The organism is Bradyrhizobium vignae (assembly GCF_004114425.1).
GTDB classification, from domain to species: Bacteria; Pseudomonadota; Alphaproteobacteria; order Rhizobiales; family Xanthobacteraceae; genus Bradyrhizobium; species Bradyrhizobium vignae.
In genome coordinates, this window is record NZ_RDQF01000001.1 from 115,344 (window position 1) to 172,042 (window position 56,699).

At 64.2% G+C, this 56,699-nt stretch carries 49 protein-coding genes and 3 pseudogenes (2 of these 52 cut by a window edge); 20 read left to right on the forward strand and 32 right to left on the reverse strand.

Going from position 1 to position 56,699, the window contains the following annotated elements; translation table 11 throughout:
- Together EAV90_RS00485 and EAV90_RS00490 are read right to left on the reverse strand one after the other, a co-directional pair.
- Positions 1-1,073 carry the 5' portion of a caspase family protein gene (locus EAV90_RS00485; RefSeq protein ID WP_129142291.1) on the reverse strand. Its footprint begins 754 nt before the window's first position, so 1,073 of the gene's 1,827 nt are visible here — the first part of the coding sequence; its start codon is at positions 1,071-1,073; its stop codon lies beyond the left edge, outside the window.
- Between the two features lie 183 nt (positions 1,074-1,256).
- Positions 1,257-1,685, reverse strand: a complete 429-nt coding sequence (locus EAV90_RS00490) for a GFA family protein (protein ID WP_122406213.1) — start codon at positions 1,683-1,685, stop codon at positions 1,257-1,259.
- Between the two features lie 95 nt (positions 1,686-1,780).
- On the opposite strand from EAV90_RS00490, the gene EAV90_RS00495 reads away from it, so the two are divergent.
- The 3 genes from EAV90_RS00495 (at position 1,781) to EAV90_RS00505 (ending at position 4,798) form a co-directional block, all read left to right on the forward strand.
- Complete coding sequence (locus EAV90_RS00495) at positions 1,781-2,155, forward strand: nuclear transport factor 2 family protein (RefSeq protein WP_122406214.1); 375 nt, start codon at positions 1,781-1,783, stop codon at positions 2,153-2,155.
- Between the two features lie 131 nt (positions 2,156-2,286).
- Positions 2,287-3,156 carry a class A beta-lactamase gene (gene bla / locus EAV90_RS00500; protein WP_129142292.1) on the forward strand — a complete coding sequence of 290 codons (870 nt, stop codon included), beginning with the start codon at positions 2,287-2,289 and terminating at the stop codon, positions 3,154-3,156.
- 34 nt (positions 3,157-3,190) lie between these two features.
- Positions 3,191-4,798 carry a Na+/H+ antiporter gene (locus tag EAV90_RS00505; RefSeq protein ID WP_162500522.1) on the forward strand — a complete coding sequence of 536 codons (1,608 nt, stop codon included), beginning with the start codon at positions 3,191-3,193 and terminating at the stop codon, positions 4,796-4,798.
- Between the two features lie 38 nt (positions 4,799-4,836).
- Here EAV90_RS00505 and EAV90_RS00510 read toward each other — a convergent pair whose 3' ends face one another.
- The 7 genes from EAV90_RS00510 to EAV90_RS00540 all read right to left on the reverse strand — a co-directional run bounded on the left by EAV90_RS00510 (position 4,837) and on the right by EAV90_RS00540 (position 11,751).
- Positions 4,837-5,649: an N-acetylmuramoyl-L-alanine amidase gene (locus EAV90_RS00510; protein WP_162500523.1), complete on the reverse strand. Its 813-nt coding sequence runs from the start codon at positions 5,647-5,649 to the stop codon at positions 4,837-4,839.
- Positions 5,650-5,652: 3 nt separating this feature from the next.
- Positions 5,653-5,826, reverse strand: a complete 174-nt coding sequence (locus EAV90_RS00515; protein ID WP_244607842.1) for a Rieske (2Fe-2S) protein — start codon at positions 5,824-5,826, stop codon at positions 5,653-5,655.
- Positions 5,827-5,938: 112 nt separating this feature from the next.
- The gene (locus EAV90_RS00520) at positions 5,939-7,540 is read right to left on the reverse strand and encodes a toll/interleukin-1 receptor domain-containing protein (RefSeq protein ID WP_122406217.1); all 1,602 of its coding nucleotides are present in this window, start codon (positions 7,538-7,540) and stop codon (positions 5,939-5,941) included.
- Between the two features lie 205 nt (positions 7,541-7,745).
- Positions 7,746-8,642 carry a TauD/TfdA dioxygenase family protein gene (locus EAV90_RS00525; RefSeq protein WP_122406218.1) on the reverse strand — a complete coding sequence of 299 codons (897 nt, stop codon included), beginning with the start codon at positions 8,640-8,642 and terminating at the stop codon, positions 7,746-7,748.
- 146 nt (positions 8,643-8,788) lie between these two features.
- Complete coding sequence (gene ispG / locus EAV90_RS00530) at positions 8,789-10,072, reverse strand: flavodoxin-dependent (E)-4-hydroxy-3-methylbut-2-enyl-diphosphate synthase (protein ID WP_122406219.1); 1,284 nt, start codon at positions 10,070-10,072, stop codon at positions 8,789-8,791.
- Positions 10,073-10,084: 12 nt separating this feature from the next.
- On the reverse strand, positions 10,085-11,038 hold the full coding sequence (locus EAV90_RS00535; protein WP_129142293.1) for a DMT family transporter: 954 nt from the start codon (positions 11,036-11,038) through the stop codon (positions 10,085-10,087).
- Positions 11,039-11,256: 218 nt separating this feature from the next.
- Positions 11,257-11,751, reverse strand: coding sequence for a Fur family transcriptional regulator (locus tag EAV90_RS00540; protein ID WP_129142294.1), 495 nt, complete (start codon positions 11,749-11,751; stop codon positions 11,257-11,259).
- 156 nt (positions 11,752-11,907) lie between these two features.
- Here EAV90_RS00540 and EAV90_RS00545 point away from each other — a divergent pair, with 156 nt between their 5' ends.
- The 3 genes from EAV90_RS00545 to EAV90_RS00555 are packed head-to-tail and all read left to right on the forward strand — an operon-like array spanning position 11,908 to position 15,115.
- Positions 11,908-12,390, forward strand: coding sequence for a MarR family winged helix-turn-helix transcriptional regulator (locus EAV90_RS00545; protein ID WP_122406222.1), 483 nt, complete (start codon positions 11,908-11,910; stop codon positions 12,388-12,390).
- Positions 12,383-13,546, forward strand: coding sequence for an HlyD family secretion protein (locus tag EAV90_RS00550; protein ID WP_122406223.1), 1,164 nt, complete (start codon positions 12,383-12,385; stop codon positions 13,544-13,546). Before EAV90_RS00545 ends, EAV90_RS00550 begins: the two co-directional genes overlap by 8 nt.
- 12 nt (positions 13,547-13,558) lie before the next feature.
- Entirely contained in the window at positions 13,559-15,115 is a 1,557-nt protein-coding gene (locus EAV90_RS00555; RefSeq protein ID WP_122406224.1) for an MDR family MFS transporter, read from the forward strand.
- Between the two features lie 129 nt (positions 15,116-15,244).
- On the opposite strand, the gene EAV90_RS00565 is transcribed toward EAV90_RS00555, so the two are convergent.
- The 6 genes and pseudogenes from EAV90_RS00565 to pcaF form a co-directional block, all read right to left on the reverse strand.
- Positions 15,245-16,309 carry a phosphotransferase gene (locus EAV90_RS00565; protein ID WP_122406226.1) on the reverse strand — a complete coding sequence of 355 codons (1,065 nt, stop codon included), beginning with the start codon at positions 16,307-16,309 and terminating at the stop codon, positions 15,245-15,247.
- Positions 16,310-16,448: 139 nt separating this feature from the next.
- Positions 16,449-16,622 (reverse strand): annotated as a pseudogene (locus EAV90_RS00570) (methyl-accepting chemotaxis protein); the annotation flags it as partial.
- A 277-nt stretch (positions 16,623-16,899) separates the two neighbouring features.
- Positions 16,900-17,502 carry a protocatechuate 3,4-dioxygenase subunit alpha gene (gene pcaG, locus EAV90_RS00575; protein ID WP_122406227.1) on the reverse strand — a complete coding sequence of 201 codons (603 nt, stop codon included), beginning with the start codon at positions 17,500-17,502 and terminating at the stop codon, positions 16,900-16,902.
- A complete protein-coding gene (gene pcaH, locus EAV90_RS00580) occupies positions 17,503-18,204 on the reverse strand; it encodes a protocatechuate 3,4-dioxygenase subunit beta (protein WP_122406228.1) in 702 nt (233 codons plus the stop codon).
- A 122-nt stretch (positions 18,205-18,326) separates the two neighbouring features.
- A complete protein-coding gene (locus EAV90_RS00585; protein WP_122406229.1) occupies positions 18,327-19,220 on the reverse strand; it encodes a dioxygenase family protein in 894 nt (297 codons plus the stop codon).
- A 129-nt stretch (positions 19,221-19,349) separates the two neighbouring features.
- Positions 19,350-20,558, reverse strand: a complete 1,209-nt coding sequence (gene pcaF, locus EAV90_RS00590) for a 3-oxoadipyl-CoA thiolase (protein ID WP_122406230.1) — start codon at positions 20,556-20,558, stop codon at positions 19,350-19,352.
- Positions 20,559-20,773: 215 nt separating this feature from the next.
- Between pcaF and mutS the strand changes: the two genes are divergently transcribed.
- Positions 20,774-23,512 carry a DNA mismatch repair protein MutS gene (gene mutS, locus EAV90_RS00595; RefSeq protein WP_122406231.1) on the forward strand — a complete coding sequence of 913 codons (2,739 nt, stop codon included), beginning with the start codon at positions 20,774-20,776 and terminating at the stop codon, positions 23,510-23,512.
- Between the two features lie 84 nt (positions 23,513-23,596).
- Here mutS and EAV90_RS00600 read toward each other — a convergent pair whose 3' ends face one another.
- The 5 genes and pseudogenes from EAV90_RS00600 to EAV90_RS00620 form a co-directional block, all read right to left on the reverse strand.
- Positions 23,597-24,403, reverse strand: coding sequence for a hypothetical protein (locus EAV90_RS00600; RefSeq protein ID WP_122406232.1), 807 nt, complete (start codon positions 24,401-24,403; stop codon positions 23,597-23,599).
- A gap of 204 nt (positions 24,404-24,607) precedes the next feature.
- Positions 24,608-25,117, reverse strand: a complete 510-nt coding sequence (locus EAV90_RS00605) for an OsmC family protein (protein ID WP_122406233.1) — start codon at positions 25,115-25,117, stop codon at positions 24,608-24,610.
- Between the two features lie 54 nt (positions 25,118-25,171).
- Positions 25,172-25,957 carry an ABC transporter ATP-binding protein gene (locus EAV90_RS00610; protein WP_129142297.1) on the reverse strand — a complete coding sequence of 262 codons (786 nt, stop codon included), beginning with the start codon at positions 25,955-25,957 and terminating at the stop codon, positions 25,172-25,174.
- A 4-nt stretch (positions 25,958-25,961) separates the two neighbouring features.
- Positions 25,962-26,806, reverse strand: a pseudogene (locus EAV90_RS00615) (ABC transporter permease).
- 226 nt (positions 26,807-27,032) lie between these two features.
- Positions 27,033-28,004, reverse strand: a complete 972-nt coding sequence (locus tag EAV90_RS00620) for an aliphatic sulfonate ABC transporter substrate-binding protein (protein ID WP_164936716.1) — start codon at positions 28,002-28,004, stop codon at positions 27,033-27,035.
- Between the two features lie 186 nt (positions 28,005-28,190).
- Between EAV90_RS00620 and EAV90_RS00625 the strand changes: the two genes are divergently transcribed.
- Positions 28,191-30,980 carry a [protein-PII] uridylyltransferase gene (locus EAV90_RS00625; RefSeq protein WP_122406237.1) on the forward strand — a complete coding sequence of 930 codons (2,790 nt, stop codon included), beginning with the start codon at positions 28,191-28,193 and terminating at the stop codon, positions 30,978-30,980.
- Between the two features lie 113 nt (positions 30,981-31,093).
- On the opposite strand, the gene EAV90_RS00630 is transcribed toward EAV90_RS00625, so the two are convergent.
- A complete protein-coding gene (locus EAV90_RS00630) occupies positions 31,094-31,624 on the reverse strand; it encodes a methylated-DNA--[protein]-cysteine S-methyltransferase (protein WP_122406997.1) in 531 nt (176 codons plus the stop codon).
- A gap of 99 nt (positions 31,625-31,723) precedes the next feature.
- On the opposite strand from EAV90_RS00630, the gene EAV90_RS00635 reads away from it, so the two are divergent.
- From EAV90_RS00635 to EAV90_RS00645, 3 genes are all read left to right on the forward strand, one after another.
- Positions 31,724-32,080, forward strand: a complete 357-nt coding sequence (locus tag EAV90_RS00635; protein WP_244608060.1) for a DUF1304 domain-containing protein — start codon at positions 31,724-31,726, stop codon at positions 32,078-32,080.
- A 134-nt stretch (positions 32,081-32,214) separates the two neighbouring features.
- Complete coding sequence (locus EAV90_RS00640; protein ID WP_129142299.1) at positions 32,215-33,441, forward strand: ABC transporter substrate-binding protein; 1,227 nt, start codon at positions 32,215-32,217, stop codon at positions 33,439-33,441.
- 200 nt (positions 33,442-33,641) lie between these two features.
- Complete coding sequence (locus tag EAV90_RS00645) at positions 33,642-34,868, forward strand: ABC transporter substrate-binding protein (protein WP_164936717.1); 1,227 nt, start codon at positions 33,642-33,644, stop codon at positions 34,866-34,868.
- A 117-nt stretch (positions 34,869-34,985) separates the two neighbouring features.
- On the opposite strand, the gene EAV90_RS00650 is transcribed toward EAV90_RS00645, so the two are convergent.
- Positions 34,986-35,411 carry a DUF1330 domain-containing protein gene (locus EAV90_RS00650; protein ID WP_129142301.1) on the reverse strand — a complete coding sequence of 142 codons (426 nt, stop codon included), beginning with the start codon at positions 35,409-35,411 and terminating at the stop codon, positions 34,986-34,988.
- A 170-nt stretch (positions 35,412-35,581) separates the two neighbouring features.
- On the opposite strand from EAV90_RS00650, the gene EAV90_RS00655 reads away from it, so the two are divergent.
- Positions 35,582-37,792, forward strand: coding sequence for a transglycosylase domain-containing protein (locus tag EAV90_RS00655; RefSeq protein WP_129142302.1), 2,211 nt, complete (start codon positions 35,582-35,584; stop codon positions 37,790-37,792).
- 367 nt (positions 37,793-38,159) lie between these two features.
- Here the strand turns inward: EAV90_RS00655 and EAV90_RS00660 are convergent, their stop codons facing one another.
- The 4 genes from EAV90_RS00660 to EAV90_RS00675 all read right to left on the reverse strand — a co-directional run bounded on the left by EAV90_RS00660 (position 38,160) and on the right by EAV90_RS00675 (position 42,342).
- The gene (locus EAV90_RS00660) at positions 38,160-38,999 is read right to left on the reverse strand and encodes a M48 family metallopeptidase (RefSeq protein ID WP_129142303.1); all 840 of its coding nucleotides are present in this window, start codon (positions 38,997-38,999) and stop codon (positions 38,160-38,162) included.
- A gap of 218 nt (positions 39,000-39,217) precedes the next feature.
- Entirely contained in the window at positions 39,218-40,546 is a 1,329-nt protein-coding gene (locus EAV90_RS00665; RefSeq protein ID WP_122406243.1) for a polyhydroxyalkanoate depolymerase, read from the reverse strand.
- A gap of 121 nt (positions 40,547-40,667) precedes the next feature.
- A complete protein-coding gene (locus EAV90_RS00670; RefSeq protein WP_129142304.1) occupies positions 40,668-41,486 on the reverse strand; it encodes an ABC transporter permease in 819 nt (272 codons plus the stop codon).
- A 52-nt stretch (positions 41,487-41,538) separates the two neighbouring features.
- On the reverse strand, positions 41,539-42,342 hold the full coding sequence (locus EAV90_RS00675) for an ABC transporter ATP-binding protein (RefSeq protein ID WP_129142305.1): 804 nt from the start codon (positions 42,340-42,342) through the stop codon (positions 41,539-41,541).
- Between the two features lie 108 nt (positions 42,343-42,450).
- Between EAV90_RS00675 and EAV90_RS00680 the strand changes: the two genes are divergently transcribed.
- A complete protein-coding gene (locus tag EAV90_RS00680) occupies positions 42,451-43,773 on the forward strand; it encodes an ActS/PrrB/RegB family redox-sensitive histidine kinase (RefSeq protein WP_122406999.1) in 1,323 nt (440 codons plus the stop codon).
- A 102-nt stretch (positions 43,774-43,875) separates the two neighbouring features.
- Positions 43,876-44,430 (forward strand): ActR/PrrA/RegA family redox response regulator transcription factor, encoded by a 555-nt coding sequence (locus EAV90_RS00685; protein WP_162500526.1) that lies wholly within the window; start codon positions 43,876-43,878, stop codon positions 44,428-44,430.
- Positions 44,431-44,560: 130 nt separating this feature from the next.
- Here EAV90_RS00685 and EAV90_RS00690 read toward each other — a convergent pair whose 3' ends face one another.
- Positions 44,561-45,049 carry an MmcB family DNA repair protein gene (locus EAV90_RS00690; RefSeq protein ID WP_122406247.1) on the reverse strand — a complete coding sequence of 163 codons (489 nt, stop codon included), beginning with the start codon at positions 45,047-45,049 and terminating at the stop codon, positions 44,561-44,563.
- A 270-nt stretch (positions 45,050-45,319) separates the two neighbouring features.
- Here EAV90_RS00690 and EAV90_RS00695 point away from each other — a divergent pair, with 270 nt between their 5' ends.
- Positions 45,320-47,020: an alpha-amylase family protein gene (locus tag EAV90_RS00695; protein ID WP_122406248.1), complete on the forward strand. Its 1,701-nt coding sequence runs from the start codon at positions 45,320-45,322 to the stop codon at positions 47,018-47,020.
- Between the two features lie 216 nt (positions 47,021-47,236).
- Here the strand turns inward: EAV90_RS00695 and EAV90_RS00700 are convergent, their stop codons facing one another.
- Positions 47,237-48,835: an alpha-amylase family glycosyl hydrolase gene (locus EAV90_RS00700; RefSeq protein WP_129142306.1), complete on the reverse strand. Its 1,599-nt coding sequence runs from the start codon at positions 48,833-48,835 to the stop codon at positions 47,237-47,239.
- A gap of 161 nt (positions 48,836-48,996) precedes the next feature.
- Here EAV90_RS00700 and EAV90_RS00705 point away from each other — a divergent pair, with 161 nt between their 5' ends.
- Positions 48,997-49,665: an MBL fold metallo-hydrolase gene (locus EAV90_RS00705; protein WP_122406250.1), complete on the forward strand. Its 669-nt coding sequence runs from the start codon at positions 48,997-48,999 to the stop codon at positions 49,663-49,665.
- A gap of 2 nt (positions 49,666-49,667) precedes the next feature.
- Here EAV90_RS00705 and EAV90_RS00710 read toward each other — a convergent pair whose 3' ends face one another.
- A complete protein-coding gene (locus tag EAV90_RS00710) occupies positions 49,668-50,039 on the reverse strand; it encodes a winged helix-turn-helix transcriptional regulator (RefSeq protein WP_122406251.1) in 372 nt (123 codons plus the stop codon).
- Positions 50,040-50,220: 181 nt separating this feature from the next.
- Between EAV90_RS00710 and EAV90_RS00715 the strand changes: the two genes are divergently transcribed.
- Positions 50,221-50,535 carry a hypothetical protein gene (locus EAV90_RS00715; protein ID WP_122406252.1) on the forward strand — a complete coding sequence of 105 codons (315 nt, stop codon included), beginning with the start codon at positions 50,221-50,223 and terminating at the stop codon, positions 50,533-50,535.
- 174 nt (positions 50,536-50,709) lie between these two features.
- On the opposite strand, the gene EAV90_RS00720 is transcribed toward EAV90_RS00715, so the two are convergent.
- Both EAV90_RS00720 and EAV90_RS00725 read right to left on the reverse strand, forming a co-directional pair.
- A complete protein-coding gene (locus EAV90_RS00720; protein WP_129142307.1) occupies positions 50,710-51,867 on the reverse strand; it encodes an extracellular catalytic domain type 1 short-chain-length polyhydroxyalkanoate depolymerase in 1,158 nt (385 codons plus the stop codon).
- Positions 51,868-52,021: 154 nt separating this feature from the next.
- Complete coding sequence (locus EAV90_RS00725; RefSeq protein WP_122406254.1) at positions 52,022-53,422, reverse strand: MFS transporter; 1,401 nt, start codon at positions 53,420-53,422, stop codon at positions 52,022-52,024.
- Positions 53,423-53,660: 238 nt separating this feature from the next.
- Between EAV90_RS00725 and EAV90_RS00730 the strand changes: the two genes are divergently transcribed.
- Positions 53,661-54,896 (forward strand): LLM class flavin-dependent oxidoreductase, encoded by a 1,236-nt coding sequence (locus EAV90_RS00730; protein WP_129142308.1) that lies wholly within the window; start codon positions 53,661-53,663, stop codon positions 54,894-54,896.
- Between the two features lie 90 nt (positions 54,897-54,986).
- Positions 54,987-55,124 (forward strand): annotated as a pseudogene (locus EAV90_RS00735) (hypothetical protein); the annotation flags it as partial.
- 163 nt (positions 55,125-55,287) lie between these two features.
- On the opposite strand, the gene EAV90_RS00740 reads toward EAV90_RS00735, so the two are convergent.
- Positions 55,288-56,127 (reverse strand): SDR family NAD(P)-dependent oxidoreductase, encoded by an 840-nt coding sequence (locus tag EAV90_RS00740; RefSeq protein ID WP_129142310.1) that lies wholly within the window; start codon positions 56,125-56,127, stop codon positions 55,288-55,290.
- Between the two features lie 179 nt (positions 56,128-56,306).
- Between EAV90_RS00740 and EAV90_RS00745 the strand changes: the two genes are divergently transcribed.
- On the forward strand, positions 56,307-56,699 hold the 5' end (the start) of the coding sequence (locus EAV90_RS00745) for a sensor histidine kinase (RefSeq protein ID WP_122406258.1). Its footprint extends 573 nt past the window's final position; the window shows 393 of its 966 coding nt (coding positions 1-393); it begins with the start codon at positions 56,307-56,309; its stop codon lies off the right edge, out of view.

The following is a 56,699-nucleotide window of genomic DNA, read 5'->3' on the forward strand; positions in this document are numbered from 1 at the left end:
GCGGCCTTGGCGTCGGCCGCAGCCTTGGCCAACGCGTCCTTCTGCGCGCCGAGCACAGCGAGACGATCGCGTTCGGCCTCGGCCTGCTTCGCCAATTCGATCGCCGCCGCATGGGCCTGCTCGGCCTGGATCTTGTCGATCTGGAGCTTGGCGAGGTTCGCATAGAAGCCGTCGGGGTGCTGGGCGACGAAGGCTTCCAAGGCCGCCCTGTTGCCGACCTGGAGCGCGAGCTCGTAGTCGCGGCGGACATCAGCCTGGGGATTCGCCACAGGCGATGCCGGCGCTACGGCTGTCACCTTGACCGGTACCAGCGGCACGTCCTCGCCGCCGAGCGAACCGTAGACGAACGGCTCCTGCTTGTTGCCGGTCGATTTGAGCACGTCGTCACGCACGAAGCCGAAGGCGCGGCGGACGTCGAGGCCCGGCGTCGTCAGATGCTTCGACAGTGCGATCGTGAACGGGCTGTTGGCACCGTTGCCGTCCTGCGCCGTGAAACCGGCCTTGGCCGAATAGGCAATCAGCGTGTTGGAGTTGGTCGGCTCGATCCGGGCGAGGCCACGGCCGATGCCGCGCGAGGCAATCGTGCGCTTCATCTGCTTGCCGAACGGATTGTCGCGGCAGGCATCCAGGATCACCAGACGAAGCTGCTTTGCAGGCTCGACCGCGACCAGGACACGGTCGAGCGAGAGCGCTTCGTCGTAGACGTCGGTGTCGCGCTCGAGCTTGGCATCCACCGGGATCAGATAGTTCGAGCCCTCGACCTCGATGCCGTGGCCAGCGTAATAGACCACGGCGATATCGGCATCGCGGGTCGCGTCGGCGAAGTCGCGCAGCACGCGCCGCGTGTCCAGCGCCGACAGATCGTGCCAGGATTCGACGACGTCGAAGCCGGCCTCCTTCAGCGTCTTCGCCATCACCGCCCCATCATTGACGGGATTGGCGAGCGAGGGCGCGTGCTGATAGGCCGAGTTGGCGAGCACCAGCGCGACGCGTTTTCCGGCGAAAGCGGGCCCGGCGCCGAACAGGAGGCCGAGGACGACGAAAAGCGGACAAAGTCTGAGCAAACTGCGCATGACACGACTTCCGATGGTTCCGGGCCGTTCGGGCCCTTTGGGGCCGCTTTAGCAACATCCATCGCCCGCGCTTGTGATGGAGGTCACGAAGGGGACGCCGACGACAGGCCGGATGAGCCCAATATGTTTGTCGCGCCAGCGCTGTCGCGGTTCGCCGCCGAATGGTCGCGCGGACCGGTTCCGTCAGACAACCCCGATGTGCTCCCGATATTGCGGCAGATTGTCCGTAATCTCGTGCCAGGGCGCCTTCGATCCCACAAAAATATGGGCGCTCGGCCGGATCGAGGGGGCATCGACCAGGGTTCCCATGGCGACATGGACCCATTGTCCTTCCCGTACCCGGGAATAGAGCAGTGAGCCGCAGCGGGCACAATGGGCGTCATGGGTGGTATCGTCGCCGAAAATCATCCGCCGGTCCCAGCCGCGGACGATGCGGAGCTTGTCGTGCGCGATGCCGGCGAACGGCTTGAACGCGGCGCCGGTGGTGCGACGGCAGTTCGAGCAGTGGCAGTTCATCGCATAGGAGAACGCGTCCGCCACCTCGAAGCGCACGGCGCGGCAATAGCATTCGCCGGCGAGGATACGAGCATTCGAATTCTCTGATCCGATCATTCCAGCGTCCTTGCGCAATTGGCGAGAGACACCCATAGCGCATTTTGATGTCTACGACTAAGTTCGCCCCAAGCCATCATGCAGAGGAATGAGCCATGAGCCAGGACCGGTCGAGCGTCGAATCCGTCGTGCAATCCTACTTTGACGGACTCTATGAGGGAGACGCCGAAAAGCTCGGCGCCATCTTCCATCCCTCCGCCGATCTGCGCTGGGTCGAGAAGGGCGAGCTCCAGGTTCTGACAGTGCCCGACTGGCTCGACCGCGTGCGCAAGCGCGCCTCGGCCAAAGCCGAAGGCAAGCCGCGCGAGGACTTTATCGTCACCATCGACCGTTCGGACGAAAAGACCGCCTTCATCAAGGTGCGCTGCCAGCTGCCGCCGCGCTACTTCACCGACTATCTGGTGGCGATGAAGCTCGCCGACGGCTGGCAGATCGTGTCGAAATCGTATCGCTACGACCTGAGGGAGTGAGGGGTCTCTCGGCGCTTCGCTGCCTGAAATCTGGCGCACTCGTTCTCGATTCTCCGTCATTGCAATGACGGTTCGATGAACCGTGCGCTCAATCCCACCCCCGCCCCAGCTCCACTGCCTGAAAGCCTCCCATGCCTCTCGACCGCCGTTCCCTGCTCGTCTCACTCTGCTGCATGGCCGCTTCTCCCGCGCTTGCCGCGGAGGCGCCGCCAGAGCTCGAAACCTATGAACGTGAAAGCGGCGGGCGTGTTGGGCTCTATGCGGAAAATCTGGTGAACGGCAAAAAGCTTGCCTGGCGCGCCGACGAGCGGTTCGTGATGTGCTCGACATTCAAGGCTTCGCTGGCGGCCTGCGTGCTGGGGCGGGTCGATCGCGGCGAGGAGCAACTCGCGGCCATGATCCCTTACGGTCAGGCGGATCTGCTGGAATACGCACCGGTGGCGAGGGAAAACCTCGCAGCCGGCAAGATGTCGGTCGGCGAGATGTGCAAGGCCATCGTCGAGCTCAGCGACAACACCTGCGCCAATCTGCTGCTGGCGCGGATCGGCGGCCCCGCCGCGCTGACTGGATTCTGGCGGTCGCTCGGCGACACCACCTCGCGGCTCGACCACGACGAGCCCGAGCTCAACCGCTCTCCGCCCGGCAATCCCCAGGACACCACGACGCCGGCGGCGATGGCGAACAATCTGCGCCGGCTGGTGCTGGGCGAAGCCTTGTCGGCGCAATCCCGCGTTCAGCTCACCGAATGGATGGTGAACTGCAAGACCGGCGCGAACCGGCTGCGCGGCGGCCTGCCCGCAGGCTGGAAGATCGGCGACAAGACCGGCTACAATGGCAAGGACGCAGCTGGCGACATCGCCGTGGCCTGGCCGAAGCCCGACACGCCGGTCCTGATCACGGCCTACGTCCAGGGCGGCACGCCGACCCCGGCGAAGATCGCCGGCGTGTTTGCGCAAATCGGCAGGATGGTGACCGACCGGCTGGCGTCAGCCGCGCATTGACGGTACGGCCGCTTCCGGGTCAAGACAGACCATCATGGAAGCGAAGTTTCAGACTTTTCTCATCTTGCTCGCCGTGCTGGCAGGCACCGCACTTGCCGCGCGCCGCATCAACATCGCGCCTGCCATTCTGCTGATGCTGTCCGGCGTCGGCCTCGCCTTCGTGCCGGGCATGCCCACGGTGGAATTGCCACCAGAGCTCGTGCTCCTCATGGTGCTGCCGCCGCTGATCTACTCGGCGAGCGTCGCCATGAGCTGGCGCGAGTTCAAGAACAATCTGCGTCCGATCGTGCTGCTCGCGGTCGGCGCGGTGATCTTCACCACCGCGATGGTGGCGGCCGCCACGCATTATGTGATCGGCCTGCCCTGGCCCATCGGGTTCCTGCTCGGAGCCATCGTTGCGCCACCCGACGTGGTGGCGCCGCTCGCGATCGCGCGCCGGCTCAACATGCCACGCCGGCTCCTGGTCATCCTGGAGGGTGAAGGACTGGCCAATGACGCCACTGCGCTGATCCTCTACCGCTTCGCGCTCGCGGCGATCATGGTCGGGAATTTCTCACTGCCGCTCGCGGCCGGCGAGTTCCTCCTGATCGTCGCGAGCGAGATCGCCTTCGGTATCGGCGTCGGCTGGCTCTCCTTGCGATTCCGCAAATGGTCCGGGGATCCGCAGGTCGAGCTGACGCTGTCGCTGATCACACCCTACGTCTCCTACTGGCTGCCCGAGCACGTCGGCGGCTCCGGCGTGATCGCGACCGTCGCCTGCGGCCTCTATGTGAGCTGGAACGGGCCGTTGCTGATCTCGTCGGCGACGCGCCTGCAGGGCATCTTCTTCTGGGATCTCGTGATCTACCTGATCGAGGGAATGCTGTTCCTGCTCACCGGCTTCCAGATGCGCACGCTGTACGAGAAATCAAAAGCCTTCCCGCTCGATGACATTCTCATCGCGACTGCGGTGGTCCTGGTCATCGTCGTGATCGCGCGCTTCGCCTGGCTTTATCCCGCGACCTATCTGCCGCGGATGCTCTCCAAATCGCTGCGTACGCGCGACCCGTCGCCGCCATGGCAATGGCCGTTCGTGCTCGCCTTCACCGGCGTGCGTGGCGCCGTGTCGCTGGCTGCCGCGCTGGCGCTGCCGTTCACGCTGCCCGGCGGCGAGGCCTTTCCGTCTCGCGACCTGATCCTGTTCGTCGCCTTCGGTGTCATCTTCGTTACGCTGATCGGCGTCGGCCTGACGCTGCCGCCGGTCGTGCGCTGGCTCGGTGTCGCCGAAGCCGGCCGCCACGAGCATGCCGCTGCGCACGAAGCCGAGATCGCCGCCCGCCGCCAGGCGCTCGAGGCCGCTCTGGAATCACTCGACGCGCTGACCGCGCAAAAGGAAGTGTCCGAAGAAGTGATGCGGCTGCTGCGCGCACGACACGAAATCCGCGTCAGCCAGCTCCCGGACTCGCTCGATCCCAACCACCACGACGTTTCAGCCGCCGGCACCGCGCTGACCCGCGACCTGATCGCCGCCGAAAGGAAATTCATCCACAACCTCCTGCGCGACGGCCAGATCACCGACGAGACGCGGCGGCGGATCGAACGCGATCTGGATCTGGAGGAGGCGAGTCTGGCGAACCGCGAATATCGAGGCGGGCCGCTGTAGCTTCCTTCTCATTGCGGCTGCTGGACCGGCCGAGCCAACTACCGCCTCTCGCAAAACTCCCTCATTGCAGCCGCGACGGCTCCCGCGACGACCTCCTGCCGCTCCGGCGAGTTCATCTCCATTTCCTCATCGCGATTGACGATCGAGCCGGCCTCGAGCAGCACGGCGGCGCTCCGCGTCCGCGACAGCACGACGAGCCCGTCATAGCGATAGACGCCGACATCCTTGTCGAGCAGCTGGTGGCGATAGCGGCCCATCACCGGCAGGGTGTATTGGCTGGCATAGTGCAGGCCCTGCTCCTTCAGCTGCTTGCCGATCATCCGGGCCAGCATCAGGCTGCTGGCGAAGTGCGGATTCTGCTGCGACACGAACAGCGAATGACCCGAAAAACGATCGCTGAAATAGCTCTTTGCGCCGTCGAACTCCCAGGTTTCGAGCAGCTTGTCCGGCACCGAATCATGATGGACCGACAGGAACAGATCGGTGCGGCCTTGGTTCGCGGCACTGATGCGCTTGAACAGGCTCGGCCGTGCCTTGCCGTCCGTGACGAGCAGGCGGGTTTCGGCAAAGCCTTCAGACTTGAGCTTCGCTGTGATCAGTCTGGCGAGGCGGAAGTTGAAGCCGAACTCCGGATCATTGCGCGCGCTCAGTGCGCCGTAGGAGTCCGGGGTGTGCCCGACATCCACGACGATCCGAAATTTAGGCATCTCACATTTGGCCGGTGACAGCTGCTTGGGCTTGGGTCTCGCAGCCTTTCGCGCGGCAACGGCCTCGCTGCTGCCAACAGTCGCAAGCGGCGACAGCAAGATCAATGCGACCAACCCGACGATGATGCTCCGCAACCGCCCCAAGCGCTACTCCGCTGCTGCGATCCTGGGGCGACCGAGCACGATCTTCTTCGGCTCGCCGTCGGGCTCCGGGAGCTCGCCGGACAGCAGCACGGGAATCCAGAAGCGGCGCAACAGTTCGCCCATTGCCGTTCCGGGGCCGGACTCGGCGAGGAATTCGTTGTCCTCGGCGCGGAACATGGTGGATCCTCCCGATTTCGTTTTCGGGAAGATTGGCGCAGACCTGACCACGCGTCAACGCTGTGGCACCGCCTCATTGCAAGACGAGTCAGCTCGTGCGGCTCGCCCGTCCCTAGGCGGCACGCGGCGGAGATTGCGTCTGCGGAGGAAGCTGTTCGACTTCTTCCGCAATGGCCTGGAGAGCGCGCAACGTGTACTCCCGGTTCATGGACTCCGTGGTGGCCTGAAGTTCGCGCAGCGCGATCCTGAACGGCTCCTGTGTGTCCGGGAAGTCCGATGCGTTGGACGCCAGCAATTGCTGGGCTGCCACGAAGAGCTTGGTTCGCGCGCTCTCCCATGCGGCCATCATCTGGCGCACGCGTGGGCCGCCGCCAACACCCCAGATCTTGTCGAGAACATCCGCGTCCATGAGGTGCTGATCCTGAGCTTCCCGCAGGATCATGTTCATGTGGCTGAGCAACTGCGTCACGGCTGACTTCCAGGCATCCATCTCCTTGGACGTATCCGGCGCCAGCGGGAAATCGAACCTGGCCGGCCTGTATTGGCTGCTCCTCTCCAGGAAGAGGAATCTGAACTCGAGGCCGATGTTGATGGCACTCAGAAGGCGAGACGTCAGAGGATCGCCATAGTGCCGGACGATCATCTTGACGATGTAGATGTGGATTTCGGTCTTCTTGCTCACATAGGTCACGACCCGGGACACGAATAGCCGATATGCATCGTCACCCTTGGACGTCGCGACGACAAGATAGTTCTCGTCGCCGCGCTGGAGCGCGTTGGTAGCCAGCGTCCTGATGCCTTCGGCCCATGTTCCGCTCATCTCGGCCGGCATTCTGTTGATGAACGCATTCCAGTCGAAAAAGCGATTCTTTTCCTCCGGGAACCCAAAGACCTGGAAGGAATTTCCGACCATCTCGATCTTGAACTTCGACAGATCCACTCCGTCCGGCCCGATCATCGGAGGCGCGTCACTGTGGAGGATGATCTTCCGCTCCGGATAGGTTTCCGAGGAGACGCGCGATTCCAGATACACCTGAATGCAGCTGTACAGCCTTGCGGCAGACGAGACGAGCTTCTGCCGCCAGAGCTCATCCTGCTTGCTGACACCGCCACTTGCGCCACCGTGCCTCCCGAGCACGGCATCCGCCGTCGCCGAGATATCCGCCAGCAGCGCGAAAACGGGATTTGGCGATGGCTCGGCCGCGCTCATGCCCGGCACCGTGAATATGTGATTCTCGTCGATCTTGATCGCCTGGAGATAATCGAGCGTGGTTTGGTTCGCCGCACCAATTGAAATCGGAAGAATTCTTCGGGGGATGTTGCCGTGGATCTTCGGACGCTCCTCGAGCGACCTCGCGAAATAGCCGACCTCGAAGCCCGGAAACGCGAAGCTCGGTTTGAGCCTGTCCGTCAGGATCACCAGGAGAATGTCAGCCTCATCCAATGCGTTGGTGATCACGGTACGATAGTCCGACCCCTTTCCGATGCTCCCGACGTCGCGGAACACCTTGACCGGAGGAAGTGACGCAGCGACGGCAAACAATTGCAGTAGCTCAGCCTCGAAGCTCGCGGCCAGCTCCCGGTCTTCACTGACATAGCTGATGAAGACCGAGATCTGCTCGGGTCGGGCGGCCTTTGCCCGCCGGGTGCGGTCGGAATTCGCCGACCTGCGTTTGCCGGCCGTCGTCGACTTTTGCTTGCCCGCCTTGGCCATGTGATGCTCCCGAATACTTAAGGTTGTGATCCGATGCGCAATTCTCCATTTCCACGCGCGAGCCTAGGCGATCAGCCTGCCGAGGCAATGTAAGCTGGTTCACAGAACGGCAAGTTTATCGGATCGTGCGCGAGGGCATGCCAGACCTTCAGCACACAGGGCCCTGCTTGTGAGCGCTGACGGGCATAACTTGTGGAGCTGGAGTCTAGACCGGCCGCTCCCCCTTCACCGTCACGCGCGTCCCTGATCGCGTGTGCGGCCAGTAGTCCCACATCGCGCGGTGCTGGGTGCAGCGGTTGTCCCAGAAGGCGATGGCATTCTCGGTCCAGCGGAAGCGGCACTGGAACAGCGGATTTTCGGCGTGCTGGTAGAGATAGGCGAGCATCGCATCGCTCTCGTCGCGCGGGATGCCGTTGATGTGCCGGGTGAAGCCGCGGTTGACATAGAGCGCTTTCCTGCCGGTGACGGGATGCGTGCGCACCACGGGATGCTCGGCATGCGGATAGGAGGGACGGTCGGCGACGCCGTAATTCGCATAGAGCCCGCGATAGATCGGCTCGCCATCGTGCAGCGCGGTGAGCCCGTCGAGATAGGCTTTCATGCGGTCCGACAGCGCCTCATAGGCTGCATACATGTTGGCAAACAGCGTGTCGCCGCCGCGCGGCGGGCACTGCTTGATGTAGAGGATCGAGCCCATCGGCGGCTCGAGATCGCAGGACACGTCGGAGTGCCAGCCCTCGCCATTGGCGCGCGGCGAGTCCTTGTCGGCGTAGATCCTCATGAGCGCCGGATCTTCGTCCTCGTGCGGCGCGGCGGGATGGAAATGCAACTCGCCGAACTTGCGGCCGAAGGCAAGGTGCTGCTGCGGCGTGATGTGCTGGTCGCGGAAGAAGATCACGAGGTTTTCGGCGAGCGCACGGTGGATCTCGTCCATCTGCCGGTTGGAGCGGGTGTCAGCATCGACGAGCTTGCCGATATCGACGCCGGAGATTTCCGCGCCGATGATGGGGGTGAGCTTTTCGACCTGGATCGTCTCGTATGGGGCGCCGTCTTCTGCGGTGTGGCGATAGCGCGGGCCCTGCTTGCCGGCGAGTGAGCTCATGGCGTGTCTCCCGATCGTTGTTGATTGGGAGGCATCGTAACAATGTAGGGCGGGTTAGCGAAGCGTAACCCGCCACTTCGCGCGCGCAAAAAATAAGGCGGGTTACGCTACGCTAACCCGCCCTACGCTTCGATATCGAAAGACACCTACTCCGCCGCCGTCACCGGCACCTTGGCGCCCTGGCCGTAGCGCTGGTCGATATAGTCGATCACCAGCGCCTTGAAGTCGGCGGAGATGGTCGGCCCGCGCAGCGTGCGGAACTTCTTGCCGTCGACGAAGACGGGCGCGGCCGGGGCTTCGCCGGTGCCGGGCAGCGAGATGCCGATATTGGCATGCTTGGATTCGCCGGGGCCGTTGACGATGCAGCCCATCACCGCGACGTTGAGCTCTTCCACGCCAGGATATTTCGTCTTCCAGGTCGGCATCTCGTCGCGGATGAAATCCTGGATCGAGCGCGCCAGCTCCTGGAACGTGGTCGAGGTGGTGCGGCCGCAGCCGGGGCAGGCTGCAACCAGCGGCACGAAGGTGCGGAAGCCCATGGTCTGCAACAGCTCCTGGGCGACCTGCACCTCGCGGGTACGGTCGCCGCCGGGCTCGGGCGTCAGCGAGATGCGGATGGTGTCGCCGATGCCCTGCTGCAAGAGGATGCCGAGCGCGGCCGAAGACGCCACGATGCCCTTCGAGCCCATGCCGGCTTCGGTGAGACCGAGATGGATGGCGTAGTCCGAACGCGCCGCAAGATCCTGGTAGACCGCGATCAGATCCTGCACCGCCGAGACTTTTGCCGAGAGGATGATGCGGTCCTTGGGCATGCCGAGCTCTTCGGCGCGCGCGGCCGACAGCAGCGCCGACTGAACCATGGCCTCGCGCGTCACCGCGCGGACGTCGCGCGGATTGGGTGATGCTGCGTTCTCGTCCATCAGCTTGGTCAAAAGCTCCTGGTCGAGCGAGCCCCAATTGGCGCCGATCCGCACCGGCTTGTTGTTCTTGTTCGCGATCTCGATGATGTCGGCGAACTGGGTGTCGCGCTTGTCCTTGAAGCCGACATTGCCGGGATTGATGCGGTATTTGGCCAGCGCCTCGGCGCAGGCCGGATAGGCCGCAAGCAGCTTGTGGCCGATATAATGGAAGTCGCCGATCAGCGGCGTCGTGATGCCGCGCTTGGCGAGGCCGTCACGGATGTGCGGAACGGCCGCCGCGGCTTCCTCGCGGTCCACGGTGATGCGGACCATTTCGGAGCCGGCGCGCGCGAGCGCTGCGACCTGGGCGATGGTGCTGTCGACATCGGCGGTGTCGGTGTTGGTCATCGACTGCACGACGATCGGCGCGCCGCCGCCCACGGCGACGTTACCCACCTTCACCTGGGTGGTCTTGTGCCGGGGCGCGGGGCCCGCGATGTCGGAATCGAGAGAGTTTTCGAGCTTGTTCATGAGGTCCAAATATCAGGTTTTGGTGACGTTCAGCAATGCATCACGCGGCGTCGCAGCCGTTTGGCTCGGACGGTTAACCAGAAAAAGCCCTGCAATTACAAGGACCGCGGCGGCCCCGAATGTCAGGCTCAGGGTGTCGTGCATGATGAAATAGCTACCCACCACGCCAAACAAGGGGGTGATGAAGGTAAAAGCGGACAATTTGCTGGCCGAATAGGCCTTCACCAGCGCGAACCAAAGCGTGAACGTGGTTCCCACCACCCAGATTGCCTGGAACGCCATCAGGCCGAGCGACAACGGCGCCGGCATGTGCGTGATGGATTCGCCGAACAGCCAGGCCGCCATCCCCAGAATCGGGATCGAGGTGGCGACCTGATAGCCCAGCGCCTTCTCGGGCGCGGCGAAGCGCAGCCGCGTGCCCTTGGCAACCAGCGTCGTCGCCGCCCACAGCGCGGCGCCGCCGACGACCATGAGATCGCCGAGCAGAACATGCGAATCGACATTGGGCTGCGGCACGCCGATCGCCAGCGCCACGCCGGCAAAGCTGATGGCCAAGCCCAGCCATTGCGAGCCGCCGAGCCGCTCTCCGAGCACCTGGTACGAGCCGAGCGCGACGAAGAACGGCGCCGTATAGAGGAACACCACTGCACGCGAAGCAGAGGTGAGACGCAGTCCCTGGAAGATCAGCACGAATTCGATGCCGAACATCAGCCCGGCGATCAGGCCGGCCCTCCACGTCCCGTCACGCTCGAAGAATTTCACGCCGCGCAGCGTGCCGATGATGAACAGCACCGGCAGCGCGCCCATCGAGCGGATGGTGGCCTGGAGCATCGGCGGAATGTCGGGCAGCACCAGCTTCACCGCGATCTGGTTGAACCCCCAGGTCAGGCACAGCATGAGCATCAGGGCGATGGCGCCGGCACTGAGAGGACGGCCGGCAGGCGGTATGGCTTGAGGTGCGGACATTTCTTCCTGAGATCCGGCTTTGCGCCGTTGTTGCTAAATTCGATAGGCCGCGGGCTCTTTACCTCTCCCCGTCGGGGAGAGGTCGATTTGCGAAGCAAATCGGGTGAGGGGGCGCCGGCCCCATGAGAGAGCGAAGCCCCTCACCCGCGCCTTCGGCGCGACCTCTCCCTTTGGGAGAGGTGGGCACCGCCGCTTTGGCTCGACCTGATTCCATCTTTCTAAGAGACTTTCTGACAATGCGTGCAGATGCCCGTGATCTCCACCACAGACAGCTTTGGTACGAAGCCTGAGCTGCGCGCGGCCGCATTGAGGTCCTTGGCGAACGACGCCGAGGGGATCTCGCCGACCAGGCCGCAGCGCTCACAGATCAGGAACGCCACCGCCGAGGTCGCGTCATGATCATGGGCGGCACAGGCCAGATAGGCATTGCGACTCTCGATGCGGTGCACGAGGCCGTTGGCCATCAGGAAATCGAGTGCACGATAGACCGTGATCGGCGCCGGCCGCGGCATCGACTTGGCGAGTTCGTCGATCACCTCATAGGCGCCGAGCGGACGGTGGCTGGAGAGCAGCGCCCTCAGCACTTGGCGGCGGATTGGCGTGAATTTCTGCGCACGCTGCGCGCAAACCTCCTCGGCATGCGCCAACGCGTCCGCCGTACAGCGGCCGTGATCGTGGTCGGGCGCGGGAAAGGCCAGCTTCGCGAGGGTCATCTGGCCTACCTTCTAGCATTTCGGCGGTGGAACCCAAAGCGCGACCGACCCAGCGGCTGTCAGCCATGCTTATCCCGCGGGACAGCGTCTCGCTAACCCGCCATGAAATAATCATAAGCTTGCTTATTATATACAAGCTTATTGGAGGCCAAGCTTATGAGCCGCGGGTCCGTGGACCAGAACTTCCTGTTTACGCTCGCCGAGCTTTACCGCCTGCTGCGCGTCTATGCCGACAAGGAGGCCTCGCGCTTCGGCATCACCCGCGCGCAATGGGCGGTGCTGGCCAAGGTCGAGCGCAGCGAGGGCATGAAGCAATCGGAACTCGCCGAGTTGCTCGAGGTGCAGCCGATCACGCTGACACGCCTGATCGACAAGCTCTGCGACAGCGACTGGATCGAGCGCCGCAGCGACGCCTCGGACCGCCGCGTCAAACGTCTCTACCTGAAGAAGGCCGGGCGGCAGCTGCTCGGCAGGATGAGCGGCCTGAAATCGGAGCTGACCGCGAACGCGCTTGACGGCATCAACCCGGCGGACGCTCACCGCCTTCTCGTCCAACTCGAAACGATCAAGGAAAACGTGCGAAACGCGATCCAGGCCTCTGGGGCGGAACAAGCGCGTAAGGAGCAGCGCTATGGCTGATCAGGTCCTCAAATTCCAGCCCGAGCAGAAGGCTGACAGCGGCAAGCCGACCAAGAAGGCCGGCACCGATCCGCGCCGCCGCTTGGTGGCGGGCCTGCGCCGCTATCGTCGTTTCCTGCTTCTGGTCGTGCTGCCTCTCATCGCCGCCATCGGCGGCCTCACTTTCTATCTGCATGGCGGCCGCTATGTCGGGACTGACGATGCCTATGTCGGCGCCCAGAAGGTGCTGGTAACCCCCGATATTTCCGGCAAGATCCTGAAAGTCGTCGTGAAGGAAGGTCAGGCCGTCAAGCAGGGCGACGAGCTGTTCGAGATCGATCCCGTGCCGTTCCGCCTCGCGGTGGACGAGGCCAAGGCGCAGCTCGCCCAGGCCCGCACGACCTATGACAACCTCGTCGCCAACATCAAGATCTACGGTGACATGCTCGACCTCGCCCAGCAGGGCGTCGACCTGAAGCAGCGCGACGTCGAGCGCAAGCAGGCGCTGGTGAAGAACAATTACGGCTCGCAGCTCGACCTCGACAACGCGTCCAACGCGCTGGTCACCGCGGGCGCGCAGGCGCAGTTCATCAAGCAGCAGCTCTCTAACGCCAAGACGCAATTGCTCGGCGATCCCAAGCTGCCCCTGGAGCAATTCCCGCCTTACGTCCAGGCCAAGGCCAAGCTCGAAGATGCCCAGCGCAATCTCGAACACACCGTGCTGCGCGCGGCGATGGATGGCGTGGCGACGCAGGTGGAACAGATCCAGCTCGGCCGTTTCGTCGCCGCCGGCACGCCGGTGTTCTCCATCATCGACGTCGCCCATCCCTGGGTCGACGCCAATCCGAAGGAGAGTGACCTTACCTATGTCACCGAAGGCCAGCCCGTCACGCTCGAGGTCGATGCGTTCCCGAACCACGTCTTCAAGGGCAAGATCGGCTCGCTTTCGCCCGGCACCGGCGCGCAATTCGCGATCCTGCCGCCGCAAAATGCCACCGGCAATTTCGTCAAGGTGGTGCAGCGCGTCCCGATCCGCATCTATTTCGACGAGACCGACAAATATGTGCGGAAGCTGAAAGCCGGCATGAGCGTCTACGCCACCATCGACACCGGCCATCGGCGCTCGCTCGCCGGCCTGCTCGGCCTGTCGGCGACAGCGGGCCAGGACAAAGACTAAGGATCCGCCACGATGTCCGGCCCCAACGCCAACCTGATGGTCCCCGGCCTGCGCCGGAACATGGTGACGATCTGCGCCATGACCGCGACCATCATGCAGGCGCTGGACACCACCATCGCCAACGTCGCGCTGCCCTACATGCAGGGCACCCTCTCGGCCTCGCAGGATCAGATCAATTGGGTGCTGACCTCCTACATCGTCGCCGCGGCGATCATGACGGCGCCGGTGGGCTGGATCGCCAACCGCTTCGGCCGCAAGCGCATCTTCATCATCTGCTCGGCCGGCTTCACCATGGCATCGGTGCTGTGCGGTCTGGCGCAAGACATCAACCAGATGGTGCTGTTCCGCCTGCTGCAAGGCGTGTTCGGCGCCGCCCTGGTGCCGCTGTCGCAGTCGGTCATGCTCGATTATTACACGCTCCAGGAACGTGCCAAGGCGATGTCGATCTGGGGCATGGGCGTGATGATGGGCCCGATCATGGGCCCCTCCCTCGGCGCCTGGCTCACCGAGACCTATTCCTGGCACTGGGTGTTCTTCGTCAACCTGCCGTTCGGCGCCATCACCGTGCTTGGTCTGATCGTCTTCATGGACGAGACCCGGAAAGATCTCAGCCTCAAATTCGACTGGTTCGGCTTCGCCGCATTGGCGATCGCGATCGGCGCGCTGCAGCTCGCGCTGGATCGCGGCGAGCAGCTGGGGTGGCTCGAATCGAACGAGATCGTCGCGGAATTCATCGTCGCGGCCGTCGCCTTCTATTTCTTCCTCGCCCACTCCTTCACGACCTCGACGCCGTTCATCCGCTTTGCGCTGTTTCGGGATCGCAACTTCGTCACCGGCTGCGTGTTCATGATCGTGATGGGCCTCGTGCTGTTCTCGACCATGGCGCTGGCCTCGCCCTACATGCAGAACGTGATCGGCTATCCCATCATCACCGCCGGCCTGCTGCTGGCGAGCCGCGGTTTCGGCACCTTCTTCGCCATGATGCTGGTCGGCCGGATGATGCGCTATTTCGAAGCGCGCACATTGATCATCACCGGCCTGACGCTGACCGCGGGCTCGCTGTACCAGATGACCGGCTGGACCGATCTGACCCAGGTGCCGGAGATCGTCACGGTCAGCGTCATCCAGGGTTTTGGCTTCGGCCTCGTCTTCGTGCCGCTCTCGACCGTAGCGTTCCTGACCTTATCGAACGAGCTGCGCACCGACGGCACCGCCATGCTGACCCTGATGCGCAACGTCGCAAGTTCGGTCGGCATTTCCGTCGTCATCGCCGAGCTGACGCAGGGGACGCGGCGGAGCTATGCGATCCTCTCCGAGCACGTCAACCCGTTCAACCACGCGCTGCAGATGCCCAGCGTCAGCGGCCTGATCAATCTGTCCACCGACGCCGGCCGCGCCCTGGCGGACCGGATGGTCAGCGTGCAGGCGCAGATCATCGCCTTCTCGCACGACTACCAGCTCGTGATGGTCTTCATCCTCTGCACCATCCCGCTCGCTCTACTGATCGGCTCCACCAAGGCCACGCTGCGCAAGCAGGCGGCGGGGCCGGAACACGCGGTAATGGAGTAGCAACAGGTGTCATGCCCCGGCTTGATCGGGGCATCCAGTACGCCGCGGCTTCTCCGTATCACAGGAACGTCTCTGGAATACTGGGTCGCCCCGTCAAGCCGGGCGACGACGTCGAGCTTGTGGCGCCGCCTACCCCAACAACTCCTCACACCCCAAATCCTCCACCGCCATCATCACCCGCTCCAGATTGTTCCACCAGATCACCGGCGGGATGTTGATGCTCCACTGCCAGATTGGCTTCGTGATTTGCCAGAGCACCGCCCAGCGGTAGTCGCGATCGAGCGCGCCGCGCGTGTAGCCGCTGATGCCGCTTTCCATCAACGTGTCGTGGTAGAGATTGAGCAGCGGGCGTTCGAGCGCCTGCCGGCGTTCCGGATACCAATGCACGGCCATCATATGGGCGAGGTCGTGGGTCGGAACGTTGATGCTCCAAAGATCGAAATCGAAGATGCGCACGGTATCGGCGACGCCCGCGCGCGGCAGCAGGAAATTCCAGGTGTGGGCGTCGCCATGCGTGATGCTGACGTGTCGGCGTGAATGGTAACGCTGGGACAGCCGGTCCGACTGATCGATCAGGCGACGGTAGAGGATCCGCCGCTCCTCGCTGAGGCGATCACCAAGAAGATCGGCAAAACGGTCATAATGGCCCGCAAACGTCTCCATGCGCTGCGCGCTGTCCTCCGTGCTCGCCCAGGTACCCACAGCACCGCCGAGGCTCGGATGGTCCCACCAGGCTGCATGCCAGCGCGCGAGCGTGGTGACGATGGCGAACGTCTGCTCGCGCGATGGCGGCACCGGCCAAGCCATTGCGATGGCGTGGCTGTCGGTGAGGTCCTCGAGCAGAAGATGCCAAGTGAGACTGTCTTCGTCGAAATGTCCGTCGAAGCAGCGGGGCACCAGTCCCGGCGGCATGCTTGGCGTCAGTTGCGTGTAGTATTCCACCTCCCGCCGGCCGCCATTGGCAAGCTTCTCGGCGAACGCTGCATTTGCGGTCTTCAGAATCAGCGACTGCGGGGCGCCGGCGGATTCGCCGACATAGCGCAAGCCGAGACGGATGATATGCGACACGACGGTGTCGTGCTGATGCAACACCTTCACTTCGCGGACCGCGCCGGCGTCCAGCACGCCGGCCCTGCGCAGCGCGGCCGTCAGTCGGGCGGGCTCAACGACCGCCGGCAATTGTGGAGATGTCATGAACCACGATGCCCTTGTCCCGCGCCATACTGCACGATCACCCTCCTGGGCACCAGCGGCCGATTTGCCGCCGGGCTCAGGCTGCCGCGGCCGAGTCGCGCACGGTCCGCACGACGACCGACCGCAGCTGTTCGGTCGACTTCCAGAATTTCTGCACCTCCGCATCGGACTTCGACACCAGCGCGGTCTTGAGATCGGCCGAGAGGCTGGAGGAGACCCAGAACGCCTTGCGCTCGTCGTAATCCTTGCGGAGCTGGGCCAGGCGTTCACCGTGGGCCGCCAGCTGGTCTGGTTCGCCGAATGCAATGATCGCCGAAGAAAGCGAAAGACGAATTTTCATGGAACAATCCGGTGACGCAGGTCGAGTACAAGCAGACCCTAAACGACTGCGGTAAACACAGGACGCTGCACGCGGAAATTGCGTGCCGGGAAATCCGGAGAGCTATGTGGCGAGACGACCGGATTTGAGTCGGCGAGAGTGACACACAGCACGAAGAAGGGCGTTTCGGCCTGATGCAAAGGCAGCAAGCAGCTCAATTGCGCTGGATGAGGAGAGCATGCCGGCTGCGGATACAGCCGGCACGCATTCTTTACACGTCGAAGAACACCGTTTCGTCGTCGCCCTGAAGGTGCAGGTCGAGCCGGTAGACCGGCTTGCCGGGCTCACGCACCGCGGTCAGCGTCGCGCGACGGTCGGCCGGAACCAGCGCCAGCACGGGATCGGCGGCGTTGCCGGCCTCGTCGCTGAAATAGATGCGGGTGTAGAGATGCCGCAGCATGCCGCGACCGAACACCGCAAGCAGAATGTGCGGCGCCTGCGGTTTGCCGTCGGGGTCCGGCACCGCGCCGGGCTTGATGGTCTCGAAGGAATAGTTGCCGTCCTTGTCGGTGCCGCAGCGGGCAAAGCCGCGGAAGCTCGCGTTCGGCAGCGCACGCTTGTCCTGCGGGTCGGAGAAGCGGCCTTGCGCGTCCGCCTGCCAGATTTCCAGCATGGCATCCGGCACGGCAACGCCATCGCCATCGAATACCCGACCCTCGATGCGGATGCGGTCGCCTGAGACGTCCGGGGTCAGCGTCGAGTTGGTGAATGCGTCGTTCCAGGCGTACTCGCCGTTCGGCGTCAGGCCGTATTTGAAGAACGGACCGACCGTCTGCGATGGGGTGATCCCGTCGGATTTCACAGACTGTTGCACTTAGTGGTTCTCCATGGGGGTGGCGTTCTTGCCGCGCAGCACGATGTCAAAGCGGTAGCACAGCGCCCATTCGGGCTTCGTGTTCTCGAGATCGAAAGACGAGACCATCCGCGCCCGCGCCTTCTCGTCCGGCACCGAATTGAAGATCGGGTCGAACGGGAACAAGGGATCGTTCGGGAAATACATCTGCGTCACGAGGCGCGTGACGAAGGAATAGCCGAACACCGAGAGATGGATATGCGCGGGCCGCCACGCATTGTGGTGATTGCCCCAGGGATAGGCGCCGGGCTTGATGGTGACGAAGCGATAATAGCCTGAAGCATCGCTCACGGTGCGGCCCGCGCCGGTGAAATTCGGATCGAGCGGCGCGGGATGCTGATCGCGAACATGAATATAGCGGCCGCAGGAATTGGCTTGCCAGATCTCGATCAACGAGTTCGGCACGCCGCGGCCGTCCTCATCTCGCACGTGGCCATGCACGATGATGCGCTCGCCGATCGGCTCGCCACTGTGTTGGGTGGTAAGATCGTTGTCGCCCTCGCGCACGGTCTCGTGGCCGTAGACCGGGCCGGTCAGCTCCGACAACGTGTGGCGCATCGGGATCAAGGGCTTGTTCGGCGCCCGCTTGATCGAGCTCTTGTAGTCGGGCGACAGCGGCAGCGGATGCGCCTTGTTGCTGTCCGTGGGATAGACGAATGTCATTGGCGAACTCCTCCCCGGCCATTTTACGTCTGGCCGGTCAACGCTTCCGCCAATCATTATAGGATATAACTAATTTGGGGAAGCCGGTTTGGCGGCGTTCCCGCGCCTGCAGCCGGCGGCTCTTACCTGATCGGCGCGCGCGGAAGCACGGCCTCCCCGGCCTCGAGCCGGTAGGTATGGTCGAGCGAATACCAGGGCACGGAGACGTCCTTCGCAGTCGGATGCGGCGTCGCGTGGCGCACGAATTTGCCGATCAGCGCCTGTGTCACGCCGAATTGCACGTCGCTGTCGATATGGGGATCGGCAGGGTCGTAGACCTGCGAGACCAGCACCTTGAATCCTGGCTTGAAGATCAGGGCGTGCAGATGGGCGGGACGATAGGGGTGGCGGCCCTGCGCCTCGAGCAGACGGCCGACCACGCCATCAGTCGGGATGGGATAGCCGACCATCATCACCGAGCGGAAGGCGAAGCACCCGTCGGAATCAGTCGTGAACTTGCCGCGCAGGTTCATGTCGGCCTGCTCGGGGTCCTGGTTCTCGTAAAGGCCGACCGGCGAAGCATGCCAGACATCGACCTCGGCCCCGGCGACGGGCTCGCCGTCCCTGTCGACGACGCGCCCGCTGACGAACAGCGTGGCCCCCGGTGTCTCCGAGCGCACGATCGATCCGCCATTCTCGACCCGGGGCGAATTCAACCGCCAGAACGGCCCGAGCAATGATTGATCGGTCTCCGTATTGCCCTGATCGCCATTGTTGAGCAGGCACACCAGCGAGGAGACGCCGAGCGACCCCGCCATCAGCACGACTTCGTTGTGCGTGTCGGTGGTCAGCTTGCCGAGCTCGGCCACGATCGCCGTGGCATCGCGGAATTCCTTCTCGGTCAGGCGCACGTCGCGTACGAAGGCGTGCAAATGCTTGACCAGAGAGACCATGATCTGGCGCAGCCGCGGATCGGATGTCCGCTCCATCACCGCCAAGGCTGCGGCCGTGACGTCCTGCTCGCGCTCGATGATCATGGGACGGTCCTTGAAGCGACAAAAAACGCCGTCATTCCGGGGCGATGCGGAGCATCGAACCCGGAATCTCGAGATCCCGGGTTCGGTGCAAGTGCACCGCCCCGGGATGACGGTCCACTGCGTGGACCGTCAATTCAGCTTTTCGATCGCAACGGCCACACCCTGGCCGACGCCGACGCACATGGTTGCGAGCGCGAGCTTGCCGCCGCGCTTCTCCATGCCGTGCACGGCGGTGAGCGCGAGCCGGGCGCCGCTCATGCCGAGCGGATGGCCGAGCGCGATGGCGCCGCCATGCGGATTGACGAAATCGGCATCCTCCTTGACGCCAAGCTGGCGCAGGCACGCGATGCCCTGCGAGGCGAAAGCTTCGTTTAGCTCGATCAGGTCGAAATCGCCGATCTTCTTGCCGAGACGCTCCATCAACTTCCGGGTCGCCGGCACGGGACCAATGCCCATGATGCGCGGCGGCACGCCGGCAGAGGCCAGGCCGAGGATGCGCGCCCGCGGCGTGAGGCCGTGCTTCTTCACCGCAGCTTCCGAAGCCAGGATCATCGCAGCGGCGCCGTCATTGACGCCGGAGGCGTTGCCGGCGGTGACTGTGCCGGGATTGCGAACGATCGGCTTCAACTTGGCGAGACCTTCAAGCGTGGTCTCTGGGCGAGGATGTTCGTCCTTGTCGACCGTGATCGGACCGGCTTTGCCGCCAGGAATCGTGATGGGCGTGATCTCTTCCGCGAAATAACCCGCCGCAATCGCGGCGCCGGCACGCTGCTGCGAGCGGATGGCGAAGGCATCCTGGTCGGCGCGCGAAACCTGGAATTCCTCGGCGACGTTCTCGCCGGTCTCCGGCATCGCGTCGACGCCGTACTGCGCCTTGAGCAGCGGATTGATGAAGCGCCAGCCGATCGTGGTATCGAAGATCTCGGCCGAGCGCGAGAAGGCCTCCTGCGCCTTGCCCATCACGAAAGGCGCGCGGGTCATCGACTCGACGCCGCCGGCAATCGCAAGTTCGATCTCGCCGGCGCGAATGGCGCGGCCCGCGGCACCGACGGCATCGAGGCCGGAGGCGCAGAGCCGGTTCAGGGTCTGACCGGGAACCGAGTCCGGAAGACCTGCCAGCAGCAGCGCCATACGCGCGACGTTGCGGTTGTCCTCGCCGGCCTGATTGGCGCAGCCGAAGAAGACTTCATCCACCTGCGCCCAATCGAGATTCGGATGCTTGGCCATCAGCGCCTTGATCGGGGCTGCGGCGAGATCATCGGCGCGCACCTTGGCGAGCGAGCCGCCGAAGCGGCCGATCGGGGTCCGCACCGCATCGCAGATAAAGACGTCACGCATCGTTGTTCTCCCTGGCTGCCGCGGTCCGGCCAAATTCTTCAATGTCGACGGAGTTTTAGGAGGGCGCCCGCGGCAGGTCAATTGACGGTTTCGCGTGCGATTTGCAGGGGGCTGCGGTCCGCAACGCATGCCGCGGTGCGGACAACGTGGAAAACCTCCCCTGCCCGGCCAAAGCGATAGGAGCAGGAGGCGAAATTTTGTAGGTTGCGCCGCCCATGACGTTGCAACAGCCCATCTCCGCCCCAGAACCCGAACCCACGCCAGCGCCCCAGGCGGAAGCCGCCGCGCGCGTGACGCCGATGATGGAACAGTATCTCGAGATCAAGGCGGCGCATCAGGGCCTCCTGCTGTTCTACCGGATGGGCGACTTTTACGAGCTGTTCTTCGAGGACGCCGAGATCGCCTCCAGGACGCTCGGCATCGTGCTGACCAAGCGCGGCAAGCACCAGGGCGCTGACATCCCGATGTGTGGCGTCCCGGTGGAGCGCTCCGAGGATTATCTGCATCGTCTCATCAGCGCCGGCCACCGCGTCGCGGTGTGCGAGCAGACCGAGGATCCCGCCGCAGCAAAAGCACGCGGCAACAAGAGCGTGGTGCGCCGCGGCGTGGTGCGGCTGGTCACGCCGGGCACGCTGACCGAGGACACGCTGCTGGATGCGCGCGCCAACAATTACCTGCTCGCGATCGCGCGCGCGCGTTCGTCCGCCGGTGGCGACCGCTTCGGCCTCGCCTGGATCGACATCTCGACCGCCGAATTCATGGTGACCGAGGTTTCAGGCGGAGAGCTCGCGGCGACGCTGGCGCGCATCAACCCCAACGAGGCGATCGTCACTGACGCACTCTATAATGACAGCGAGCTCGGCCAGACCTTGCGCGAGCTGCCGGCGGTGACGCCGCTGACCCGCGACGTCTTCGACGGCGCCACCGCCGAAAAGCGGCTCTGCGACTACTTTGCGGTCGCGACCATGGATGGGCTGGCGCAGCTCACCCGCTTGGAGGCCACCGCCGCGGCCGCCGCCGTCACCTATGTCGACCGCACCCAGGTCGGCAAGCATCCGCCGCTGTCGCCGCCCGCGCGCGAGGCCTCGGACGCGACCATGGCGATCGATCCGGCCACCCGCGCCAATCTCGAGCTGACGCGGACGCTCGCCGGCGAACGCCGCGGGTCACTGCTCGACGCCATCGACTGCACTGTCACCTCTGCGGGTTCGCGCCTGCTCGCGCAGCGGCTCGCGGCACCGCTGACGGATGCACCGGCGATCGCTCGCCGGCTCGATGCGGTCAGCGTCTTCGTTGCCGATTCTGCGGCGCGCGAGGACATCCGCAGCATTTTGCGGGGCGCGCCCGACATGTCGCGCGCGCTTGCCCGACTCTCGGTCGGCCGCGGCGGACCGCGCGACCTCGCCGGCATCCGCGACGGCATCTTGGCCGCCGACCAGGCGCTGGCGCGGCTCGCCGAACTGGATCAGCCACCGCAGGAGGTCGCAGCGGTGATGGCGGCGCTGAAGCGACCATCGCGCGCGCTGGCAGCCGAGTTCGCGGCAGCGCTCGATGAGCAGTTGCCGCTGATCAAGCGCGACGGCGGCTTCGTGCGCCAGGGCTATGAGCCCGCGCTCGACGAGGCGCGAAATCTGCGCGACGCCTCGCGCCTCGTCGTCGCCTCGATGCAGGCCCGCTACGCCGACGATACCGGCGTGAAGGGTCTCAAGATCCGTCACAACAACGTGCTCGGCTATTTCGTCGAGGTCACCGCACAGCACGGCGACAAGCTGATGTCAGCGCCGCTGAATGCGACCTTCATCCACCGCCAGACGCTGGCAGGACAGGTGCGCTTCACCACCTCCGAGCTCGGCGAGATCGAAGCCAAGATCGCCAATGCCGGCGATCGCGCGCTCAACCTCGAGCTCGAGATCTTCGAAAGGCTCTGCGCGAAGGCCCTCGCGATCAGCGACGATCTGCGCGCGGCGGCGCAAGGTTTTGCGCTGCTCGACGTCGCGACGTCGCTGGCCAAGCTGGCGGTCGACGAGAACTACGTCCGGCCCGAAGTCGACGGCTCCCTCGCCTTCGCGATCGAGGCCGGCCGCCATCCCGTGGTCGAGCAGGCCCTGAAGCGCAACGGCGAGCCGTTCATCGCCAATGCCTGCGACCTGTCGCCGGCGCCCGCACAACAATCCGGCCAGCTCTGGCTGCTCACCGGTCCCAACATGGCGGGTAAATCGACTTTCCTGCGCCAGAACGCGCTGATCGCCTTGATGGCTCAGATCGGCAGCTTCGTGCCGGCCACGCGTGCGCGGATCGGCATCGTCGACCGCCTGTTCTCGCGCGTCGGCGCCGCCGACGATCTTGCCCGTGGCCGCTCCACCTTCATGGTGGAGATGGTCGAGACCGCGGCGATCCTCAATCAGGCCGGCGAGCGCTCACTCGTCATCCTGGACGAGATCGGCCGCGGCACCGCGACCTTCGACGGCCTTTCGATCGCCTGGGCCGCGATCGAGCATCTGCATGAAAGCAACCGCTGCCGCACGTTGTTCGCAACGCACTATCACGAGCTCACCGCGCTCTCGGCCAAGCTGCCGCGCATGTTCAATGCGACGGTGCGCGTGAAGGAGTGGCAGGGCAATGTGGTGTTTCTGCACGAGGTGCTGCCGGGCTCGGCCGATCGCTCCTACGGCATCCAGGTGGCGAAACTCGCCGGCCTGCCACCCGCGGTGATCACGCGCGCCAAATCCGTTCTGTCCAAGTTGGAGGCGCAGGACCGCGGCCAGACCGCGCGAGCCCTCGTGGACGACCTGCCGCTGTTCGCGGTGCCCTCGCGCGCCGCCACCGAGGCCGCGCCGCCGAGCGAAACCGAGCTGCTGATGGAAGCCGTGAAGGCGCTGCACCCCGACGAGATGTCCCCGCGCGAGGCGCTCGACGCGCTTTATGCGCTGAAGGCGAAACTGCCGAAGCAGTGACGGTGCCATAGGGTGGGCAAAAGCGAAGCGTGCCCACGCAAGAGATGGTGGGCACGACGCGCCAAGAGCGCGCCTTTGCCCAACCTACGAAGTCGTCGCCGCCATCCGCTTCCTTCGCCCATTCCACCACAGCGTCAAATTCCAAACGATGCAGGTGGCAAGCCCCAGGCTGAGGCCGATCGCGGAGCCGAAATTGGCCGCGCCGAGATGCAGCACCGCAACCGCCATGCCGAAGCCGAGCAGACCCCAGGCGGAGTTGGCAAGCACTGCGGCGGTCGGCGGACCGCCGATGCGCGGATGCAGGATCAGCATGATGCTGGAGAACACTACCGGATACAGCGCGATGATGCCGCTGATGCGTGGACCGACCCAGCCGGAGGTCGAGACCACGATCGCGACCAGGATCGCGACCAGCGCAGCCCGCATCGGGATATCGTACCAGCGGCGCGTCACCAGCGGCATCTTCGCATGGCGATAGCCTGCGAGCAGCGGAATGCAGAGGCCGAATGCGATCAGATTGGCGGCGAGGCCCGCAGTGAGCGACCAGTCGAACTGGCGAATGATCGAGGCAAGCACGATCCACACTGCGATGGCGCTTCCACAACTCACCACGAGATTGTGCCGCTGTGACAACACGACATAGGTGAGGCACATGAAGATCGTCGCCGCGTTGACCGGCAGGCTCGCCAGTGCACCCTGCGCGATGAAGGCGGCGTCATGGTCGATCGCAAGAAATACGTAGGAGGGACCCGCCGAAACCGGCAGGGTCGCGATCAGCGCACCGATCACCGGTCCCGAGCGCTCCGTGATAATCGACGCCGTCACGACGAACGCCGCCGCAATCGCCATGCGCAGGAGCAGGAAGAGGATGAAATGGAGGTCGAAGGACATTTAGCGCGGGATATTATTGTTGAGGAATTTTCCGCGGGCTCGGTTCACCTCTCCCGGAGGGAGAGGTCGATTTGCGCAGCAAATCGGGTGAGGGCCTCTGGTCCCACGAGGGAGCGCAGCCCCTCACCCGCGCCGGAGCCTGCCATCGGGCGCCTTCGGCGCGACCCGGTGGGCGCGACCTCTCCCTATGGGAGAGGTGGGCAGTCACATCCGCTGCATCGAGACCGAGACCTTCGGGCCGTTCTTGATGGTCTGGTAGACCACGCAATAGCGCTCGGTGAGCTTGAGCAGGAGATCGAGCTTGTCCTGCGGCGCTGATGTGTCGACCTCGAAGCGGAGGCGGATCTCGGCGAAGCCGACCGGGGTCTCCTTGTCGACGCCGAGCGTGCCGCGGAAATCGAGATCGCCCTCGGCATAGACGTTACCTGTTTTGAGCGGCACCTCGACAGCCGTCGCGACCGACTTCAGCGTGACGCCGGCGCAGGCAACCAGCGCCTCCAGCAGCATGTCGCCGGAGCAGAGCTCGAGGCCGGAGCCGCCGGTGGCGGGGTGCAGGCCAGCCATCGCGATGGCGCGGCCGGTCTCGACCTTGCAGGCGATGCCTTCGCCATCGGTGGAACCCTTGGCCTTCAACGTGATCAGCGCGGCCTTCGGATCGGCCTTGTAGCGCTCCTTGAGCGGAGCCTGCATCTGGCGCAGTTCGGCGGCGTCCATTGTTGTTCTCTCCCGGAAAATCGCCTTTCGATGTACCGGCTCGGGGCGAGATTGTCACCACCACATGGCCTGACCGGGACCCTGGGTTGCGTCCCGGTCGGGCACGTTGCGGTCCAGCGAACGGTCGAGTGATGTCAGGACGCTGCGCTTGAATTTCTCGAATAGCGGAGAATTGCGATCGCGTGGCCGGCCGAGACTGATCTCGATCTGATCGAACAGCCGGCCCGGCCGCGGCCGCATCACCAGCACGCGATCGGCCAGCACCACGGCCTCGTCTACGTCATGGGTGACGAGGATGAGCGTCGGCCGCGTATCCGCCCAGAGGTCGAGCAAATGATCCTGGAGATCCCTGCGGGTGAAGGCATCGAGTGCGGAGAACGGCTCGTCGAGCAGCAGCACCTCCGGCTGCGGCACGAGCGCCCGCGCGATCGCAACCCGCTGCGCCTGACCGCCGGAGAGCTCGCGCGGCCAGGCCTGCGCCTTCTCGGTGAGCCCGACGCGCTCGAGGGCGCGCGCCACCTTCTCGCGCCGCTCGATCGCAGGCAGATCGGCAAGGCCGAAGCCGATATTGTCGCCGACGCTGAGCCAAGGCAGCAGACGCGGCTCCTGGAAGATGATGCCGATCTTGGCATGGGGCGAACTGATCGCTTCGTCATCGAGCGTCACCCCGCCCGAGCTGGCACGATCGAGACCGGCGATGGCGCGCAGCAATGTCGACTTGCCGCAGCCGGAGCCGCCGATGATGGCGATGATCTCGCCTAGCCTGATCTCGGCCGAGAAGCGCGCCAGCGCCTCAACACCGTTGGGATAGGTCTTGCTGACCCGGTCGAGCACGAGCATCGTCTCAAGCTCCCTTTGCCCGCCCGAAGGCGTCCTGCCAGCGCAGGAACGGCGCGGCGGCAAGCTCGATCAGCCAGTCGGTGAGCTTGCCGAGGATGGCGAAGATCACGATCGCGGCCAGGATCTGCGCGGGCTTGCCGAGCTGCTGGCCGTCGAGCAGGAGATAGCCGAGGCCTTCGGAGGCGCCGATCAATTCGGCCGCGACCACGAACATCCAGCCGAGGCCAAGACCGATGCGCAGCGAGACGACATAGGCTGGCAGCACCGCGGGCAACAGGCGCGGCGGATCATGGCGAACCCGGAGAGGCGAAAGACGCGTCCGACCTCGACGATCTTGCGATCGACCGAGAGGATGGCGCCCATCACGCCGAGATAGACCGGGAAGAACACGCCGATCGCGATCAGCGCGACCTTCGAGGTCTCGAAGATACCGAGCCAGAGGATGAACAGCGGCACCCAGGCCAGCGACGGGATCGCGCGCAGCGCCTGCACGGTCGGATCGAGCAGCCGCCGCGCCAGCGACCAATAGCCGGAGATGGCGCCCAGCAGCGTGCCCGCGACCACGCCGAAGGCGAAGCCGCGCGAGACGCGCCACAGCGTCGCGGCGATGTGGTGAACCAGCTCGCCGGAGCGGGCAAGCTCGGTGATGGTGGTGAAGATGCGAGAGGGCGGCGGCACCAGGCGCCCGTTCGACCAGCCGGACCAGACCACGAGCTCCCAGCCGAGCGCGAGCGTCAGCGGCAGCAGCACGCCCAGCATCGGCCGCGCACAACGCGACAGAAGCGACGGCGCGGCAGCACTCGCGGCTCTATCAGAAGTTTGTTGCAGAACTGGCGCGTCGGAGATCATGGCCGGTAGGAACCGCGTCTGGTCGGGGAATGCAACACTACTATTGCCGCGGCTACTGCTGCTCTCTTCCTTCTGTGGCCCCTTGTGGGGAAGGTGGCGCGACGCGCCGGATGAGGGGTTCTCTCCACTCGCAACACTGATCGTGAGGATAGATACCCCTCACCCGGCTTCGCTTTGCGAAGCCACCCTCCCCCCCAAGGGGCCCACAAGGGGGAGGGTTACGACATCAATTCGTCGGCAGCGGGACCTGGTCGTCGATCAGGGCGTCCAGCGTCGCCTTCACGTCGAGCTTGGCATCGACGACACCGGCTTGCTGGAGAGCGAGGCCGGCGGCGAGAATCGATTCGCGTTGCGGCGCACCGATGCGGCTGTGGGTCAGCTCGGTGCGCTCCTTGAGCTGCTTGTCGACGACAGCCTCGGGCAGTTTCGTGACCGCGATGAAGATCTTCTTCAGCTCGTCGTAATTCGCCAGCGAATATTTGCGCGCCTCCTCGTAGACCGCGAGGACGCGGCGCGCAATGTCGGGATAGTCCTTCAAGAACTGCTCGCGCACATTGAGGATGCCCCAGGTGTTGGCGTCGGCCTTGCGATAGAACAGTTTTGCGCCTTCCTCGACCTCCGCCTGCGCCATCATGGGATCGAGCCCGGCCCAGGCATCGACGTCGCCACGGATCAGCGCGGTCTTGCCGTCGGCATGCTGGAGCAGCACCGGGGTAATCTCCTTCTCAGTGAGGCCCGCTCCTAACAGCGCGCGCACCAGGAAGATGTGCGGATCGGTGCCGCGGGTCACGGCGACGCGCTTGCCCTTGAGGTCGGCGACGCCGGCGATCTTGGAGTCCTTGCCGGTCACCAACGCGGTCCACTCAGGGCGCGAGTAGACATAGATCGACTTGATCGGGTTGCCGTTGATGCGGGCGACCAGCGCCGCCGAGCCGGCGGTCGAGCCGAAGTCGATCGAGCCGGCGTTGAGGAACTCAAGCGCCTTGTTGGAGCCGGCCGACTGCACCCAGGTGACCGTGATACCGTCCTTGGCGAACTCTTTCTCCAGGAGCCCCTTCTGCTTCAGGACCAGCGACACCGGATTGTAGGTCGCCCAGTCGATGCGGATCTCCTTGATCGGGTCCGCCGCCTTGGCCGCGGGAGTCAATGCGAGCGCCACAGCTCCCGCCAGAAGAATACGTCGTGCAATCCCAGCCATGCTCGGCCTCCTGAGAAACTTCATTGTTTTTCAATGAGTTATAGCTAGAGGTCAACGAGAAAATCCGCCCCTGCAAGCGCGCGGCCCGAGAACAGGTTTGCGCAAACCCGCGGCTTTCCAGCATGGAACGCCTATGCCAGAGAATGGCGGGTGACAGCGCCTCTCGCCTCTTATATCGGGTGAGACATGGACAGCGTCGCGATTGAAAAGAAGCCAGAGACGGATGACCGCTTCGACACCGCGCGGATCACCGCCGCGGTCGATGCGCTCGCCGAAAAACATGAGGGCCGCGAGGACGCGTTCCGCACGGCGATGGCGCAATTGCTCAAGGCCGAGCTGATTGCGGCGCGCGCCGCAGCCCAGGCGATCCTCTTGAAGGACCGTCACGGTCGCCGCTGCGCCGAACGGCTGTGCCACGTGCAGGACGAGATCATCCGCATCCTGTATTCGGCTGCGACCCGTCATCTCTACCGCTCGCCGATCCCGAGCGGCGCCGAGCGCATGGCGGTGGTGGCGACCGGCGGCTATGGCCGCGGCCTGATGGCGCCGGAATCGGATATCGATCTGCTCTTCATCCTGCCCTACAAGCAGACCGCCTGGGGCGAGCAGGTCGCCGAAGCCATTCTCTATTGCCTCTGGGACATGGGGTTGAAGGTCGGTCACGCCACCCGTTCGGTCGACGAATCGATCCGGCAGGCGCGCGGCGACATGACGATCCGCACTGCGATCCTGGAGACGCGCTTCCTCACCGGCGACAAGCCGCTCTATGACGAGCTGGTCGAGCGCTTCGACAAGGAAGTGGTGCAGGGCACCGCGTCGGAATTCGTCACCGCAAAGCTTGCCGAGCGCGAGGAGCGGCACCGCCGCGGCGGCCAGTCGCGCTACCTGGTCGAGCCCAACGTCAAGGACGGCAAGGGGGCCTTGCGCGACCTGCACACGCTGTTCTGGATCGCCAAATACGTCTATCGCGTGCGCGATACCCACGAGCTGGTCGGGCGCGGCGTGTTCGACGCGCAGGAATATCGCAGCTTCCGCCGCTGCGCCGATTTCCTCTGGTCGGTCCGCTGCAATCTGCATTTCTACTGCAACCGCGCCGAAGAGCGCCTCTCCTTCGACCTCCAGCGAGAGATCGCGGTGCGGCTCGGCTACACCTCGCATCCCGGCATGCAGGACGTCGAGCGATTCATGAAGCACTACTTCCTGGTCGCCAAGGAAGTCGGCAATCTCACCGCCATCCTTTGCGCCAAGCTCGAGGACCAGCAGGCCAAGCCCGCCCCCGTGCTGAGCCGGATGATGGCGCGGTTGCGACCGACCGCGGTGAAGCGGCGTGTCCCTGACAGCGACGACTTCATCGTCGACAACAACCGCATCAACGTCGCCGCACCCGACGTCTTCAAGCACGATCCGGTCAATCTGATCCGCATCTTCCGCCTTGCGCAGAAGAACAACCTCGCCTTCCACCCGGATGCGATGCGCGACGTGACGCGCTCGCTCGGCCTGATCAACGCGGGCTTACGCGAAAATCCCGAGGCCAACCGGCTGTTCATGGAGATACTGACCTCCGAGAATGCGGAGATCGTGCTGCGGCGGATGAACGAGACCGGCGTGCTCGGGCATTTCATCCGCGCCTTCGGCAAGATCGTCTCGATGATGCAGTTCAACATGTATCATCACTACACCGTCGACGAGCACCTGATCCGCTGCATCGGCTTCCTGCAGGACATCGAGCGCGGCGGCATCGAGGAGTTCGCGCTCGCCAGCGACCTCATGCGCAAGACCCGGCCCGAGCACCGGCCCGTGATCTACATCGCAACGCTGCTGCACGACGTCGCCAAGGGCCGGCCGGAGGATCACTCCATCGCCGGCGCCAAGGTGGCGCGGCGGCTCTGCCCGCGGCTCGGCTTCAGCCAAGCCGATACCGAGCTCGTGGCATGGCTGATCGAAGAGCATTTGACGATGTCCACGGTCGCGCAGTCGCGCGACCTCTCCGACCGCAAGACGATCGAGAATTTCGCCGCCGTGGTGCAGTCGGTCGAACAGATGAAGCTGCTGACCATCCTGACCACGGCCGACATCCGCGGCGTCGGTCCCGGCGTCTGGAACGGCTGGAAGGCGCAGCTGCTGCGCTCGCTCTATTATGAAACCGAGCCGGTGCTCACCGGCGGCTTCTCGGAGGTCGATCGCGGAAAGCGTCTCGCTGCCGCCTACGCCGAGTTCCGCATGGCCTTCGCCGAATGGCCCGCCGACGAGCTCGATGCCTATATCAGCCGGCACTATCCGGCCTACTGGCTCAAGGTCGAACTGCCGCGCAAGATACGCCATGCCCGGTTCGTCCGCTCCAGCGAGCAGGCCGGCCACAAGCTCGCGATCAACGTCGGCTTCGACGAGGTGCGCGGCGTCACCGAACTGACGATCTTCGCAGCCGACCATCCCTGGCTGCTGTCGATCATCGCGGGCGCCTGTGCCTCGGCCGGCGCCAACATCGTGGACGCCCAGATCTACACCACGACTGACGGCCGCGCGCTCGACACGATCTCGATCTCCAGGGAATACGACCGCGACGAGGACGAGGGACGGCGCGCCACGCGCATCGGCGAGATGATCGAGGACGTGCTGGAAGGCAAGCTGCGCCTGCCCGAAGCCGTGGCGCGGCGCACCGTGCGCAGCAAGGCAAGGCCCTTCGTGATCGAGCCGGAAGTGACGATCAACAACCAATGGTCCGATCGCTACACCGTGATCGAGGTCTCCGGCCTCGACCGGCCCGGCCTGCTCTACGAGCTGACCACCGCGATCTCCAAGCTCAATCTCAACATCGCCTCAGCGCATGTCGCGACCTTCGGCGAGCGCGCCCGCGACGTGTTCTACGTCACGGACCTCCTGGGCGCGCAGATCAACGCGCCGACGCGGCAGGCTGCGATCAAGAGCGCGCTGACCCATGTGATGGCCGGCGACAAGGCGGTGCAGCCGGCGGCGTGAAGCGCTCGTCATTCCGGGGCGATGCCGAGCATCGAACTATGGTGCGCAATTGCGCACCTGAGAATCTCGAGGTTCCGGATTCGCCCCGGTGGGCGCTCCGGAACGACAGGGTCCTAAGCCTCCACCCCTTCATGCCGCAGCAGCCAGCGCTTGCGCGCCAGCCCGCCGCCATACTTCACCAGCGAGCCATCTGCACCGATCAGGCGATGGCAGGGCAGCACCACGCTGATCGGATTGGAGCCGTTGGCATGGCCGACGGCACGAATCGCTTTGGGCGTGCCGATCTTTGCGGCGAGTGCACCGTAGCTCAGCGTTGTGCCAGCGGGGATTTGCGCGAGCGCGGTCCAGACCTTTTGCTGGAATGGCGTGCCGGCGGTGCGCCACGCGATCTTCGAGAGCTGACCGAGTTCGCCTTCGAAATATCCAGACAACGCCGTCCGCATACCCGCAGGCGCAGCATGATCACTCAGATCCACCGCGCCGTAATGCAGGCGCAACAGCCCGCGCATACGGTGCTCGTAATCCTCCCAGTCGAGCGCGCGCAAGACACCAGCAGCATCGGTGACGAGCAGCGCTATCCCGATCGGCGTCGTCAAGCGGTCGAGACCGAAGCTTGCAGATGTCTTGGTTGGTCGAGCGGCCATTGCCACACCATTGCGTCGAAACACTTCCATCGCACTTGCCATGCCGGCCGTGCTGACGTCCACCCGAAAGCTGATGCTTTGGGGAAGCTCACCTTGATCCTGATCGCCAATGTCCTGGTGGCGCTGGTCGCGGCGCTGCACGTCTTCTTCCTGGTCCTGGAGATGTTTCTCTGGGACAAGCCGCTGGGCCTGAAAGTGTTTCGCAATACGCCTGACAAGGCCGCGATCACGAAGGTGCTGGCCGCCAATCAGGGTCTCTATAACGGCTTCCTCACTGCCGGCCTGGTCTGGGGTCTGCTCCATGGCAACCCGGTCTTCGCGTTCCAGATCAAGGTATTCTTCCTGCTCTGCGTGATCGTGGCCGGCGCCTATGGCGCGGCGACCGTCAGCACGCGGATACTGATCGTTCAGGCGCTGCCGGCGGCGATCGCGCTGATTGCACTGTTTCTCGCCTGAGACGCTACGGCGCAGCGGCGCGATCCTTGCGCGGCGGCGAACCTTCCTCCACAATCTTCGGCAGCGATGGCGACCGTTGCGATCAACGGAGAAAGACCGTCGGCCGAAAATTCCGTCAGGAGGAACAACCCAACATGAACAATCGCAGAGCCTTCATAGCTGCCACTGCGGCGCTCGCCTTCGCGCTCTCGACCAGCCACGCCCTCGCCCAGAAGAAATACGACACCGGCGCAAGCGACACCGAGATCAAGATCGGCCAGACCGTGCCGTTCTCCGGCCCCTATTCCGTCTATGCCAATATCGGCAAGACCCAGGCCGCTTACTTCAAGATGATCAATGATCAGGGCGGCATCAACGGCCGCAAGATCAATTTGATCCAGTATGACGACGCCTATTCGCCGCCGAAGACGGTGGAGCAGGTGCGCAAGCTGGTCGAAGGCGACGAGGTGCTGTTCACGTTCCAGCTGATCGGCACTGCCGCGAACGCGGCCGTGCAGAAATATCTCAACGGCAAGAAGGTGCCGCAGCTCCTGGCCTCGACCGGCGCGGCGCGCTTCAACGATCCGCAGAATTATCCATGGACCATCGCTTACAATCCGAACTACGTGTCCGAGGGACGCATCTACGCAAAATACATTCTCGCCAATCATCCCAACGCCAAGATCGGCGTGCTCTACCAGAACGACGACATGGGCCGCGACTATCTGGCCGGTCTCAAGAGCGGCCTCGGCGACAAGGCCGCCAGCATGATCGTCGGCGAGGTCTCCTACGAGGTCACCGACCCGACCGTCGACTCGCAGGTGGTCAAGCTGAGGTCGATGGGCGTCGACCTGTTCTATGATGCCTCGACGCCGAAATTCGCGGCGCAGGCGATCAAGAAACTCGCCGATCTCGGCTGGACACCCGTGCACATCCTCGACATCAACGCGAGCCCGGTGTCGGCGACGCTGAAGCCGGCCGGCCTCGACATTTCCAAGGGCATCATCTCGACGAACTACGGCAAGGATCCCGGCGATCCCCAGTGGAAGGACGATCCGGGCGTCAGGGCTTTCTTCGCCTTCATGGACAAGTATTTCCCGGAGGGTGACAAGCTCAACACCGTCAACACCTACGCCTATTCGGTCGCGGAGCTATTGGTGCAGGTCTTGAAGCAATGCGGCGACGATTTGACGCGCGAGAACGTCATGAAGCAGGCCGCCAACATCAAGGGCTTCGTACCGAGCCTGGCGCTGCCGGGCATCAAGATCACCACCGGGGCGAACGACTATCGCGTCAACAAGCAGATGCAGATGATGAAGTTCAACGGCGAACGCTGGGAGCTGTTCGGGCCGATCATCGAGGACACGGGCCCGTCGGGTTAGGCCGAGAACCGATCTCGTAGGGTGAGTTAGCCCGAGCAGATGCGCTCCGCGCATCCGCCCGTCCGACTCACCCTACAAAGGACGAGCGCACTCCGCCTTGCGTCGCAACAGCTCCTCCGCCACACTCGCGCTCAGCGATGGCACCGAAGGCGCAGTGCGCCCGCCAGACCATCTGCAATAACAAACGGAGGAAATTGCGAATGAGGAATGGAATGCTGCATTTGGCCACGGCAACGGCGCTGACCCTGGCGCTGTCGATCTCTGCGGCCAATGCCCAGAAAAAATATGATCCAGGTGCCAGCGACACCGAGATCAAGGTCGGCCAGACCGTGCCGTTCTCGGGACCGGCATCGGCCTATGCGACGATCGGCAAAGCCCAGGCCGCGTATTTCAAGATGATCAACGATCAGGGCGGCATCAACGGCCGCAAGATCAACCTGATCCAGTATGACGACGCCTATTCGCCGCCGAAAGCGGTCGAGCAGGTGCGCAAGCTCGTCGAGAGCGACGAGGTTCTCTTGACCTTCCAGATCATCGGCACGCCTTCGAACGCCGCCGTGCAGAAATATCTCAACGCTAAGAAGGTCCCGCAGCTGTTCGCGGCCACCGGTGCCTCGAAGTTCACCGATCCCAAGAACTTCCCGTGGACCATGGGCTACAATCCGAACTACTTCGTCGAGGGGCGCATCTACGGCCAGTACATTCTGAAGGAGCATCCGAACGCCAAGATCGGCGTGCTCTATCAGAATGACGACCTCGGCAAGGACTATCTGAACGGCCTCAAGGCCGGCCTCGGCGACAAGGCCGCCAAGATGATCGTGACCGAAGCCTCCTACGAAGTCTCCGACCCGACCGTCGATTCGCAGATCCTCAAGATCAAGGATGCCGGCGCCGACCTATTCTTCAGCGCGACCACGCCGAAGCAAGCGGCGCAGGCGATCAAGAAGATCGCCGAGCTCGGCTGGCACCCGGTGCAGATCGTCGACATCAACGCCACCTCGGTTGGTGCGGTGATGAAGCCGGCGGGGCTCGACGCTGCCAAGGGCGTGATCAGCGTCAACTACGGCAAGGATCCGCTCGACCCGACCTGGAAGGACGATCCCGGCATGAAGAAATATTTCGACTTCATGGCGAAGTACTATCCGGACGGCGACAAGGATTCGAACTTCAACGTCTATGGCTACGGCACCGCCCAGCTGCTCGCCCATGTGCTGCAGCAGTGCGGCGACAACCTGACGCGCGAGAACGTCATGAAGCAGGCCGCCTCGCTGAAGGACGTGGCCGGCGACACCGCCCTGCCCGGCATCAAGGCCAACACTTCACCGACTGACTACCGCGTCAACAAGCAGCTTCAGATGATGAGGTTCAACGGCGAGCGCTGGGAGCTGTTCGGCCCGATTCTGGAGGATGCGGGCCCGGCGGGTTAGTAGGTGTTCAAACTCTGAACGGCAATCGGCGACCTTCTGGCCGCCGATTTTTTTTGAAGGGCTTCGCCCAACCGCTCGCGCCTCGGGATGACGGGGTGAGATGCGGCTTGCTGACGTCTACGTCGGTATCTCCCCAAAATTCTTCCCCACGGGCAGCACCGCGTGCCGGATCAGCCGTGAATCCTCCACCGCGGCCTGGCGGTGCTTGACCGCCTCGCGATAGACGGGATCGCGGATCATCTCGACAAAGGCGGCGACGCTGGGATATTCGGCGATGAAGCAATGATCCCAGCGTTCCTCCTGCGGGCCGATCAGCATCAGCTCGAACTTGCCCTGCCAGACGATGCGGCCGCCGAGACGTTCGAACACCGGGCCGCTCTCGCGGCCATAGGCCGCGTAGGCTTCCGCGCCGCTGGCCTTGCGGCCGTCAGTATAGGCCGCCTCCTTCCGCAAGCGCACCAAATTGAGCATGTGGATCGGGCCGGGGCGGTCGTTCTCCCGGAATTGCGCGAAGATCTCCTTGGTTGGATCGATGTGGCCCATGCGAGTTTCCCTCTTTGTTGACGCGTGCGATCCTAGCCCTGCGGCCCCGGAACCGGAACTGCGGCGGGCGAATGCCGCATCTCCTAATTGCGCGTTAACGCCGGGGTAACCCGGCCTTAAACAGCGGCCGCTAGCGTCTCGGCGGGGCGGGCTGACCGGGCGTATTGCGTATGGCGTGGGGAAAGAAGAAGGGTGCGCGGAAGGAGCCGCTGTTCGGCTTGCCCGCGGCGCTCGCCGATCTGCGCCTCACCCCGGCGGACCGCATTCCCGGCGGGGACGACAAGCCGAAGAAATCCGCAAAATCATCCGCCAACCGCAAGAGCGAGGATGCCGGCGACGAGCCGCCGCGCGAGCGCAAGCCGCCAGCCAGCCGCAGCGGCGCCAAGCGGCGCCCAAGGTCACGCGGCGGCTTCAGCCTCGGCCGCCTGGTCTATTGGGGCGCAGTGCTGAGCCTATGGGCCGTCATCGCCATAATCGGCGTCGTGATCTATGTCGGCGCTCATCTGCCGCCGATCCAGTCGCTGGAAATTCCTAAGCGCCCGCCGACGATCCAGATCGTCGGGATCGACGGCAGCATGCTGGCGCAGCGTGGCGAGATGGCCGGCGCCAATGTCGCACTGAAGGACTTGCCGCCGTATTTGCCCAAGGCGTTCATCGCCATCGAGGACCGCCGCTTCTATTCGCATTTCGGCATCGACCCCGTCGGCATCATGCGTGCCCTCGTGACCAACGTGCTCCATCGCGGCGTCTCGCAGGGTGGTTCGACGCTGACGCAGCAGCTCGCCAAAAACCTGTTCCTGACCCAGGAGCGCACCATGCAGCGCAAGCTGCAGGAGGCCGAGCTCGCGATCTGGCTGGAGCGCAAGCACTCCAAGGACGAGATCCTGGAGCTCTATCTCAACCGCGTCTATTTCGGCTCCGGCGCCTACGGCGTCGAAGCTGCCGCGCAGAAATATTTCGGCAAGTCGGCGAGGAGCGTCACCATCGCCGAGGCCGCGATGCTCGCCGGCCTCGTCAAATCGCCCTCGCGCCTTGCGCCGAACCGCAACCCCGAAGGCGCCGAAGCGCGCGCGCAAGTCGTGCTCACGGCGATGGCGGATGCGAAGTTCATCACCGAGGCGCAGGCGCAGGCCTCGATCGGCCATCCCTCCTACAATGTGAAGCCGGTCGGCGCCGGCACGATCAACTACGTCGCCGACTGGATCGGCGAAGTGCTGGACGATCTGGTCGGCCAGATCGACGAGAGCATCAAGGTCGAGACCACGATCGATCCGAAGCTGCAGAGCGTGGCGGAAGCCGCCATCATCGACGAGCTCGCCGCCAAGAGCGTGAAGTTCAATGTCAGCCAGGGCGCGCTGGTGGCGATGACGCCCGACGGCGCCGTCCGCGCCATGGTCGGCGGGCGGAACTATTCCGAGAGCCAGTACAACCGCGCGGTGACCGCCAAACGCCAGCCGGGCTCCTCGTTCAAGCCGTTCGTGTATCTCACCGCACTCGAACAGGGGCTGACGCCTGATACCGTGCGCCAGGACGCTCCGATCGAGGTCAAGGGCTGGAAACCCGAGAACTACACTCACGAATATTTCGGCGCGGTGACGCTGACGCAGGCGCTGGCGATGTCGCTCAACACGGTCGCCATCCGTCTCGGCCTCGAGGTCGGGCCAAAGAACGTGGTGCGCACCGCGCACCGGCTCGGCATCTCCTCCAAGCTCGAGCCCAATGCGTCGATCGCGCTCGGCACCTCCGAGGTCTCGGTGGTCGAGCTGGTCGGCGCCTACGCGCCGTTCGCCAATGGCGGCCTCGCGGTGACGCCGCACGTCGTCACGAGGATCAGGACGCTCAGCGGCAGGCTGCTCTACATGCGCCAGGCGGACGAGCGCAACCAGGTCATCGACCCCCGCTATGTCGGCATGATGAACACGATGATGCGGGAGACGCTGATATCGGGCACCGCCAAGAAGGCGGAGATCCCGGGTTGGCCGGCGGCCGGCAAGACCGGCACCAGCCAGGATTACCGCGACGCCTGGTTCATCGGCTACACCGCGAGCCTCGTCACCGGCGTCTGGCTCGGCAATGACGACAACTCGCCGACCAAGAAGGCGACGGGCGGCGGCCTGCCGGTCGAAGTCTGGACGCGTTTCATGAAGGCGGCGCACGAAGGCGTGCCGGTCGCGAGCTTGCCGAGCTCACCCGGCGGCTGGGGCCTGTCGAATCTCGCGCAGGCGGCCTCGCAGGTGTCGCCGCCCACGCCGGCGGGACCGCCACTCGCGAACGCTGGCGGCTATCGCCCGCCGCCTCCCACGCGCGCCAATGTGCGGCCGGAAGCTGCGGCCGGGCTCGACGGCTGGCTGATGGACCGGCTGTTCGGCGGCAATCGATAGGTTTTGCCTGAGGTCCCGGCGAGCTCAGAACAAAAACTGCGAAAACAACCCCATGCACAGTAGAACGCGGCATCAGGCGTGACGCCGGGTGGATCGTGCGAAGCGTTTGACGCGACGGGGTTAATTGGACCGCGGCGCAATCGCCGCAAAGTGTGGCGAGAATCGAGCAAGACGACCTGGATGTTGCCTCACCCTCCGCTGTCATTCCCCGCGAAGGCGGGGAATCCAGTACGCCGCGGCCTCTCGATTTGAATCACTGCGGCCTCTGGGATACTGGATCGCCCGCCTGCGCGGGCGATGACACCTCCCAAGATGCCAACAGCATGATCTTTCCGGAAAACCGCTTCGCACTTTTCCGGATCATGCTTTAGTCCTCGATCCCATACCGGTGCAGATCGTTGCCGTACGTGTCGAGCCACTTCTTGGCGCGCTCCATCGACGGGCAGACCTTGCCGCATACGCGCCAGAACCGCGCCGAGTGGTTCATCTCGACGAGATGTGCGACCTCATGGGCGGCGAGATAGTCGAGCACGAAGGGTGGCGCGAGGATCAGGCGCCAGGAGAACGACAGAGAGCCGGCAGAGGTGCAGGAACCCCAGCGGCTGGACTGGTCGCGGATCGAGAGCCGCTTGACCCTGACACCGAGCTCGGCGGCGTAGGCTTCCGCCGAGCGCTGCAAGTCGCGGCGCGCCTCGCGCTTGAGGAAGTCGCTGACGCGGCGGTCGACGTGTTCAAGGCCGCCGGCGACGCAGAGAATGCGCTCACCGCTGTCGCGCATCTCGGTCCACACCGTGCCGCGCTGGCCGGCGCGATGAACGATGCGATGGGGCGTGCCGCGCAGCGGTATCACCGTGCCTGGCTGGAAGGGTGCGGCCTTCGGCAAGCGGCCAAGGCGCGCGGCGATCCACGCGCCGTGACGCTGCGCGAAATCCTTGGCTTCGGCGAGCGTGCCGCGCGGCGGCATGGTGAGGATGGCTTCGCGATCGCTCGGATGAATTCTGAGCGTGTAGCGGCGCGCGCGGCGGTGCCGGCGCAATCGGATGGCAAAAAATTGCGATCCGTGGGTGATGACGAGGGTCTTCGGTTCGTGGGGCCGACGATAGAGGAGTGCGCGAGTGGCCATGTCTGACAGTCCGGGGGGCAGGAGAGCGCCCGGATTCTGCCATAACCGCCGCCAGGGAAAGCGCTCGGCGCAAAAACAAATCATTTGCCCAATATACAGCGGTCAGGCGTCCGGGAGGCCCTACAGACTGGGGTTGGAACCATCAATTTTCGCCCCCGCTGGATGCATGCGACACCCCCAAGGGGTGAATAGAGACTCACTCCTACGAGGCTACCTAAATACCGCGAATCTGGAGGGAACTTGCCCCCGCTGGAAGCTCCGCCAGGGGCTGAGATTTCGACGGGAAAGCCGAAATCTGGAGGTTATTCGGCCGCAAGAGCCTGCAACGAGCTCGGATTCGAAGCCGAAACCATGAAATCGTGAATCCGCGGCACGATCTCCGACTTGAAACGCGATCCGTTGAACACGCCGTAATGTCCGACGCCCTTCTGGACGTAATGAACGCGGCGATGATCGGGAATCGCGCTACACAATGTGTGCGTAGCTTCGGTCTGACCGAGACCGGAGATGTCGTCGTTCTCGCCTTCGACCGTCATCAACGCGACGCGCTTGATCTTGGAAGGATCGACGCGGGTTCCGCGATGGGTCATCTCGCCCTTCGGCAGCGAGTGCTTCACGAAGACGGTGTCGACCGTCTGCAGGTAATACTCGGCCGAGAGATCCATCACCGCGAGATATTCGTCATAGAAGTCGCGATGCTTGTCGACGAGGTCGCCATCGCCCTTCACCAGATTGGCGAACAGCTGCTTGTGGGCATCCATGTGCCGGTCGAGATTCATGCTGATGAAGCCGTTGAGCTGCAGGAATCCCGGATAGACGTCGCGCATCATGCCCGGATGCGGGAACGGCACCTTGGTGATGACGTGGTTGCGGAACCAGTCGATACCGCGCTCCTGGGCGAGGTTGTTCACCGCGGTCGGATTGCGGCGGGTGTCGATGGGTCCGCCCATCAGCGTCATCGAGGTCGGCACGAACGGATCGCGCCGTGCTTCCATGATCGAGACGGCCGCGACGACCGGCACGGAGGGCTGGCACACCGCCATCACATGGGTGTTGCCGCCGAGAATGTGCAGCATCTCGATGACATAGTCGATGTAGTCGTCGAGATCGAAGCGGCCTTCGCTCAGCGGCACCATGCGGGCATCGGCCCAGTCGGTGATGTAGACCTCATGCGCCGGCAGGAAGGCCTCGACCGTGCCGCGCAGAAGCGTCGCATAATGGCCGGACATCGGGGCCACGATCAGTACGCGCGGCTGAGGGCTGCGCAGCGGGCGGGCGAACTTGCGGTCGAAGTAGAGCAGCTTGCAGAACGGCTTTTCCCAGACCGAGCGGATTTCGACGGGGACGCGGATGCCGTTGACCTCGGTGTCGTCGATACCCCATTCCGGCTTGCCATAGCGGCGCGTGGTGCGCTCGAACAATTCGCAGGCCGCGGCGACCGACTTGCCGACCTCGGTGCGAGCCCAGGGATTGAGGGGATTCTGAAACAGCAACTTGGTTGCGTCGGTGACCGCTCGTGCCGGATTGAGAGAGGCTTGAGCCATCTCGTACATCCAGTACATCGGCGTCGTCAGGACCGGACTGCCTTCTGCAGCCAGGGGCGGCGCGCCGCCGAACTCACCAATGGGCATCGTTATATTCCTCTTCGCATCGCAACATACTGCCGGATGCGCAATATTGCGTCAATGCGTGGTTCCGTACATCTACGTAGCCGAAACGAGTAAATCAGCCTGAATCCACGGGAAAGTGACGTTATTCGCCGCTCGAGAGCAGCGAGCCGTGCCTTCTGGCGCTGCGCAATAGGGCAAGGAATGCCCCAAAAGAAGCAACCAGCAGCACCGCGTTGATGGCCAACGCCTCCAGCATCAGATCGGTCCTAAAGGCGTGCTCGATCAGCAGCGCGCGCATTCCCTCGAAGGCGTAGGTCGGCGGCAACGCCCAGGCGACGTATTGCAGCCAGGCAGGGAGCACGCTGACGGGATAATAGACGCAGGCCAGCGGCAGGATGGCGAACATCAGGGTCCAGACGATGCTCTCGGCGCCGAGGCCGTTGCGCAGCACCAGGCCCGAGACGAAGATGCCGACCGACCAGCTCGTGAAGATCAGATTGCAGAAGAACGCGATCAGCGGCAGGCCGAGGGCATAGACGTTGAAGTGAAACAGGACCAGCGCGAGCAGGGTCATGGGGATGATCCCGATCGCGAGCCGGATCAGGCTCATGACCATCAGCGACAGCAGAAACTCGATCGGCTTCACCGGACTCATCATGAGGTTGCCGATGTTGCGCGCCCACATCTCCTCCAGGAACGAGATGGAGAAGCCGAGCTGGCCGCGGAACAGGATGTCCCAGAGGATGACGGCGCCGATCAGCGTGCCGCCGGCGCGCGCGAAGAAATTGGCGTTCTCGGCGATGTAGAGCTGGAGGAAGCCCCAGGTGATGACCTGCAGTGCCGGCCAGTACAACAGCTCGAGCAGCCGCGGCCAGGACGACATGAGGAGGTACCAATAGCGCAGGATCATCGCGCCGATGCGATGGACGGATATGCCGCGGTGGAGGGAGAGTTCGGTCATGGGTGCACCGCGCAGCTCGGATGAGACCCGTTACCCCATCTACGATTGCAGCTCACCTCGCCGCCTCCTTTGCGCCGTTCACCCGGCCGCGCGCGACGTCCAGAAACACCTCCTCCAGCGTGGTGCGGTTGTAGCGGGCCATGATCGCCTCCGGTGCGTCGTCGTCCTCGATCCGACCGCGTTTCATGATGATGACGCGGTCGCAGAGCCGCTCGACCTCGAGCATGTTGTGCGAGGCCAGCAGGATGGTGGCGTTTTTGTTCCGGCGGTACCGCTCCAGATGCGCGCGCACCCAGTCGGCGGTATCAGGATCGAGCGAGGCGGTCGGCTCGTCCAGGAGCAGCAGCTCGGGCTGGTTGATCAGCGCTTTCGCCAGCGCAACGCGGGTCTTCTGCCCGGCGGAGAGCTTGCCGTTGGCGCGGTCAATGAAATCGCCGAGGTCGAGATCCTCGGCGAGCTCAGCGATGCGGTCGGCGAGATTCTTCACTGCATAGAGCTTGCCGAACACGGTGAGATTCTGCCGCACCGTGAGCCGCATCGGCATGTCGACGTAAGGGCTCTCGAAATTCATCCGCCCCAGCACGGCTGCGCTGTCCTCGGGCATCCTGTGACCGAGCACCTGGACGCGGCCGGAGGTCGGCAGTACCAGACCCATGATCATCGCGATGGTCGTGGTCTTGCCGGCGCCGTTGCCGCCGAGGAGCCCGGTAATGCTGCCGCGCGCAAGCGAAAAGGAGATGTCGTCGACGGCGCGGGTCTGCTTGTAGACCTTGACGAGGTGATCGACCGCGATTGCCGCGGGCGAAATGCGATCCGCGACAGTCGGCCGACTTGAAGCCTTGTCATTCTCGGTCATGCTGGCCGTTCTTCTGCTATTGCAGCGAAGAGCGCAAGGCTTGTAATTCCTGGCAGGTTCCGTGAGCCGCGCGTTTGTGACTTGGAAGGCACCGCCACATTGGCCGATATGACCGAAATTGCCGATTCCGACTTCCGCCACGCGCAGCGGCATATCCGCCTCGACACCATCCTGCGGCTGCGTTGGCTGGCGGTGCTGGGCCAGCTCGCCGCGATCTTCATCGTGGCCCAGGGGCTCGAGTTCAACGTCGAGATCGTCCCCTGTGTCAGCATCATTGCGCTGTCGGCGACGCTCAATCTGGCGCTCCAGACCGCGGCCAATCCGATGCGGCGGCTGGAGCCGATGCAGGCGGCTGGCCTCCTCGCGCTGAACATCGTGGAGCTGGCAGGTCTGCTGTTCTTCACCGGCGGACTGCAGAACCCGTTCTCGTTCCTGTTCCTCGCGCCCGTGCTGATCTCGGCGACCGCGCTGCCGGCCCGCTTCACCTTCGGCCTCGGCCTGCTCGCGGTTGCCTGCGCGTCGGCGCTGTTCTTCTTCCATTTTCCACTGCCGTGGGATTCCGAAGATCCGTTGGTGCTGCCGCCGATCTATCTCGTCGGCGTCTGGCTCTCGATCGCGCTCGCGATCGGCGTGACCAGCCTCTACTCCTTCCAGGTGACCGAGGAAGCGCGCAAGCTTGCCGACGCGTTGGCCGCGACCGAGCTGGTGCTGACGCGCGAGCAGCATCTGACCCAGCTCGATGGCCTTGCTGCCGCGGCCGCGCACGAGCTCGGCACGCCGCTCGCAACCATCTTCCTGATCTCGCGCGAATTGGAGAAGACGGTGAAGGACGCGAGCATCGCCGCCGACCTGAAGACCTTGCGCGAGCAGACCCAGCGCTGCCGCGACATCTTGAGCAAGATCACCCAGCTCTCCTCCACCGGAGCACCGTTCGACCGCATGAAACTGTCGGAGCTGATCGAGGAGGTGGTGGCGCCACACCGCGATTTCGGCGTCGAGATCAAGGTTCGGATCGCGGTGGCGGCGGCGTCCGAGCCGGTCGGCTCGCGCAATCCGGCAATCCTCTACGGTATCGGCAACATCGTCGAGAACGCAGTCGATTTCGCTCGCACCACCGTCGAGGTGAACGCCTGGTGGAACAAGGACAATATCGAGCTCGTGATCTCCGACGATGGCCCCGGCATTCCGCCCGATATCCTCAATCGGATCGGCGAGCCCTATCTGTCGCGGCGGCGCACCCAGGATGACGGCGGCGGCGAACGGCGTGGCCTCGGCCTCGGCGTGTTCATCGCGCGAACCCTGCTCGAACGCACCGGAGCCAAGGTCTCGTTTACCAACCGGATCTTTCCGGAACACGGCGCCGTGGTTCAGATCACATGGCCGAGACAGCGTTTTGAGGCTATCGAGACGCTCGAACAAACAATAGGATAGCCGCGACCTTGCGTCGCACAACGGGGCGGATCGACGATTTGCCGCCTTGGCACCGCGCGATTGCGACGCCATATGTCAATGCGCTGGAGAGAGGACACAACCTTGAACGCCATCGCCGAACTGAACGAACAGACCGACCGCTCGCTGCTCATCGTTGAGGACGACAAACCGTTCCTGGAGCGGCTGTCGCGCGCCATGGAGACACGGGGCTTTGCCGTGACATCATGCGACACTGTCTCCGACGGACTTGCGCAGATCGGCAAGTCGGCCCCGGCCTTCGCGGTGGTGGATTTGCGGCTCGGTGACGGCAATGGCCTCGACGTGGTCTCGGCGTTGAAGAAGAAGCGCCCGGACGCACGCGCGATCGTGCTGACCGGTTATGGCAACATCGCCACCGCCGTCACCGCGGTGAAGATGGGCGCGATTGATTATCTCTCCAAGCCCGCGGATGCCGACGACGTCGTCGCCGCACTGCTCTCGACCAATGCGGAAAAGTCCGAGCTGCCGACGAATCCGATGTCGGCCGACCGCGTCCGCTGGGAGCACATTCAGCGCATTTACGAGATGTGCAACCGCAACGTCTCGGAAACGGCGCGCCGGCTGAACATGCACCGGCGCACGTTGCAGCGGATTCTGGCGAAGCGCGCGCCGCGGTGAGTTTCAGCCGTACTCGTGCCCGGGACGCAGCGCAGCGCGAAGTGATGCGCTGCTGAGCCGGGGCCCATGCCTCGGCTTGAACCACTGTCTGCTGGGTCCCGGCTCTGCGCAGCAATGCACCGGAACCATCCTACTCCCAAAAGTCGACGTGACCCTGAGGATCGACCAGGCGGTTGATCCGAAGCGCTGCTGCCATTCCAAATCGCACCGTCATCTGCTTGCGCGTGGCGGCAGCCAGCTTGTGCTCGGGCGCCTCGCAATGCAGGTGCGCGCCATAGGCGTCGGCGATGATCAGGCCGGTGTCTTCAGGAAAGATCTCGCAGGGCAGATCCTGCGTGAAGGCGAAGAACAGCCGGTCGCAATGGGCGCGGTATTCGTGCCATTTCTGGTCGGCGCGCAGATCCTCCACCGACGACTTGATCTCGACGATCCAGATCTCGCCGCGCTCGTTCAGCGCCACGAGATCGGCGCGCCGGCCCGACGGCAGCGGCAATTCGCTGATGCAGGAGAAGCCGAGCGAGCGCAAAAGCCGCGCCGTGCCGCGCGCGATGGCGAGCGCCGTCTCCGACTGGCGGCGATCGGGCGGCGGCACGAGGGCGATGCGGGCGGTGTTGTCCATGGGGGCAAGATAGCCGATTCCATGAAGCGCGGACACTGTCTCCCCCCACCCGTCATTCCGGGGCGCGCACAGCGCGAGCCCGGAATCCATAACCACAGGGAGACGTGTCGGGCAAAGCAGGTAACTCCGACTCTTCGCAAAACTGCTGCCTGTGGTTATGGGTCCCGGGCTCGCGCTGCGCGCGCCCCGACGGCGAGTGCGGAACCGCACTCGCCCTTAACACTTATTACGCAGCCGCCGCACCCGGGCGGAACCACCCAGGCTGCGCGCATGATCGACGATCTCTGGTACAAGAATGGCGTGATCTATTGCCTCTCCGTCGGCTCCTATATGGACGCCAATGGCGACGGTGTCGGCGACTTCAAGGGCCTGCTCCGCCGGCTCGATTATCTGCACGGGCTCGGCATCACCGCGATCTGGCTGATGCCGTTCCAGACCTCGCCCGGCCGCGACGACGGCTACGACATCGCCGATTATTACAGCGTCGACGCCCGTTACGGCACGCTGGGCGACTTCGTCGAGTTCGCCCATGGCTGCAAGCAGCGCGGCATCCGCGTCATCATCGACCTCGTCGTCAATCACACCTCGGACCAGCACCACTGGTTCAAGGAGGCGCGGCGCGACAAGAGCTCGCCCTATCGTGACTGGTACGTGTGGTCCGACAAGAAGCCCGGCAATGCCAACGAGGGCATGGTGTTTCCCGGCGTGCAGAAATCAACCTGGACGCACGACAAGGAGGCTGGCGCCTGGTACTTCCACCGCTTCTACAATTTCCAGCCCGATCTCAACACCTCGAATCCGCACGTGCAGGCTGAGATCCTCAAGATCATGGGCTTCTGGATCCAGCTCGGCGTCTCCGGCTTCCGCATGGACGCCGTGCCCTTCGTGATCGCGACCAAGGGTGCGAAGGTGAAGAAGCCGGTCGAGCAGTATGACATGCTGCGCGCGTTCCGCGAATTCCTGCAATGGCGCCAGGGCGACGCCATCATCCTCGCCGAAGCCAATGTGCTGCCGAAGACCGACATCGAATATTTCGGCCGCGATGCCGACCGCATGCACATGATGTTCAACTTCCATGTCAACCAGCATCTGTTCTACGCGCTGGCCTCAGCCGACTCGCGCCCTCTGGCCAAGGCGCTGAAGGCGACCAAGCCGCGGCCGGCGACGGCGCAATGGGGCCTGTTCCTGCGCAATCACGACGAGCTCGATCTCGGACGATTGACCAAGACGCAGCGCGAGGTCGTGTTCAAATGCTTCGGCCCCGACAAGGACATGCAGCTGTACGACCGCGGCATCCGCCGCCGCCTCGCGCCGATGCTGGGCGGCGACCGCCGGCGGCTCGAGCTCGCCTACAGCCTGATGTGCACGCTGCCGGGGACGCCGGTGATCCGCTATGGCGACGAGATCGCGATGGGCGACGATCTCTCGTTGCCCGAACGCAATTGCTCGCGCACGCCGATGCAATGGTCGACCGAGCCGCATGGCGGCTTCACCAAGAGCGACAAGCCGGCCTGCCCCGTCATCGACAAGGGGCCTTATGGCTTTCCGCACGTCAACGTCGCAAAACAGCGGCGCGATCCCAACTCCATGCTGAACTGGACCGAGCGCATCGTCCGCATGCGCAAGGAGGTGCCGGAAGTCGGCTGGGGCGATTTTGCGGTCATTCCCGTGCGCGATCCCGCCGTGTTCATCATGCGCTATGATTGGCGCAACAATTCGGTGCTGTTCGTGCACAATCTCGATGAGAAACCGCGCGAGATCGCGTTCTCGGCCGGATTGCCCGGCGAGACTGGCGCGCACCTGATCAACCTGCTTGCGGAGGACCACAGCCACGCCGACAAGCGCGGCCAGCACCGCGTCGTGCTGGAGCCATACGGCTACCGCTGGTACCGCGTCGGCGGGCTGGACTATCTGTTGAAGCGGAGCGACATCGACGAAGCTACGGTGCGGGATAAGAAGCATCGGGGGTGATGTGGTCTCTTCGCTGTCCCCACGCTCACAGCTGTCGTCCCGGACAAGCGCGCCTCGAGCGCGCGTAGATCCGGGACCCATAACCGCAGAATGAAGAGTGGAGCGACCCGGCAACTCCGAATCGTCGCAAAACAGCTCCCTGTGGCTATGGTGATCGTCGCTCCGCCCTCCACAACGCTTGGCGTTGCCAAGAGCTGCGCCCATCCGGGACGACAGCTAGGGTGGAGCGACGATGACCCCCTCGTTGCCGCGCAAATCCAGCACGCCTTCGATCCCATCACCTTCGCGATCCAGAAACGTCGAGAGCAATATCCTGCTGTCGAAACCGATCGCGCTGGTGGTCACCGCGATCGGATCGGGACCGAGATTGAGTGCCACAATCACCGTCCTGCCGCCGGCCTCGCGGCGGTACATCAGGAGATCGCCTTGCGCCGCGACCGGATGATAATCGCCTACGACCAACGGGGGACAGCCCCTCCGCACGGCGATCAGGCGCTTGTAGAGATTGAGGATCGAGCGCGAATCGGCTTCGAGATTGGCGACATTCTCGTGGATATGGTCCTCCGGCAGCGGCAGCCACGGCCTCACCTCCGAAAAGCCGGCGAAGTTCGACGAATCCCATTGCATCGGCGTGCGGCAGCCGTCGCGGCCGACACCGATGCCGGGCACGTTCTTCTCGAAGGGATCGCGCACATCCTCCGGCGCGATCGCGAGCTGGTGCATGCCGATCTCGTCGCCGTAGTAAAGCGTCGGCGTGCCGCGCAGCGTCAGCAGCAGCATGGCCGCGACGCGGGCCTGCTCCGGCCCGACCCGGCTCGCCACGCGCGGGCGATCATGATTGCCGAGCACCCAGTTCGGCCAGGCGCCGCGCGGCAGCGACCTCTCGTAATCCTCTATGATCTTCTCGATCGAGCGCGCGCTCCAGAAGGTCGAGAGCAGCGCGAAATTGAACGGCATCTGCGCGCCGGTCAGATCGTTGCCGTAATAGGCCATCAGGCGGTGCAGCGGCAGATAGATCTCGCCGATCAGGACGCGCGCGCCATAGGAATCGGTGACACGCCGCATCTCGGCGATGACGTCATGCACTTCCGGCTGGTCGGTCGAGTATTGCGTCAGGATTCTTTCGTTCGGCGGCCGACCCTCGACATAATGCGGGTTCGGCGGGTTGTCGCGGAATTCGGCGTCCTTGATCAGGTGCCAGATCACGTCGACGCGAAAACCATCGACGCCCCTGTCCAGCCAGAATCGCATCACGTCATAGATCGCGGCGCGAACCTCCGGATTGCGCCAGTTGAGATCCGGCTGCTGGGCGAGGAAGGCGTGATAGTAATATTGGCCCGTCGTCTCGTCGAATTGCCACGCGCTGCCGCCGAACTCGGACAGCCAGTTGTTCGGCGCGCCGCCGCCGGGTGCCGGATCGCGCCAGATGTACCAGTCGCGCTTGGGATTGTCGCGCGAGGCGCGGCTCTCGATGAACCAGGGATGCTGGTCGGAGGTGTGGTTCGGCACGAGGTCGAGGATCAGCTTGAGGCCATTGTCGTGGGCGGCCGCGAGCAGCGCATCGAAATCCGCCATCGTGCCGAACAGCGGCTCGATGCCGACATAATCGGAGATGTCGTAGCCGAAATCGGCCATCGGCGAGGGAAAGATCGGCGACAGCCAGATCGCGTCGACACCGAGCGATTTGACGTAAGGCAGCCGCCGCAGGATGCCGGCGAGATCGCCGACACCGTCACCGTTGGAGTCCTGAAACGAGCGCGGATAGATCTGATAGAAGATGCCGTCGCGCCACCAATTCTCGTTGCCGTGAGCCATGCCGGAAGATCACCCGAATCTGCGCCTTGCGCGGGAGAACGCGACAGCAACGCCCCGGTTCAAATTGGCAGGCCAATTGGAACGGCCGTGTGACGGGTGTTCCCGGGAGGCGGCCCGAATCTTTTGCTTGGCGGCTCGGCAAAAATCGGCATTGTGAGGTCATGACCGAGCAAAACGACACCAAAGCCAAGGCGGGCGCGATCATCGTTCCCGTGACGCTGTTCGAGCAGAACTGCACCATCATCTGGGATGAGCCTTCCAAGAAGGCCGTGGTGATCGATCCCGGCGGCGACGTGCCGAAGATCCTGGAAGCGATCAAGCAGACGGGCGTCACCGTCGAGAAAATCTGGCTGACCCATGGCCATATCGATCATGTCGGCGGCGCGGCCGAGCTGCGCGATGCGCTGAGGGTGCCGATCGAGGGTCCGCATGTCGCGGACAAGTTCCTGCTCGACAATGTCGTCGCAAGCGGCGCGCGCTTCGGCATGACCGGAGGTCGCGACTTCACGCCTGACCGCTGGCTCGACGAAGGCGACAGCGTGTCGATTGGAAGCCTGCAATTCGACATCCTGCACTGCCCCGGCCATTCGCCCGGCAGCGTGGTGTTCTTCAACAAGGACTTGCGTTTCGCCCATGTCGGCGACGTCTTGTTCGCTGGCTCGGTCGGGCGCACCGACCTGCCCGGCGGCAGTCACGCCACGCTGATCAATTCAATCAAGACGAAGTTGCTGCCGCTCGGCGACGATGTCGGCTTCATCTGCGGCCATGGCGCCGGCTCGAGCATCGGCCAGGAGCGGATGACCAATCCGTTCATCACCGGCGAGATGTAGGACTACTCCGCCGCCTCGGCGAGCACGGGCTCGCCGAGATGGCGCTCGCCCCATTCGCGAATGGCGGCGACGACGGGCACGAAACTCTTGCCCTTGCGCGTGAGGCGATATTCCACCTTCGGCGGCACCTCGCCGAAATCCTTGCGGTCGATCAGGCCGCTCTCGGTCAGCGCCTTCAATTCGCGGCTGAGCACGCGCGGCGTGATCGCGGCGCTGCCCTCGGTGCCGCGCAGCAGACCGCTTCTGATCTCGCCATAGCGGCGCGGGCCATCCTTGAGATCCCAGACGATGCGCAGCTTGTACTTGCCGCTGATCATCTTCTGAAACGCCGCAACCGGACAGGCGCGCAGCGGGATCGCTCTTGCCTTCGCCATGTCGTCTCCTCCATGCGCAGCCAGTTTTCTTACGCGAACCGGCATCCACTTCGCTCGAAAACGCCACGCGGCAAGAATAGGAGCGGCGGCGAAAAAGTCCATACTATCAATTTTGTCCATACTTGCAGGACCGCGCGCAAGGCGCAGATGATGACGCACAAGACGAACCAAGGAGCGTCGCATGAAGCACTTCATGATCAGATACCAGTTCAAGAACGGCACGACGGAAGAATGGCACCGGGAGATCGCCCGCTTCATCAAGGCGATCGACGGCGATCCGGAGCTGAAAGGACGTATCTTCTATCGCGTCCTGAAGGCGCGCGACGAGGGCAGCTATTTCCACCTCGCCAGCGCCAGCGATGAGGGCGCGCAAAAAGCTCTGCAATCGCGCGACTTCTTCAGGGCTTATCAGGAGATGACGCGGAAGATTGCGGGCGGCGAGGTGACGGTGACGCCGATCGAGGTGATCGATCAGACGATAGCTTCGGCGGGCTGAGTCGACGGCGCCGCCACAAGCTCCGCCGTCGTCCCGGACAAGCGGGATCCATAACCACAGGGAGAAGTTTGACGCGGCCTGAACTCCGGGTCCCCGCAACCACATCCGCGTGTGGTTATGGGTACCGGATCGGCGCGCGCTTCGGGCGCGCTTGTCCGGGACGACAGCGGCGAGCTATTTCATCAGCCCCGCGGCGGTCAGCGCGCGCGTGATGATCTGGCCGAGATCGAAGCCGTAAGACTTTTCTCGCTTCGGCTCGGCCGGCTCTGCGACCGCAGAGCGGATCGAGCGGGCGAGATGTGGTGCGGGCGTCAGAGCCGGCTTTGCCTCCACCTTCTTCTTCGCTTCCGCGATCCAGCCGGTCAGGCCGAAGAACTTTGCGATGTGATAGGACGAGGAGATGCCGGCCTCGATCAGGAACGCGCCTTCCATGCCGTAGCGCTGGTCGTTGTCGGCTAGCCCAAGCGGCGTGCCATGCGCCATGTCGGTGATGGCGTAGGACTCGACCAGCGTCTCGCCGTCGTTGTTCCACCAGGTTTGACGCGGATAGCCGTCGACATTGGTCTCCGCCATCGGCACTTCGGGCAGTTCGTGCAAGTCGAGCCACTGCTTGACGATCTCGTTGGCATTGCCGGGATTGACAGTGCGGTCGGCACTGCCATGCCACACCGAGATCTTCGGCCAGGGCCCGCGATGATCAGAGGCGCTGCGTACGAGATCGCCGAGCTCGCGCGCAGGACGCGCCGGGGAATGAAACATGCCGTCCAGCGCCTCGCGCAGATTCGAGGCGATGCCATAGGGCAATCCGGCGATAACAGCGCCGGCCGCGAAGACCTCCGGATAGGTCGCGAGCATCACCGACGTCATGCCGCCGCCGGCGGAAAGGCCGGTGATGAAGATGCGCCTGGAATCGATGCGGTGCGCGTCCGCCATATGCGCGATCATCTCGCGGATCGAATGCGCTTCGCCGCTGCCGCGCATCGTGTCCTCCGGATTGAACCAGTTGAAGCAGGTGTTGGCATTGTTGATGCGCTGCTGCTCGGGCATCAACAGCGCGAAGCCGTAATGCTGCGCCAGCGTCGACCATCCGGCGCCGAGATCGTAAGCGGCCGCGGTCTGGCCGCAGCCATGCAGCACGACGACGAGCGCGCGCGGCTTCTGCAGCTGCGCCGGCACGAAGGCGAACATGCGCAAGGCCCCCGGATTGTCACCGAAGCCCGTGACCTCTCGCAGCGGGCTGGATGAATCCGCGGTGCGGCCGAGCTCGGCAAAGCGCAGACCGTCCAGCTTGGGCAGACGTCTCAACAGATCGACATTTCGGGCTAACGACACGGCAGCTTCCTGGTGGGCGACATTCCAACGTCCAGCCCAACCAGATAGTTGCTGCGTTGCAAAATAAAAAGACCGTGCGCTGTCAATCCCAGCGAAAATCGCGGGAAATCCGCTGGAATCCGCATGCATTAACCGTCGCGCCTCAACTTCGTGCCTATACACGGCGCATCCGCGCCAGAAATGCGGCACAGATCATGATGAATGTCACAAACAGCACGAGCGACACGAGGAATCCTGCGCGCGCTGATTGCAATGATTCGATCGCGAAGAACACCGCGCCGATTGCGGCCACTCCGGCCGCATTTCCGATCTGCGCCATCGTACCGTATATGCCGGATGCGGAGCCTGCGGCGGCGGGCTTCACCGTCGAGAGCACCGCGCCCGAGAGCGGTGCCATCACCAGTCCCTGACCGTAGCCGAAGATGATCATGGTCAGCGCGAGCTGGAGCGGCGACGGAGCATCGACACGGCCCGCAACAAGCGCAAGCGCCGCAAGACCTGCGATCTGCAACATGCAGCCTTCAGTCAACACCTTGGTGCCGCGATGCCGTACCCGCACACCGCTGTGGCGCGAGGCCACGACGAAGGCGAGCGCCAGCGGAATGAAGGCCATGCCGGCCGCGAGCGGTGTGATATTCAGGCCGCGCTGCATGAACAGCGTCATCACCAGATAGAACGAGAGATTGGCAAGGAAGAAAAAGAAGACGGCGCCGAGGCCGCGCAGGAAGGCGGCGTCCGCCAGCAGCGTGAGATCGACCAACGGCATGCCGCCGGCGGCTGCGACCGCTTGCTCCAGCCTCAGGAACGCGGTGAGGATCACGCCGCCGACTGCCATCACCGCCCACAGCCACGGCGCCCAGCCGAGATCGTGACCGAACAGCAGCGGGCCGATCAGGCACAATAACCCCGCGAACAGCACCACGCTGCCCCTGATGTCGAGCCTTGTACCCGCCCGTCGCCGCACCGACGGCATGATGCGCCAGGCCGCAGTCGCGATGACAAGGCCAAACGGCACATTGACGAAGAACACCGAGCGCCAACCGGTGCCCGCGAGATCGATTGTGACGAGAAAACCGCCGAGCAGGAAGCCCGCGGCGCCCGCAAGCCCGAGCACGATGCCGTAAATGGCGAAGGCGCGGTTGCGCTCGTCGTCGGTGAACAAAAGATGCAGCGTCGCCAGCACCTGCGGCACCATCAACGCCGCGGTCGCGCCCTGCGCCAGCCGCGCGACGATCAGCTCGACGCCGGATTGTGCGAGTCCGCACCACAGCGAGGTCGCCGTGAAGCCGAGCACGCCGGCCAGGAAGACATCCTTTGTGCCGTGGATGTCGCCGAGCCGGCCGCCGGTCACGACCAGCGTGGCATAGGCGATGAGGTAGATCGCGATGACGGATTCGATCTCGGCCGGCGAGGCTTTCAGCTCGACGGCGATGGTGGGAATCGCGACATTGACCACGAAGGCGTCGACGCCGAACATGAACTGGGCGGCCACGACGATGGCCAGCACCCACCAGCGGCGGGTCGAATCGAGCGGCTTTGTGACGATCTGATGCATTGGGGCACGACTTTGGACTATGGTTGCCCCGATGATTTCAGATCGCGAGTGGCACCGCGATTACCTCACAGGTAGGCTTCGCGCGTTTCTCTTCGCCTCTCCCCGCAAGCGGGGACAGGAGGAAGATTCAACGCATGTCTGCATTCCGTCATGCGGGACATCGTGCGATTGCGTTCGCTTCCGCGAGCACGTAGCCTCGCCGCTTCAACAAGCAGAAAATCCAGCCGGAGAGAACGCCATGGCGCGCCTGAAATTCGGAGCCTTCCTTGCCCCGCATCACCCGATCGGCGAGCATCCGATGCTGCAGTTCCGGCGCGATCTCGACCTGGTCGAGCAGCTGGATGCGCTCGGCTATGACGAGTTCTGGTGCGGCGAGCATCATTCCTCCGGCTGGGAGATGATCGCATCGCCCGAGATGTTCCTGGCCGCCGCCGGCGAGCGCACGAAGCGGATCAAGCTCGGCACCGGCGTGGTGTCGCTGCCCTATCACCATCCCTTCAACGTCGCCCAGCGCATGGTGCAGCTCGACCACATGACCGGCGGCCGCGCCATCTTCGGCTCCGGTCCGGGCGCGCTGGCCTCCGATGCGCACACGCTCGGCATCGATCCGATGACCCAGCGCGACCGTCAGGACGAGGCGATCGGCATCATCCGCCGCCTCTTCAACGGCGAGCGCGTCACCGCCAAGAGCGACTGGTTCACGATGAACGATGCCGCGCTGCAGATCCTGCCCTTGCAGGAGGAGATGCCGTTCGTGGTGGCCTCGCAGATCTCGCCCTCCGGCATGACGCTGGCCGGCAAATACGGCATCGGCATCATCTCGCTGGGATCGATGACCACACAAGGCCTGATGTCGCTGCAGCAGCAGTGGCAGTTCGCCGAAGATGCCGCCAAGAAGCATGGCACAAAGGTCGACCGCGCCGACTGGCGCGTGCTGCTGACCTGGCATATCGCCGAAACGCGTGAACAAGCCCGCCGTGAGGCCGGCGCCGGCCTGATGCGCTGGCACAACGAATATAATGTCGGCACGCTGCAGCGGCCGGGGCTCACCGCGTTCTCTTCGCCCGATGAAGCCGTGGACAAGACCGCGTTCGTCGAGGGCGCCGCGTCCACGATCGGCACGCCCGACGATCTCGTCAAAACCATCAAGAACGTGATGCAGGTCTCCGGCGGCGTCGGCGCCATCATCGGCTTCGTGCATGACTGGGCCAATCCGGAAGCCACGCGCCGCAGCTGGGACATGGTGGCGCGCTACGTCGTGCCAGAGATCAACGGCTATATCGACGGTCTTCGCAAGTCGCAGAAATTCGTGATCGAGAACCGCGCGATCTTCGAGCGTGCGGGTCAGGCGGTGATGGCCAAGATCATGGAGAACGAGAAGGCCGCCGAGGCGCTGAAGGTGACCGGCCCCGGCCGCGTCGCCATTCCCGCCGTCAACGCCCCGGATCTGCAGAAGGAAGCGGCAAAGCGGTAGGCAGCATGGCCGCCGGTTCGACAGAACGTCTTGGCGGCGTCTGAGCGAGCGCCTCGTCCTTCGAGACGACCGCTTCCAGCGGTCTCCTCTATGCAGGCGAAATGCTTCGCACGGCATTTCCTGGAGAATATCGAGGTGTCGCTCGCACCCGGCTACAAGCCGGACTGGCAGATGTGGCCGATCCCGAACCCGCGGGATGGGTTGCGGGTGACGGTGAGGGCGGTGTGAGCTTGCGTGTCCCGGACGCGCAAAGCGCGAGCCGGGACCCAGAATCTTGCGACAGGTTCGGCCTGGAGAGATGGGCCCCGGCTCTGCAGCGCATCGCTGAACTGGACGATGCTTCGCATCGCCAGGACAGCGCTGCGCCGCGTCCGGGGCACGAGAGCGCCCCCTACGCCTCCTGATCGAACGCCTTGCGCAGCGCCACATAGCCCTGCTGCTGCTGGCTCCAGTTGCGGCCGCCGGTCATGGCGCCGTCGACGACGAGGTCGTGGCCGTTGACGAAACTGGATTCGTCGCTGGCCAGGAACACCGCGGCATGGGCGATGTCATCGGGAAGGCCGGCGCGCGGGATCGGCTGCGCGGTCTTGTAGACCTCGCGCATCACTGCCGGCGTCTTCTCCGCGGCGTCGGTCGAGAGCCCCAGCGCCTTGCCGAAGATGCCGGTTGCGATCGCGCCGGGCGAGATCGAGTTGACGCGGACATTCGATTCACCGAGCTCCATCGCCACGCATTTGGTGAGATGGATCACCGCCGCCTTGGCCGCACTATAGACCATCGAGGACGAGAAGCCGGCGAGGCGGCCGGCGATGCTGCCATTGTTGATGATGCTGCCTGCCCCCTGCTTCCTCATGTAGGGAGCGGCGTGCTTCATGCCGAGCATGACGCTGCGCACCAGGGTCGCCATGGCCGCATCGAACCGCTCGACCTCAAGGCCCTCGATGCCGCCGGTCTGTGCCGGGCCGCCGGCATTGTTGAACAGGCAATCAATCCTGCCGAATTTCTCGACCGCGAGCGCGATCAGCGCCTGCATCTGCGCTTCGACCGTGACGTCGGTCTGGCGGAAGATGCAATTGGCCCCGAGCTGCTCCGCTAGCGCTTCGCCTTCCGGTACGCGCCGACCCGCGATCACAATTTTGGCACCTTCGGCAACGAAGACTTCCGCAGTGCGCAATCCGATCCCGCTCGTCGCCCCCGTAATCACCGCAACCTTGCCGTCCAGCCTGCCCATGGAATGTTCCTTTTTTCGAGCGATTTGATGCCAAATGGCGAATGTCGGCCGCCGCCCTCACCGCAGCGGCCACTATCCCTGCCCGCTTCCGCCAAGGCAAGCTATGCTCCTGCGGGCGGCATGCGTAACATCCTCACCGGCCGCTCGCTTTTCGAATGCCTACCACAACCGGGCTGCGTATGAGGAAGCTGATCGACGAGTTCCGCAAGGCCTGGCAGGGCGCCGCGCCGCCCTCGCTCGGCCTGAGCATCTCGTTTGCGGTGATCTGCCTGCTGGGCGCGACCCTCATCCGCTGGGGTCTCGCTCAGATTCGCCCCGACATCTACTTCACGCCGTACTTCCCCGCCGTGTTCTTTGCCGCTGCCCTGGGCGGATTTCGGATCGGCATCGTGACGGCGTTGGTCGGCGGCGTGCTCGGCGTCGTCCTGAATTTCGGCGACGCTATTGCCGATCGCGCGCGATTTGCGCTGCTGGCGCTTTACTGGGTCGTCTGCGCGATCACCATCTGGGGTGTCGAGCACTATCGCATCATGCTGGCGGACCAGCGCCGGATCTCCAAGCGCCTGATCGAG

What these genes read in the sequence shown, in the direction of transcription:
- EAV90_RS00620 (WP_164936716.1), bottom strand. Translation starts at nt 28,004, where the DNA reads ATGGCTGGGATTGCACGACGTATTCTTCTGGCGGGAGCTGTGGCGCTC.
- EAV90_RS00555 (WP_122406224.1), top strand. Translation starts at nt 13,559, where the DNA reads ATGTCCGGCCCCAACGCCAACCTGATGGTCCCCGGCCTGCGCCGGAAC.
- EAV90_RS00655 (WP_129142302.1), top strand. Translation starts at nt 35,582, where the DNA reads ATGGCGTGGGGAAAGAAGAAGGGTGCGCGGAAGGAGCCGCTGTTCGGC.
- EAV90_RS00660 (WP_129142303.1), bottom strand. Translation starts at nt 38,999, where the DNA reads ATGATTTGTTTTTGCGCCGAGCGCTTTCCCTGGCGGCGGTTATGGCAG.
- EAV90_RS00630 (WP_122406997.1), bottom strand. Translation starts at nt 31,624, where the DNA reads ATGGCCGCTCGACCAACCAAGACATCTGCAAGCTTCGGTCTCGACCGC.
- EAV90_RS00565 (WP_122406226.1), bottom strand. Translation starts at nt 16,309, where the DNA reads ATGACATCTCCACAATTGCCGGCGGTCGTTGAGCCCGCCCGACTGACG.
- bla (WP_129142292.1), top strand. Translation starts at nt 2,287, where the DNA reads ATGCCTCTCGACCGCCGTTCCCTGCTCGTCTCACTCTGCTGCATGGCC.
- EAV90_RS00610 (WP_129142297.1), bottom strand. Translation starts at nt 25,957, where the DNA reads ATGCTCGTGCTCGACCGGGTCAGCAAGACCTATCCCAACGGTGTTGAG.
- EAV90_RS00490 (WP_122406213.1), bottom strand. Translation starts at nt 1,685, where the DNA reads ATGATCGGATCAGAGAATTCGAATGCTCGTATCCTCGCCGGCGAATGC.
- EAV90_RS00710 (WP_122406251.1), bottom strand. Translation starts at nt 50,039, where the DNA reads ATGGCGAAGGCAAGAGCGATCCCGCTGCGCGCCTGTCCGGTTGCGGCG.
- EAV90_RS00525 (WP_122406218.1), bottom strand. Translation starts at nt 8,642, where the DNA reads ATGAGCTCACTCGCCGGCAAGCAGGGCCCGCGCTATCGCCACACCGCA.
- EAV90_RS00550 (WP_122406223.1), top strand. Translation starts at nt 12,383, where the DNA reads ATGGCTGATCAGGTCCTCAAATTCCAGCCCGAGCAGAAGGCTGACAGC.
- EAV90_RS00645 (WP_164936717.1), top strand. Translation starts at nt 33,642, where the DNA reads ATGAGGAATGGAATGCTGCATTTGGCCACGGCAACGGCGCTGACCCTG.
- EAV90_RS00730 (WP_129142308.1), top strand. Translation starts at nt 53,661, where the DNA reads ATGGCGCGCCTGAAATTCGGAGCCTTCCTTGCCCCGCATCACCCGATC.
- ispG (WP_122406219.1), bottom strand. Translation starts at nt 10,072, where the DNA reads ATGAACAAGCTCGAAAACTCTCTCGATTCCGACATCGCGGGCCCCGCG.
- EAV90_RS00515 (WP_244607842.1), bottom strand. Translation starts at nt 5,826, where the DNA reads ATGTTCCGCGCCGAGGACAACGAATTCCTCGCCGAGTCCGGCCCCGGA.
- EAV90_RS00690 (WP_122406247.1), bottom strand. Translation starts at nt 45,049, where the DNA reads ATGGACAACACCGCCCGCATCGCCCTCGTGCCGCCGCCCGATCGCCGC.
- EAV90_RS00725 (WP_122406254.1), bottom strand. Translation starts at nt 53,422, where the DNA reads ATGCATCAGATCGTCACAAAGCCGCTCGATTCGACCCGCCGCTGGTGG.
- EAV90_RS00675 (WP_129142305.1), bottom strand. Translation starts at nt 42,342, where the DNA reads ATGACCGAGAATGACAAGGCTTCAAGTCGGCCGACTGTCGCGGATCGC.
- EAV90_RS00695 (WP_122406248.1), top strand. Translation starts at nt 45,320, where the DNA reads ATGATCGACGATCTCTGGTACAAGAATGGCGTGATCTATTGCCTCTCC.
- EAV90_RS00740 (WP_129142310.1), bottom strand. Translation starts at nt 56,127, where the DNA reads ATGGGCAGGCTGGACGGCAAGGTTGCGGTGATTACGGGGGCGACGAGC.
- EAV90_RS00650 (WP_129142301.1), bottom strand. Translation starts at nt 35,411, where the DNA reads ATGGGCCACATCGATCCAACCAAGGAGATCTTCGCGCAATTCCGGGAG.
- EAV90_RS00540 (WP_129142294.1), bottom strand. Translation starts at nt 11,751, where the DNA reads ATGACCCTCGCGAAGCTGGCCTTTCCCGCGCCCGACCACGATCACGGC.
- EAV90_RS00670 (WP_129142304.1), bottom strand. Translation starts at nt 41,486, where the DNA reads ATGACCGAACTCTCCCTCCACCGCGGCATATCCGTCCATCGCATCGGC.
- EAV90_RS00700 (WP_129142306.1), bottom strand. Translation starts at nt 48,835, where the DNA reads ATGGCTCACGGCAACGAGAATTGGTGGCGCGACGGCATCTTCTATCAG.
- EAV90_RS00640 (WP_129142299.1), top strand. Translation starts at nt 32,215, where the DNA reads ATGAACAATCGCAGAGCCTTCATAGCTGCCACTGCGGCGCTCGCCTTC.
- EAV90_RS00505 (WP_162500522.1), top strand. Translation starts at nt 3,191, where the DNA reads ATGGAAGCGAAGTTTCAGACTTTTCTCATCTTGCTCGCCGTGCTGGCA.
- EAV90_RS00665 (WP_122406243.1), bottom strand. Translation starts at nt 40,546, where the DNA reads ATGCCCATTGGTGAGTTCGGCGGCGCGCCGCCCCTGGCTGCAGAAGGC.
- EAV90_RS00600 (WP_122406232.1), bottom strand. Translation starts at nt 24,403, where the DNA reads ATGTCCTTCGACCTCCATTTCATCCTCTTCCTGCTCCTGCGCATGGCG.
- EAV90_RS00535 (WP_129142293.1), bottom strand. Translation starts at nt 11,038, where the DNA reads ATGTCCGCACCTCAAGCCATACCGCCTGCCGGCCGTCCTCTCAGTGCC.
- EAV90_RS00520 (WP_122406217.1), bottom strand. Translation starts at nt 7,540, where the DNA reads ATGGCCAAGGCGGGCAAGCAAAAGTCGACGACGGCCGGCAAACGCAGG.
- EAV90_RS00625 (WP_122406237.1), top strand. Translation starts at nt 28,191, where the DNA reads ATGGACAGCGTCGCGATTGAAAAGAAGCCAGAGACGGATGACCGCTTC.
- pcaF (WP_122406230.1), bottom strand. Translation starts at nt 20,558, where the DNA reads ATGCGTGACGTCTTTATCTGCGATGCGGTGCGGACCCCGATCGGCCGC.
- EAV90_RS00705 (WP_122406250.1), top strand. Translation starts at nt 48,997, where the DNA reads ATGACCGAGCAAAACGACACCAAAGCCAAGGCGGGCGCGATCATCGTT.
- EAV90_RS00715 (WP_122406252.1), top strand. Translation starts at nt 50,221, where the DNA reads ATGAAGCACTTCATGATCAGATACCAGTTCAAGAACGGCACGACGGAA.
- EAV90_RS00585 (WP_122406229.1), bottom strand. Translation starts at nt 19,220, where the DNA reads ATGATCATCGAGCGCGAGCAGGACGTCACGGCCGCAGCCTTGGCGGTG.
- pcaH (WP_122406228.1), bottom strand. Translation starts at nt 18,204, where the DNA reads ATGACATTCGTCTATCCCACGGACAGCAACAAGGCGCATCCGCTGCCG.
- EAV90_RS00545 (WP_122406222.1), top strand. Translation starts at nt 11,908, where the DNA reads ATGAGCCGCGGGTCCGTGGACCAGAACTTCCTGTTTACGCTCGCCGAG.
- mutS (WP_122406231.1), top strand. Translation starts at nt 20,774, where the DNA reads ATGACGTTGCAACAGCCCATCTCCGCCCCAGAACCCGAACCCACGCCA.
- EAV90_RS00680 (WP_122406999.1), top strand. Translation starts at nt 42,451, where the DNA reads ATGACCGAAATTGCCGATTCCGACTTCCGCCACGCGCAGCGGCATATC.
- EAV90_RS00605 (WP_122406233.1), bottom strand. Translation starts at nt 25,117, where the DNA reads ATGGACGCCGCCGAACTGCGCCAGATGCAGGCTCCGCTCAAGGAGCGC.
- EAV90_RS00495 (WP_122406214.1), top strand. Translation starts at nt 1,781, where the DNA reads ATGAGCCAGGACCGGTCGAGCGTCGAATCCGTCGTGCAATCCTACTTT.